We start from the raw sequence: 57,671 nt of genomic DNA, 5'->3' as shown, positions 1-57,671 counted from the left end.
ACGCCACCCGCGAGGAGATCGAGCAGACCGCGAAGGCCATCGGCGCCCATGACTTCATCACCGCCCTGCCGGACGGCTACGACACCGACGTCCGCAAGCGCGGCGGCCGCATCTCGGCCGGCCAGCGCCAGCTCGTCGGCTTCGCCCGCGCCCTGCTCGCCGACCCCGCCGTCCTGATCCTCGACGAGGCGACCAGTTCCCTGGACATCCCCGGCGAGCGAGCGATCCAGGCCGCCATGGACACCGTCCTGCGGGGCCGCACGGCCCTGGTCATCGCCCACCGCCTGTCGACGGTGGAGATAGCCGACCGGGTCCTGGTCATGTCCGACGGCGAGATCGTCGAGGACGGCCCGCCGGCCCGACTCATCGCCGACCGCGGCCGGTTCGCCGAACTGCATCGCACCTGGCGGGAGAGCGTGGGCTAGGGCCTGTCCGACCCCGACCCATCGGACAGGCCCTAGGACGGCCGGCTCCCGCCGCGGTTAGGGTCCGGGTGTCGGCGGACCGAACAGTGACGGACACGGGGGCGGGGATGGCGGACACCTCGGCGGAGCGGGGCGTGGGAGCGCACCGCCACCGCAGTGCCGGGCGGTATCTGTGGTGGCTGGTGACCAGTCAGCGGTGGCGGGTGGCGGCGGGCGCGTCGTACGGGAGCCTGTGGATGGTGGGGCTGATGCTGCCGCCGTATGTGCTGTCGCGGGCGATCGACGAGGGGTTGGCGCCGGGGCGGATGCCGGCGCTCGCCGGGTGGACGGCGGTGCTGCTGGGGGTCGGGGTGCTCAACGCCTGGCTGGGGATGCTGCGGCACCGCACGATGACCAGGATCCGGATGGACGCCACGTTCCGCACGGTGCGGGCCGTCGTGGCGCACACCCTGCGGCTGGGCGCGGCGCTGCCGCGGCGGGTGACGGCCGGTGAGGTCGTCACGATCGGGATCGGCGATGTCGCGGTGATCAGCCAGACCCTGACCATGACCGGGCCCGGCGTCGGCGCGGTGCTGGCGTACGGGGTCGTCGCCGTCCTGCTGCTGGGCGTCTCCCCGCTGCTCGCCGCGGTGGTGCTGCTGGGCGTCCCGCTGCTCGCCCTGCTGGTCGGCCCGCTGCTGGGCCGGCTGCAGGGGGCGGAGGCGCGCTACCGCGAGCGGCAGAGCGGGCTGGCGGCGCGGCTGACGGATCTGGTCGGCGGGCTGCGGGTACTGGGCGGTCTGGGCGGCAAGGAGGTGTTCGCCGACCGCTACCGCCGCGATTCGCGAGCGCTGCGGCGCGAGGGCTACCGGGTCGGTGCGGCCACCAGCTGGATCCAGGCGCTCGGGGTGGGCCTGCCGACGCTGTTCCTGGCCGCGGTGACCTGGCTCGCGGCACGGATGGCGGCCCAAGGGGACATCACCGTCGGCGAGTTGGTCGCGGTCTACGGGTACGCGGCGGCGCTGGTGGTGCCGGTGTCGTTCTTCATCGAGGGCGGTTACGACCTGACGCGGGGCCTGGTCGCCGCCCGGCGGGTCGTCCGCTTCCTGCGGTGGGAGCCGGACACCGCGGACGGGCCGGAGGCCGGGGACGAGGCGGCGCGGGCGCCCGAAGGGCCGGCCGTGCTGCGGGATCCGGAGTCCGGCGTGGAGGTGGTTCCCGGGCTGCTGACCGCGCTGGCCGCCGCCCGCCCGGCCGAGTCGGCGGCGGTCGTCGACCGGCTGGGCCGCTTCGCGGACTCGGCGGCGACCTGGGGCGCGGTGCGCCTGGACGAGATCCCGCTGCGGCAGGTCCGCGACCGCATCCTGGTCGCGGACAACGAGGCGGACCTCTTCGCCGGGACCCTGCGCGAGGTGATCGGCGGACGCCGGGATCCGGCCGACGCGGCGGTCGACCGGGCCGTCCATGCGGCGCTGGCCGAGGACATCGTCCGCGGTCTGCCGGACGGGCTCGGCTCGCCCGTCGAGGCGCAGGGCCGCAATCTCTCCGGCGGTCAGCGGCAGCGGCTGCGCCTGGTGCGGGCGCTGCTGGCCGACCCCGAGGTGCTGCTGGCCGTCGAGCCGACCTCGGCGGTCGACGCGCACACCGAGGCGGCCGTCGCGGGCCGGCTGCGCACCGCCCGCGCGGGCCGGACGACCGTCGTCACCAGCACCTCGCCGCTGCTGCTCGACCGGGCGGACACGGTGTGCTTCCTCGTCGGCGGCAAGGTCGCCGCGGTCGGCAGCCATCGCCGGCTGCTCGACGAACAGCCCGCCTACCGCCGCCTGGTGGCGCGTGGCGAGGACGCCGCGCACAGCGGCGAACCGGGCGGCACCCCGGCGCCCCGGCCCGCGTCCCCGGCAGAGGAGAACGCACGATGACCGCGACCCCCACCCGGCCCGCGCGAGAGAGCGACGCCCTGCCCGGCGGTGCGGCCCTGCCGGTCGCCGACCGCGCCACCACCCGGCGGGCCGCGCTCCGCCTGATCCGGCTGGACCGGCGGGCGTTCACGCTGATGCTCGTGCTGAACGCGCTGGCCGCCGGCGCCGGGCTGGCCGGCCCGTGGCTGCTGGGCCGGATCGTGGACGCGGTGCGCGACGGCGGCGGGGTGTCCGCGGTCGACCGGCTGGCGCTGGTCATCCTGGTGTGCGCGCTGGCGCAGCTGCTGCTGGCGCGCTACGCCCGGTACGTCGGGCACCGCTTCGGGGAGCGGACCGTGGCACGGGTGCGCGAGCAGTTCGTCGACCGGGCGCTGGCGCTGCCGGCCGCGACCGTGGAGCGGGCCGGCAGCGGCGATCTGACGGCCCGCGGCACGACGGACGTCACGTCGGTCGCACGGACGCTGCGGGACGCGGCACCGGAGGTGTTCATCGCGTCGGTGCAGTCGCTGTTCCTGCTCGGCGCGGTGGTGGTGCTCGATCCCCGGCTCGGGGCGTGCGGGCTGGGTCTGCTGAGCGGTCTGCTGGCGGTCCGGTGGTATCTGCGCCGGGCCCACCGCGCGTATCTGGCCGAGGGGGCGGCGACCTCGGCGCTGGCCGAGCTGCTGGCGGCCACCGCTGCGGGCGCCCGGACCGTCGAGGCGCTGGGGCTCCAGGAGCGCCGGCGGACGGCGGGCGAGCAGGCGATCGAGCGGTGCCGGCGGACGCGCGTGCGGACGCTGTTCCTGCGCAGTGTGCTGCTGCCCGCCGTGGAGGTCTCCTACGTCCTCCCGGTGGTCGGGGTGCTGCTGGTGGGCGGGGTGCTGCACGGGCGGGGCGGGATCAGCCTGGGGGTGGTCGTCGCCGCGGCGCTGTACCTGCGGCAGCTGGCCGAGCCGCTGGCGACGATCCTGCTGTGGGTGGAGCAACTCCAGAGCAGCGGCGCCGCCTTCGCCCGCGTCGAGGGGCTGGGCCGGGCTCCGCAGGCCCCGGAGCCCGGCTCCGCGGCCGCCGTGCTCCCCGCCGACGACCGCATCGACGTCACGGCCGTCCGCCACGCCTACGGCACCGGGCCCGGCGGCGACGGCGACGGCGTTTCCGCCTCCCCCGCCCGGGACGTCCTGCACGACGTCTCGCTGACCATCCGCCCCGGCGAGCGGATAGCCCTGGTCGGCCCCTCCGGAGCCGGCAAGTCCACCCTGGGGCGGCTGCTGGCCGGCATCGAGGCGCCGAGCGGCGGCTCGGTGACCGTCGGGCGGGTGCCGATCGCCGAGCTGGACCCCGAGGTGCTGCGCCGCCAGGTCGTCCTCGTCACGCAGGAGCACCATGTGTTCCTGGGCACCGTCCGCGACAACCTGCGGATCGCCGCGCCCGGCGCCGACGACGCCGCCCTGCGCGCCGCGCTGGCGGCCGTGGGGGCCGACTGGCTCACGGAGCTGCCGGCTGGCCTGGACACCGAGCTGGGCCCCGGCGGGCACCGCCCCGACGGCTCGCAGGCGCAGCAACTCGCCCTGGCCCGTGTGGTGCTGGCCGATCCGCACACCGTGATCCTGGACGAGGCGACCGCGCTGCTCGACCCGCGCACCGCCCGGCACGCCGAGCGGGCGCTGGCCGCAGTCCTGGAGGGCCGTACGGTCATCGCCATCGCCCACCGGCTGCACACCGCCCATGACGCGGACCGGGTGGCCGTGCTGGAGAGCGGCCGGCTGACGGAACTGGGCACCCACGACGACCTGGTGGCCGCCGACGGCGCCTATGCGGCCCTGTGGCACTCCTGGCACGGGCGGACCGCGGCCGGGTGAGGCCGTATGAGAACGGGCACCGATCGTCCGGAAAGCGAACGCCGATTCCGCGCAACGGACGTTTTCCGGCCAATTAGTTGATCGGAGCCTGACAACCGGCGGGCTGTGGTGGGACTCTTCCCCGCAACCGCCGCACGGCCCCCACGGCACCACGCCTCGCGACGGCCGGCTCCACCCCCCGTTCCACCAGTACGTGATGCACCTCTGCGTACGTCTCCCCCCACACGCTCCATGAGTTCTGCCTCGCTCTGCCCGGACGGCCGTTCGCCGCCCGGTCCCCCTCGGCCGCACCGTCACGTAGCGGCCACCGCAGAAGGAGTCAGTGTGAGACGCACCCCCCATAGACGCGCCGTCGCTACCGGCGCGCTGGTCGCCGTCACGGCGATGCTGGCCGTCGGTGTACAGGCCGGTACCGGCACGGCGGCCGCCCCGCGGCCGGGCACCGCGCACGCCGTACCCGACCCCGGCGCACTGCCGGTCAAGCTGTCCCCGTCCCAGCGTGCGGAGCTGATACGGGAAGCCGGCGCCACCACCGCGCAGACCGCGCGGCAGCTGAAGCTCGGCGCGAAGGAGCGCCTGGTCGTCAAGGACGTCTCGAAGGACGCCGACGGCACCGTGCACACCCGCTACGAGCGCACCTACGACAAGCTGCCGGTCCTCGGCGGCGACCTCGTGGTGCACACGAGCAAGGGCGGCGCGCTCCAGGGCGTCACCAAGGCCGTCGGCTCGCAGCTCAAGGTCGCGGGCACCACCGCGAAGATCGGGCCGGCCGCCGCCGAGGCGAAGGCCGTCTCCTCGGCGCGGGCCCTGGGCTCGAAGAAGACCGAGGCCGCCAAGGCACCGCGCAAGGTGATCTGGGTCGCCGACGGCAAGCCGGTCCTGGCCTACGAGACCGTGGTCGGCGGGCTGCAGGACGACGGCACGCCCAACGCGCTGCACGTCATCACGGACGCCACCACCGGCGCCAGGATCTTCCAGTACCAGGGGATCGAACAGGGCGTCGGCAACAGCGAGTACAGCGGCAAGGTCACCATCGGCACGTCCGGCTCGGCGCCGAACTTCTCGCTGACCGACCCCACCCGCGGCAACCACAAGACCTACAACCTCAACCACGGTTCGTCGGGGACCGGTTCGCTGTTCACCGACGCCGACGACACCTGGGGCGACGGCACCCCGCAGAACGCCCAGACGGCGGGTGTCGACGCGGCCTACGGCGCGCAGGTGACCTGGGACTACTACAAGAACGTGCACGGCCGCAGCGGCATCAAGGGCGACGGCGTGGGCGCGTACTCCCGCGTCCACTACGGCAACTCCTACGTCAACGCCTTCTGGGACGACGGCTGCTTCTGCATGACCTACGGCGACGGCAGCGGCAACAGCCACCCGCTGACCTCGATCGACGTGGCCGGCCACGAGATGTCGCACGGTGTCACCTCCGCCACCGCCAACCTCACCTACAGCGGTGAGTCCGGCGGCCTCAACGAGGCGACCTCCGACATCTTCGGCACCGCGGTGGAGTTCTACGCCAACAACCCGTCGGATCCCGGTGACTACCTCATCGGCGAGAAGATCGACATCAACGGCGACGGCTCTCCGCTGCGCTACATGGACAAGCCCAGCAAGGACGGCGGCTCGGCGGACTACTGGTCGAGCACCGTCGGCAACAAGGACGTGCACTACTCCTCCGGTGTCGCCAACCACTTCTTCTACCTGCTGTCCGAGGGCAGCGGCCCGAAGGACATCGGCGGCGTCCACTACGACAGCCCGACCTTCGACAACCTGCCGGTCCCGGGCATCGGCCGGGCCAACGCCGAGAAGGTGTGGTTCAAGGCGCTCAGCCAGTACATGAGCGCCAACACCAACTACGCGGGCGCCCGCACCGCCACCCTGAAGGCGGCGGCGGACCTCTTCGGCCAGGGCAGCGCGTCGTACAACACCGTGGCCAACACCTGGGCGGCGGTCAACGTCGGCGCCCGCGTCCCGGACGGCGGGGTGAGCGTCACCAACCCCGGCAACCAGACCAGCACCGTGGGCCAGGCGGCGAGCCTGCAGATCAAGGCCACCAGCGGGACCGCCGGCGCACTGTCGTACGCGGCGAGCGGGCTGCCCGCCGGACTGTCGATCGACGCCAACACCGGTCTGATCTCCGGTACGCCGACCACGGCCGGCACCGGCAGTGTGACGGTGACGGTCACCGACGCCGCGAAGAAGACCGGAACGGCGTCCTTCACCTGGACGGTCAACCCGGTCGGCGGCGGCAGCGTCTTCGAGAACGCCGACGACGTGCCGATCCCGGACGCGGGCGCGGCGGTCACCTCGCCGATCACCGTCAGCCGCAGCGGCAACGCGCCGAGCACGCTGAAGGTCGGCGTGGACATCGTCCACACCTACCGCGGTGACCTGGTCATCGACCTGATCGCCCCGGACGGCACGGCCTACCGGCTGAAGAACTCCAACGCGTCCGACTCCGCGGCCGACGTGAAGACGACGTACACCGTCAACGCCTCCTCGAAGGCCGCGAGCGGCACCTGGAAGCTGCGGGTCCAGGACGTCTACTCACAGGACACGGGTTACATCAACGGCTGGAAGCTGACGTTCTGACCTCGCCAGAGCACTCAGGCGTCATCTCGGTATGACATAGGCGGGCAGGCGTCTCGCGCCGTTCCACAACTCGCCTTCCACACAGGCAACTTGGGCGTCGTCCCCGGATCTCCGGGGGCGGCGCCCGACTCCGTTATGCGGACAGCGATCACCTCTCTACGAACGATTTTCGGCCAACCTATGAACAAACTCCTGACATGCACGCGTTCGAATGGCAGTCTTCCCGACGCATGTCACACCCGCATCGCTTTGCACCCCCACCACTTGGCAAAGTTGAAGGAGCACGCGTGACCCCCCACATATCCCGTAAGACCCGTGTGACCGGTGGCGCCCTCGCGGCGGCCGCCCTGCTGGCCGCGGGCATCACCGTCGGCACCGCCGGCGCCTCGCCGGCCCCGGCCGCCAAGAAGGACGCTTCTCCCCTCCAGCTCAGCGCCTCGCACCGCGCGGAACTGCTGCGCGACGCGAGCGCCACCAAGGCGCAGACCGCCAAGGCCCTGGGCCTGGGCTCGCAGGAGAAGCTGGTCGTCAAGGACGTCATCAAGGACGCCGACGGCACCACGCACACCCGCTACGACCGCACCTACGCCGGACTCCCGGTCCTGGGCGGCGACTTGGTCGTGCACACCGCCAAGGGCGGCGCGGTCAAGTCGACGACCAAGTCGACGGACAAGACCATCAAGGTCGCCTCCACCACGGCGAAGATCGCCCCGCAGGCCGCCGCGACGTCGGCGCAGGGCACCGCGGCCAAGTCGCTCGCCGCCAAGAAGGCCGACGCGCAGACCCCGAAGAAGGTCGTCTGGGCCGCCTCCGGCACCCCCGTCCTCGCCTACGACACCATCGTCAAGGGCGTCCAGAAGGACGGCACGCCCAGCCGGATGCACGTCATCACCGACGCCAACACCGGCAAGAAGCTGTTCCAGTACGACGAGATCCACACCGGCAAGGGTGAGAGCGAGTACAGCGGCAGCGTCGAGCTGGGCACCAAGAAGGACGGCGGCAAGTTCACGCTGACCGACGACGAGCGCGGTGGCCACAAGACCACCGACCTTGGGAACAGCGAGTCCGGCGAGGGCAAGGCCTTCACGGACGACGACGACGCCTGGGGCACCGGCAAGCCGGACGACCCGCAGACCGCGGCCGTCGACGCCCACTACGGTGCGGCCGAGACCTGGGACTACTACAAGACCGTGCACGGCCGCAGCGGCATCAAGGGCGACGGCAAGGGCGCGTCCTCCCGCGTGCACTACGGCAAGAGCTACGTCAACGCCTTCTGGGACGACAGCTGCTTCTGCATGACCTACGGCGACGGCGAGGGCGACAAGAAGCCGCTCACCGCCATCGACGTCGCGGCCCACGAGATGTCGCACGGTGTCACCTCCGCGACCGCCAACCTCACCTACAGCGGTGAGTCCGGCGGCCTCAACGAGGGCACCTCGGACATCTTCGGCACCTCGGTCGAGTTCTACGCCAAGAACGACAAGGACCCGGGCGACTACCTCATCGGCGAGAAGATCGACATCAACGGTGACGGCTCGCCGCTGCGCTACATGGACAAGCCCAGCAAGGACGGCCAGTCGCAGGACAACTGGGACTCCAACACCGGTGGTCTCGACCCGCACTACTCCTCGGGTGTCGCCAACCACTTCTTCTACCTGCTGTCCGAGGGCAGCGGCCCGAAGGAGATCGGTGGCGTCAAGTACGACAGCCCGACGGCGGACGGCAAGAAGGTCGAGGGCATCGGCCGGGACAAGGCCGAGAAGATCTGGTTCAAGGCCCTGACCGAGTACATGACCTCGAACACGGACTACAAGGCCGCCCGTGAGGCGACCGTGAAGGCCGCCACCGACCTGTACAAGGCCGGCAGCCCCGAGGTCAAGGGCGTCGAGGCCGCCTGGACCGGTGTCAACGTCAAGTGACGCGCTACGCCGACAGGCGCTGATCGTCCCGGGGTGAGGTGACCCCGGAAGAACAGGGCGGTGCCCGGAGTCTCTCCGGGCACCGCCTTCGCGTGTGGTCGGGCGTGAGCGTCAGCGCTCGCTATCGGGTGGCGCCCTCCGGCCAGAGCACCCGCACGGGGACACCGGTCCGCTCGGCATAGGCGACGACATCGGCCGTGCCGCCGTAACCGCGCGCCGGTTGCCCGTCCCAGACAGCCAACACTTCGTCGACCAGGCCGACGAGGACTTCGGATCCGGCCATGTGCGCCTCGGAGTCCGAGGAGGTCATGCCGGTGTGGTGGACATTGGTCGCACGGCGCAGCAGTTCGTCATAGGCCGCGTGGTGCCACGCGGGCAGCCCCTCGCGGTACTCGGCGGCCGGAACGACGATTTCAAGCCGCCCACCATGGGCCAGCACCGCCTCGGCGAACCAGGCATCCGGGCCGTCCGCGATGCACGAGACGCCCACCAGCTCCGCGGGGCCATAGCCACGTACGGCAGCATCCAGCAGAGCCCGTGTTTGCCGTTCCACCTCCGAGTTCAGTCCACGGTGGCCCGTAATCCCTACACGCATCGTTGTTCTCCTAGAGGTAGACGCCGGGCAATCGCTCATCGAAGTCGCGCACCACCTTCGGTGGCGTGGCAGTCGTGAGGGAACGGCGCACGGTACGCGCCCGCTCCACGATCCGGCCGGAACGGTATGTCAAGCCGGTCTCCAGCGCGCGGGTGGCGAGTGCGAAAGCGGCCTCGATCCGGCCACCGGCGAGGTGGCCGGCAGCGATGGCGTTCCCGGTGTGCGCCTCGAACTGGGCGAGGCTGCCGCCCTGGTAGGCGGTCAGCAGCGGGTTGCCGGCTGCCCGTGCGGCCTTGACCGACGAGCCGTACCAGGAGCGGGCCGACCCGTTGTCGCCCATGTCCCACGCCAGCCATCCGGCGAGGCTCGCGGCCTCGCTGCCGACGGCCGCGAGGCGGGCATGCCGGCCGTCAGTGGCCGAGGCGCGAGTGATGGACTGGATGAGCCGTACATGGGAGTGCACTGCACAGCCTCAGAGAGGTCACGCGAGGGAGTGGATCCGTCGAGCCTGCGGTATGCCGTGGTACTCAGCCGCAGGGCGGCGGCCTGCCCGGTGGCGTCCTCCACCGCATCAGGTAGGCCGGCCAGGACCGGTGCCGCCGCCGCGGCGACCGTCCCGCCGAGAAACGTCCGTCGGTCCACCTTGTCCGATCCGTTCACCTGCACCTGGGGGGCGATGGCGCAACGTGGAGAGGTGAGAGCGGTGATCATTCGATGGCCGTCCGCCATCAGCCCACACCACGAGCTGCGCTACGACGAGGTCCGCTGGTGCGAGGACCATGGCGCCGGCGTCCTCTTCTCCTGGGCGCCTTTGGCTGCGATGGCCGGGCGCGGCGCGACGCGCTGAGCGCCAGGGCGACCAGCCCGGTCCGACTTCCCATCGGTACGCCAACTACCCATGTTCTGCTCTGCCAGGAGTTCAAGACGCACCTCGCACCCCCGAGCCGCCGGCTACCGCCTCGTAGGTCGATATGGCCGATTCCACCCCCTCATGCGCTCTTGTACGTACTCCCTCCTAGGGGGAGGCTGGCGCGACACCGGACATCCGCACACCGCAACTCCGCTGTGATCACACCGAGTTGAGGAGGTGAGCGCCGACCGTGTCAGCGCCCCTGCGCAGTCGCCCGCAAGCGGGCGGGCGCGCGTCCGCCGGGCCACGGCAGCCCCGTGGTTACGAACCGGTAGTTCACATTCCATCGGCTTTCCGGTTCGCCGCCCGAGGGAAGGCTCACCGAGTGGACCCCGGCCGGCCGTGCCCTCCGCCAGCCGAGTGAAAGCGGGCTGGAGCGCACCTGCCCGCACCCGGTCCCCCCACCGTGGAACGGATACAAAGGACAAAATCCGGCAAAGCATGACAAACCCAGGTGAGCCCATGATCGGTCGCATCCCTGTTCTGGACATCCGCCCGCAGATCGATTGCGGCCGCCGCCCGGCGAAGGCCGTGGTGGGCGAGACCTTCGAGGTCTCGGCCACGGTCTTCCGAGAAGGCCATGACGCGGTCGCGGCCAATGTGGTGCTGCGCAACCCCGCAGGCCGCTGCGGCCCCTGGAACCCGATGCGGGAGCGGGCGCCCGGCACCGACCGGTGGAGCACCGAGGTCACCCCGGACATCGAGGGCCGCTGGACCTTCACCGTCGAGGCATGGTCCGACCCGTTGGCCACCTGGCGCAAGCACGCCTCGATCAAGATCCCGGCGGGCATCGACACCGAGCTGGTGCTCGCCGAGGGCGCCGCACTGCACGAACGGGCGGCCGTCGACGTCCCCAAGAGCGACGGCCGGGAGGCGGTGCTGGGCGCCGTGGACGCGCTGCGCAACCGGGACCTGCCCGCCGCCGGCCGCCTGGCCAGGGCGCTCGCCCCCGAGGTCGTCGGGGCGCTGGACCGCCATCCGCTGCGCGAACTGCTCACCGTCTCGCGCCCGATGCCGCTGGTCGTCGAGCGCCGGCGGGCCCTGTACGGCTCGTGGTACGAGCTCTTCCCGCGCTCCGAGGGCGCCGTCGTCACGCCGAGCGGCACGGCCGTCGGCGGCACCCTGCGCACCGCCGCCGAGCGGCTGCCGGCCGTCGCCGCGATGGGCTTCGACGTGGTCTACCTCCCGCCCGTCCACCCCATCGGCACCGCCTTCCGCAAGGGCCCCAACAACGCCCTGTCGGCCGGCCCGGACGACGTCGGCTCCCCCTGGGCCATCGGCTCGGCGGCCGGCGGCCACGACGCCCTCCACCCGGACCTGGGCACCTTCGACGACTTCGAGCACTTCGTGCGGACCGCCCGCGACCTGCGGATGGAGGTGGCCCTGGACTTCGCGCTGCAGTGCTCCCCCGACCATCCCTGGGTCACCCTGCACCCGCAGTGGTTCCACCACCGCGCGGACGGCTCGATCGCCTACGCCGAGAACCCGCCGAAGAAGTACCAGGACATCTACCCCGTCGCCTTCGACACCGACTTCCGCGGGATCGTCCGCGAGACCCAGCGGCTGCTGCGCTTCTGGATGGCCAAGGGCGTACGGATCTTCCGGGTGGACAACCCGCACACCAAGCCCGTGGCGTTCTGGGAGAAGGTGCTCGGCGAGATCAACCGCACCGACCCGGACGTGATCTTCCTCGCCGAGGCGTTCACCCGCCCGGCCATGCTGCACACCCTCGCCCAGGTCGGCTTCCAGCAGTCCTACACGTACTTCACCTGGCGCAACACCAAGCAGGAGCTGACCGACTACCTCACCGAGCTGTCCGGCGAGTCCGCCGCCTATCTGCGGCCCAACTTCTTCGTGAACACCCCGGACATCCTCAACGCCTACCTCCAGGAAGGCGGTCGCCCCGCCTTCGAGATCCGTGCCGTGCTGGCCGCCACCCTGTCCCCCACCTGGGGCGTCTACGCCGGATACGAGCTCTGCGAGTCGACGCCGGTACGCCCCGGCAGCGAGGAGTACCTAGACTCGGAGAAGTACCAACTCAGGCCGCGCGACTGGGATGCGGCGGCGAAGCAGGGGCGTACCATCGCCCCGCTGATCACCGCGCTCAACCGCATCCGCCACCGGCACCCCGCCCTGCAGCAACTGCGCAATCTGCGCTTCCACCAGGTGGACAACGAGGCCGTGCTGGCGTTCTCCAAGCGCGCCGGGCACGGCGAGGGGTCCGACACGGTGCTCACGGTGGTCAACCTCGACCCGCACCACACCCACGAGGCGACGGTGTCGTTGGACATGCCGGAACTCGGCCTCGGCCGGCACGAGTCCTTCCCGGTGCGCGACGAGCTCACCGGCGATACCTACCACTGGGGCAGGGACAACTATGTGCGCCTGGAGCCGGGCCGCTCACTGGCGCCCGCCCATGTGCTGTCGCTGCGACCGTCCTCACCGATCGGAGGGTCACCCAATTGATCGTCAATGAGCCAGTCCCCGACACGTTCGAGGACACCCCGGCGAAGGACCGCGATCCCGACTGGTTCAAACGGGCCGTCTTCTACGAGGTCCTGGTGCGCTCGTTCCAGGACAGCAACGGCGACGGCATCGGCGACCTCAAGGGCCTCACCGCCAAGCTCGACTATCTGCAGTGGCTGGGGGTGGACTGCCTCTGGCTCCCGCCGTTCTTCAAATCCCCGCTGCGGGACGGGGGTTACGACGTCGCCGACTACACCGCGGTGCTCCCCGAGTTCGGCGATCTGGCGGACTTCGTGGAGTTCGTGGACGCCGCGCACCACCGCGGAATGCGGGTCATCATCGACATGGTGATGAACCACACCAGCGATCAGCACCCGTGGTTCCAGGAGTCGCGCACCGACCCGGAAGGCCCGTACGGCGACTACTACGTCTGGGCGGACGACGACAAGCAGTACGCCGACGCGCGGATCATCTTCGTCGACACCGAGGCATCCAACTGGACCTTCGACCCGGTCCGCAAGCAGTACTACTGGCACCGCTTCTTCTCCCACCAGCCGGACCTCAACTACGAGAACCCGGCGGTCCAGGAGGAGATGATCTCCGCCCTGCGGTTCTGGCTGGACCTGGGCATCGACGGCTTCCGGCTGGACGCGGTGCCGTACCTCTACGCGGAGGAGGGCACCAACTGCGAGAACCTGCCCGCCTCGCACGCCTTCCTCAAGCGGGTCCGGGCCGAGATCGACGCGCACTACCCCGACACCGTGCTGCTGGCCGAGGCCAACCAGTGGCCGGAGGACGTCGTCGACTACTTCGGCGACTACGCGGTCGGCGGCGACGAGTGCCATATGGCCTTCCACTTCCCGGTCATGCCGCGCATCTTCATGGCGGTGCGCCGCGAATCGCGCTACCCGGTGTCGGAGATCCTCGCCAAGACCCCGGCGATCCCGTCCGGCTGCCAGTGGGGCGTCTTCCTGCGCAACCACGACGAGCTGACCCTCGAAATGGTCACGGACGAAGAGCGCGACTACATGTACGCGGAGTACGCCAAGGACCCGCGGATGCGCGCCAACATCGGCATCCGCCGGCGGCTGGCCCCGCTGCTGGACAACGACCGCAACCAGATCGAGCTCTTCACCGCCCTGCTGCTGTCGCTGCCCGGCTCGCCGATCCTCTACTACGGCGACGAGATCGGCATGGGCGACAACATCTGGCTCGGCGACCGCGACGCGGTGCGCACCCCGATGCAGTGGACGCCCGACCGCAACGCCGGATTCTCCTCCTGCGACCCGGGCCGGCTCTTCCTGCCGACCATCATGGATCCGGTCTACGGCTACCAGGTCACCAATGTCGAGGCGGCGATGAGTTCCCCCTCCTCGCTGCTGCACTGGACCCGCCGGATGATCGAGATCCGCAAGCAGAACCCGGCGTTCGGGCTCGGCAGCTACACCGAGCTGTCCTCCACCAATCCGGCGGTGCTGGCCTTCCTGCGGGAGTCGCCGGGCACCGACGGCGCGGACGACGACCTGGTGCTGTGCGTGCACAACTTCTCGCGGTTCGCCCAGCCCACGGAGCTGGACCTGCGCTCGTTCAACGGCCGGCACCCGGTGGAGCTCATCGGCGGCGTCCGCTTCCCGGCCATCGGGGAACTGCCGTACCTGCTGACGCTGGCGGGCCACGGCTTCTACTGGTTCCGGCTGCGCAAGAACTCGGTCTAGTGCCCGGGCCCTGACCGGGCACGGGCGCCGAGCATCCCGCCCGTACGCGGCCGCATGGCGCGTACGGGCGTTTTTCGACCTTTCGCTCGGGCAGTCTCCCTACTACCGCACGGCCGGGCGAACCATCGCCGGTCCCCCCGGCTCGGGAGGGTGACCGCCGCACGGCGGAAGCGCGCACGCCGAAGACACTCCCGAAGCCGCTCCCTTCGGGGGGACCCGCACCGCCTCCGTACGGGGGTACCGCCACCGCGCCACCGCATAGTGAAGGCCGCATTCCGGGACACTTTGCCCTACCTGTCGTGTGCCCGGGGAAAGGACGCGACGCCATGTCGGACACCGCCCCGACCCGTGCCACCCGTAACACCCCTGACCGCCGCCCGCTCGTGACCGCCCCCGACCTGCTGTCCTCGCTGGTCCCGCTGCTCGCCGAGTGGGTGCCGCGCCAGCGCTGGTTCGCCGGCAAGGGGCGGCCGCTGACCGGCTTCACGCTGCTCTCGGCCACCGAGCTGCTGCCGTGCACCGGCGCGGGCACCGCTCCGGGGCTGCTGCAGCTGCTGGTGCGCGCCCAGCAGAGCGCCCCGCCGAGCCGCACACCGGCCGGCGGCGACTGCTACCAGCTGCTGCTGGGGGTGCATCCGGCGCCGGCGCCGCAGCTGGCACCGGTGGTGATCGGCCGGCCGGCGGGCGGCCCGCTGCGCGGCCGTACGGTCTACGACGCGCTGCTGGACAACCGGCTGTGCGGGCTGCTGCTGGAGCGGCTGCGGGTACCGGGGCGGCTCGGCGGGCTGCGGTTCTGCCGCGAGCCGCGGGTGGACATCCCCTCCGGGCTGCCGGCCCGGCCGATCGCCGTCGAGCAGTCCAACTCCTCGATCGTCTTTGGCGATTCGTTCATCCTGAAGGTCTTCCGGCGCGTCGAGCCGGGCGTCAACCCGGATCTGGAGCTGCCGCGGGCGCTGGCCGACGCCAAGTGCGCACGGGTGCCGGCGCCCGCCGCGTGGTTCGAGTCGGCGGCCGCCGACGAGAGCGGCGAGGCGACGACGCTGGGCGTGCTCCAGCCGTTCCTGCCGGGGTCGGCGGACGGCTGGCAGCTGGCGCGGGGCGCGCTGGCCGTACGCGCCGACTTCACCGGCTCGGCGCGGGCGCTCGGGCACGCCACCGCGGAGGTGCACACCGCGCTCGCCCAGACGCTGCCGACCACCGAGCTGCACCGCCCGCAGCTGGCGGCGATCGCCACCCAGATGATCGAGCGGCTGGAGGCCACCGCCCGCGCCGTGCCGGTGCTCCAGCCCTACCGCGCCCGGCTGCGCACCGCCTTCGACGCGCTGGCGGCGCTGGGCCGGGACGGCCGCGGCTGGGCCGCCCAGCGCATCCACGGCGATCTGCACCTGGGGCAGACCCTGCGCTCCGCCGACGAGGGCCGCTGGTCGCTGATCGACTTCGAGGGCGAACCGGCCCGCCCGCTGGCCGAGCGGCGGCAGCCGCAGCCGGCGGTGCGCGATGTCGCGGCGATGCTGCGCTCCTTCGACTACGCGGCGCGCGGCGGGCCGGCCGGCGGGGACCCCTGGGCGTTGGAGTGGGCGCGGCGCACCCGAGCCGCCTTCTGCCGGGGCTACGCCGAGGCCGGCGGGCTCGACCCGCGCTCCGCGCCCGAACTGATGCGCGCCTACGAGACCGACAAGGCCGTCTACGAGGTGCTCTACGAGGCCCGCCACCGGCCCGACTGGCTGGCCGTCCCGATGGCCGCCGTCCGGCGGCTGGCGGCGGGCGGGGAGCCGGCCGTGGGGGCCCACCCGTACGACTCACCGTGAACCGCCCACCCGGCCGGAACGGCTCCGCCCCGCCCCCCGAACCGCCGACTTCCCGCCCCCGAGGAGGCCCACTCGTGACCGCCCGTCCCTCTCCCGCCACCGGACCGCCGCCGTCCGGCCGTACCCCCTCCGCCCCCGCACGCACGAAGCAGACGGCGGCGACCGCGCCGGCCGCCGGGTCCTCGGCCCGCTCCCGCGCCGGTGCGAAGCCGCCGGCCGGCACCCACGGGGTGCGGCCCGCCGCCCCGCTGCCCGAGGAGGACCGCGCCCGGCTGCTGGGCGGCGCGCACCACGACCCGCACGCGCTGCTCGGGGCGCACCCCGTACGCGGCGGGCTGCTCATCCGCGCCCTGCGGCCGCACGCCCGGCGCGTCACCGTCGTGGCGAAGGGGCTGCGCGCCGAGCTGCCCCCCGAGGGCGACGGGCTGTTCGCCGGAGTGCTGCCGCTGCGCACCGCCCCGGAGTACGAGCTGCTGGTCGACTACGGCGAGCACACCCTGACCGTCCGCGACCCCTACCGCTTTCTGCCCGCGCTCGGCGAGCTGGACCTGCACCTGTTCGGCGAGGGCCGGCATGAGCAGCTGTGGCAGGCGCTCGGCGCGCGGACCATGGACCACCAGGGCGCGACCGGCACCCGCTTCACCGTCTGGGCGCCCAACGCCCAAGGCGTCCGGGTCGTCGGCGACTTCAACTACTGGGACGGCACCGCCAGCCCGATGCGGTCGCTGGGCTCGTCCGGTATCTGGGAGCTCTTCCTGCCCGGCATCGGCGCGGGCGAGCTGTACAAGTTCGAGATCACCCGGCCGGACGGCTCGCGGACCGTGCGCGCCGACCCGATGGCCCGGCGGACCGAGTGCCCGCCCGCCACTGCCTCGGTGGTGGACGAGTCGCACTTCCGCTGGCAGGACGCCGAGTGGATGGCCCGGCGCGGCAGGCGGCCGGTGCACCAGGCGCCGTTCTCCGTCTACGAGGTCCATCTGCCCTCCTGGCGCCCCGGCCTCACCTACCGCCAGCTCGCCGCCCAACTCCCGGTGTACGTCAAGGACCTGGGCTTCACCCACGTCGAGTTCATGCCGGTGGCCGAGCACCCCTTCGGCGGCTCCTGGGGCTATCAGGTGACCGGGTTCTACGCGCCGACCGCCCGGATGGGCACCCCCGACGACTTCCGGTTCCTGATCGACGCGCTGCACCGGGCCGGGATCGGCGTCCTGATGGACTGGGTGCCGGCGCACTTCCCGCGCGACGACTGGGCGCTGGCGGAGTTCGACGGCCGCCCGCTCTACGAGCACCAGGACCCGGCCCGCGCCGCGCACCCGGACTGGGGCACCCTGGAGTTCGACTACGGCCGCACCGAGGTCCGCAACTTCCTGGTCGCCAACGCCGTGTACTGGTGCGAGGAGTTCCATATCGACGGTCTGCGGGTGGACGCCGTGGCCTCGATGCTCTACCTCGACTACTCGCGCGAGGACGGCGGCTGGACGCCCAACGTCCACGGCGGCCGCGAGGACCTCGACGCGGTGGCCTTCCTCCAGGAGATGAACGCGACGGTCTACCGCCGCTGCCCCGGCGTCGTCACCATCGCCGAGGAGTCCACGGCCTGGGACGGCGTCACCCGCGCCACGCACCACGTCGGGCCCGGCGGCTTCGGCGGTCTGGGCTTCGGCCTGAAGTGGAACATGGGCTGGATGCACGACTCGCTCGGCTATGTCTCCAAGGAGCCGGTGCACCGCAAGTACCACCACGGCGAGATGACCTTCTCCATGATCTACGCCTACTCCGAGAACTATGTGCTGCCGATCTCCCATGACGAGGTCGTGCACGGCAAGCGGGCGCTGGTGTCGAAGATGCCCGGCGACTGGTGGCAGCAGCGCGCCGACCACCGGGCCTACCTCGGCTTCATGTGGGCCCACCCGGGCAAGCAACTCCTCTTCATGGGGCAGGAGTTCGCACAGGGCGCGGAGTGGTCGGAGAGCCACGGCCCGGACTGGTGGCTGCTCGACCCGTCCTACGAGGCGGAGCCGGACCACCGGGGCGTCCGCGATCTCGTCCGCGACCTCAACAGCCGGTACGCGGCCGCCCCCGCCCTGTGGGAACGCGACACCGATCCGGCCGGCTTCCGCTGGATCGACGGCGACGCGAGCGAGGACAACGTCTTCTCCTTCCTGCGCTTCGCCGCCGACGGCTCCCCCCTGATCTCGGTCAGCAACTTCTCCCCCGTCGTGCGCCACGCCTACCGGCTCGGGGTCCCCGACGACGTCCCCGCCTGGCGCGAGATCCTCAACACCGACGACCGGCGCTACGGCGGCAGCGGCGTCACCAACCCCGACCTCCTCAAGACCGACCCCACCCCCTGGAACGGCTTCGACTCCTCCCTCACCACCGTCCTCCCCCCACTGGCGACGGTCTGGTTCACCCCGGCCTGAGCGCCGCACCACGGACCGCGAGGGGGCGGGCGCCGCTGCGGCGCCCGCCCCCTCTCCCCTCCTGCGTGGTGTGGCTTCAGACCTTGGCGGGCTCCTTCGTGCCGCCGTCGCGCGGTTCGGCGATCTGCGGGCCGAGCGGCTCGGCGTGGGCGTCGTCGACCAGCGTCTTCTCGTCGAACGGGATCCGGCCGGCCAGCACCTCGGCCGCCCTGGCCTTGTCGATCTCCTTGGTCCAGGTGCCGACCAGGACGGTGGCCACCGCGTTGCCCGCGAAGTTGGTCAGGGCGCGCGCCTCGCTCATGAAGCGGTCGATGCCGACGATCAGGCCGACGCCGTCGACCAGTTCGGGGCGGTGCGACTGCAGGCCGCCGGCGAGCGTGGCCAGGCCCGCGCCGGTGACCCCGGCCGCGCCCTTCGACGCGATGATCATGAAGACCAGCAGCGAGATCTGCTGGCCGAGCGAGAGCGGCTTGCCCATCGCCTCGGCCACGAACAGCGAGGACATCGTCAGGTAGATGGCGGTGCCGTCGAGGTTGAAGCTGTAGCCGGTCGGGACGGTGATGCCGACCACCGGCTTGCTGACGCCCAGGTGCTCCATCTTGGCGATGAGGCGGGGCAGCGCGGACTCCGAGGAGGAGGTGGACAGGATCAGCAGGAACTCACGGGCGAGGTACTTCAGCAGGATGAAGATGTTGATCCCGGCGACCAGCCGGAGCAGCGCGCCGAGCACCACGAGGACGAAGAGCAGACAGGTGACGTAGAAGCCGACCATGATGATGGCCAGCGACTTCAGCGCGTCCAGGCCGGTCTCGCCGACCACCGCCGCGATGGCGCCGAAGGCACCCACCGGCGCCACCCACATGATCATGGCCAGTACCCGGAAGACCAGCTTCTGGATGTGCCCGATGCCGCGCAGCACCGGCTCGCCCGCCGAACCCAGTGCCTGGAGGGCGAAGCCGACCAGCAGTGCCACGAGCAGCGTCTGGAGCACCTCGCCCTGGGTGAAGGCGGAGACCAGCGTCTTGGGGATCATGCCGAGCAGGAAATCGGGGAGCGACTCGCCGCCGCCCTCGGTCTGGGCCTGGCCCGCGTGCCGCACGGTCTCGGTCAGATGCAGCCCGGAACCGGGCTGCAGGATGTTGCCGACGACCAGGCCGATGGCGAGCGCCACGGTGGACATCACCATGAAGTAGCCGAGGGCCAGTCCGCCCACCGCGCCGACCTTGGCGGCCTTACGGACCGAGCCGACGCCCAGCACGATGGTGCAGAAGATGACGGGCGAGATCATCATCTTGATCAGGTTCACGAAGCCGGTGCCGAGCGGCTTGAGCTGGACGGCCACACCGGGCGCGGCGAAGCCCACGATGATGCCGAGCAGCACCGCCCCGATGACGGCGATGTAGAGGAAATGGGTCCGGTCCCGCTTGGCCGGCGCTCTGTCCTCGGTGGTGCCCCCGGACGGCGGGGTCTTTGCAGCCACGGCTGCCTCCTCGGGTCTACGGCTCTGCGCCTGATCTGGGGGCACCACCCAGGCCGTTCAGGCACTGGGGGCGGCTCCGGCGCCACGACAATTCCCGGCGACTATGCACTCCCGTGTGGCGCCCGTCACCCTTACGTGCATTTCGTTCACGCGAAAGTGACCCGGCAGACTGTTCCGTATGCGACTCCCCCGACCCCGGCCGCCCCGTCGGCTGCGCGGCCCCCGCAGCCTCGCCGGGCAGCTCTTCGCGATGCAGGTCGTGCTGGTGGCGGCCGTCGTCGTGGGCTGCGCCGTCTTCGCGTACGTCAGCGCCGGGCGGCAGGCGGAGGAGACCGCGCAGCGGCAGGCGACCGCGGCGGCCACCGCCGTCGCCGACTCCCCGGCCGTCGTCGCGGCGGCCCGCGCCAAGGACCCCACCGCGGCGCTCCAGCCGTACGCCGAGCGGCTGCGACGCGACGCGGGCGTCGACTTCGTAGTGGTGATGGCGCCGGACGGCACCCGCTGGACGCACCCGGAGCCGTCCGCGATCGGCGGGAAGTACCTGGGGCACATCGGCCCGGCGCTGCGCGGCGAGATCTTCCCCGAGACGCATATGGGCGTGCTCGGGCCGTCCGTCCGGGTCGTCGCGCCGGTGCACGACCCGCGGCGCGGTGGCCGGATCACCGCGCTGGTCAGCTCGGGGATCACCATCAAGACGATCAGCGAGCAGCTGCGCGACCAGGTGCTGGCGCTGGTCGGGGTGGCGGCCGCGGCGCTGGCGCTCGGCGGTGCCGGCACGTATGTGATCAACGCCCGGCTGCGCCGGCACACGCACGGGATGAACGCCCGGGAGCTGAGCCGGATGCACGACTACCACCAGGCCGCGCTGCACGCCGTGCGCGAGGGGCTGCTGATGCTCGACGGGCAGCGCAGGGTCGCCCTGATCAACGACGGCGGACGGGAGCTGCTCGGGCTGCCGGGCGACGCGGTGGGCCGGCCGGTCACCGAGCTGGGGCTGCCGCGGCCGCTGACCGAGGCGCTGCACTCGCCCGGCCCGCGGGTCGACGAGCTGCATCTGACCGGCGAGCGGGTGCTGGTGGTCAACTCCTCCCCGGTCTCCGGCGGGGAGCAGCGCGGCAGCGTGGTGACCCTGCGCGATCACACCGAACTCCAGGCGCTGTCGGGCGAGTTGGACTCGGTACGCGGCTTCGCCGAGGCGCTGCGCTCCCAGGCGCACGAGGCCGCCAACCGGCTGCACGCGGTGGTCTCGCTGATCGAGCTGGGGCGGGCCGAGGAGGCCGTGGAGTTCGCCACCGCGGAACTTCAGCTGGCGCAGGCGCTGACCGACCAGGTCGTCGGCGCGGTCGCCGAGCCGGTGCTCGCCGCGCTGCTGCTCGGCAAGGCGGCGCAGGCCAACGAGCGGGGCGTCGAGCTGGCGCTGACGCCCGACAGCCGGATCGACGACGGGCTGCTGCCGCCCGGCCTGCCGGCCCGCGACCTGGTGACGGTGCTGGGCAATCTCCTCGACAACGCCATCGACGCCGCCGCCCCGACGCGGGGGCCCGGCGCCGCCGTGCCGCCGCGGGTGCGGGTCACCGCGCGGGCGGCCGGCGGCGAGCTGCTGCTGACGGTGGCCGACAACGGCCCGGGGGTGGCCGAGGACGACACCGAGGAGATCTTCCGGCGCGGCTGGACCACCAAGCAGCCGGCCCCCGCGCCCGACCGGGGCCCCGGGCACGGCCACGGCCTGGGCCTGGCCCTGGTCCGGCAGGCGGTACGGCGCAACGGCGGCAGCATCGCGCTGGACCGCGCACCGGAGGGCGGCGCGCGGTTCACCGTACGGCTGCCGCTGCGGACGGAGGCGACGGCATGAGCGAGCCGACGGGATCAGGCCGCCCGGCCGCGAGAGGAGGTGCCCGGTGAGCCCCTCCGACATCCGGGTCCTGGTCGTCGAGGACGATCCGGTGGCCGCCGCCGCGCACGCCCTGTACGTGGGGCGGGTGCCCGGCTTCACCGTCTCGGGCACCGTGCACTCCATGGGCGACGCCCGCCGCCACCTCGACCAGCACCCCGTCGATCTGCTGCTGCTCGACCTGTACCTGCCCGACGGCCACGGTCTGCAGCTGGTGCGCACGCTGCGGGCGGCCGGGCACGTGGCCGACATCATCGCCGTCACCTCGGCCCGCGATCTGACCATGGTGCGCGAGGGCGTCTCGCTGGGCGTGGTGCAGTACGTGCTCAAGCCGTTCACCTTCGCCACGCTGCGCGACCGGCTCACCCGCTACGCCGAGTTCCGCGCCACCACCGGCGAGGCCAGCGGCCAGGACGAGGTGGACCGGGCGATCGCCGCGCTGCGCGCACCGCGCCCGGCCGCGCTGCCCAAGGGCCTGACCGCGGCCACCCTGCGGGCGGTCACCGATGTGCTGCGGGCCTCCGGCAGCGGACTGACGGCGACCGAGGCGGCCGCCGACGTGGGCATCTCCCGGATCACCGCGCGCCGCTACCTCGAACACCTCGTGGAGAGCGGCCGGGCCGCCCGCGCCCCGCAGTACGGCCAGGTCGGCCGCCCCGAATTGCGCTATCGCTGGTCGGGGCATTGACCGGTTGTGAGCGGTGACTTACTTTCAGCTGGCAGTACGCCGTGGCCAGTTGCCCGTCGCCGTTGACCCTGGTTCGCCGCTGGAGGTCGTGCCGTGCGCCCCACCGCCCCGCTGATCCTGCTCGCCGCCGCCGTCGTGGCCTCCGGTACGCTCACCGCCTGCGGCGGCGGGTCCGGGAGCGACGGCAACACCGTCAAGGTCGCCTTCATCAAGGACACCAACGCCAAGGTCACCGTCCGGGACGACTACATCCGCCTGGTGGCCCGGCAGTTCGAGAAGGCCAACCCCGGCAGGAAGGTCCGGCTCATCCCGATCCAGGCGTCGGAGAACGACTACTACGCCAAGATCCAGCAGATGATGCGCTCCCCGAGGACCGCGCCGGACCTGGTCTACGAGGACACCTTCCTGGTCAACTCCGACATCAAGGCGGGGCTGTTGCGGCCGCTGGACGGCCACCTCGACGACTGGGCCGACTGGCGGCAGTTCCAGCCGGCCGCGAAGGCCGCGGCCAGGGGCCAGGACGGCAGGACCTACGGCGTCCCGGACGGTACGGACACCCGCGGGCTGTGGTTCAACAAGAAGATCTTCAAGAAGGCCGGGCTGCCCGCCGACTGGCGGCCGAGGAACTGGGCCGAGGTGCTGGAGGCCGCCCGGACCGTCAAGCGCAAGGTCCCCGGCGTCATCCCGCTGAACGTCTTCACCGGCAAGGGCGCGGGCGAGGCCGCCGTGATGCAGGGCTTCGAGATGCTGCTGTACGGCACCGGCGAGCACCAGCTCTACGACCCGGCGAGCAAGAAGTGGGTCACCGGCACCAAGGGCTTCAAGGACAGCCTGGCCTTCATCGACACGGTCTACAAGGAGGGGCTCGGGCCCGAGGTCTCCGACGCCCTCAGCCCCAACATCCAGACGAACGTGGCCGCCGAGCTGCTGCCCGAGGAGAAGCTCGCGATCGACCTCGACGGCTCCTGGCTCGGCCAGCAGTGGCAGAAGACGGGCGGCGGCAACCCCTGGCCCGAGTGGTCGACGACGCTCGGCCAGGCACCGTTCCCCACCCAGCACGGCGCCCCGCCCGGCAAGGTCAGCCTGGCCGGCGGCTGGACCTGGTCGGTGCCGCGGAATTCCCAGCAGCCCGAGCTGGCCTGGAAGTTGATCGAAACCTTCCAGTCGAAGGCCAACGCGCTGGAGTGGTGCGTGCGGGGCGCGCAGATCGCGGTCCGCAAGGACGTCGCGGCCGATCCGCGGTATCTGAGGTCCGTCCCCGGCATCGGCTTCTTCACCGGCCTGGTCGAGATCAGCCGCTACCGGCCGGCGCTGCCCGCCTACCCGAAGGTCGCCGCGGCGATCGGCGAGGCGATGGAGGCGGTCACCGCCGACGACTCCTCGCCCGAGAAGGCCGCCGAGGACTACGACCGGGCGCTGAGGTCCATCGTGGACGGCCGGACGGTCGCCAAGCCATGACGGCCGGCGCCGCCGCGCGGACCACGGCCGCCGCCCGTACGCCTCGTACCACGCCGGTGCGCGGCCGGCTGCTGCGCTGGTCCCCGCTCGTCCCCGCGACCGTCCTGCTGCTGCTCTTCCTCGCCGGCCCGATCGGCTACTGCGTCTGGATCGCCTTCACCGACACCCAGCTGACCGGCCAGGAGTCGGCGTCCTTCGTCGGGCTGGCCAACTTCGGCCGCGCCCTGGGCGATCCGGCGTTCCGCAACGCGGTGGTGCTCACCCTGGTCTTCACCGTGCTCTCCTCGATCCTGGGGCAGAACACCCTGGGGCTGGCGCTGGCCGGTCTGCTGCGGCGCGCCTCGCGGCCCGTACGGTCGCTGACCGGTGCGATGGTGATCACCGCCTGGGTGCTGCCGGAGATCGTCGCGGGCTTCCTGCTCTACACCTTCTTCGAGCGGCGCGGCACCCTCAACGCCCTGCTGGAGTGGCTCCATCTGCCCACCCAGAACTGGCTGTTCACGCTGCCCATCCTCGCCGTGTCGTTCGCCAACGTCTGGCGCGGTACGGCGTTCTCGATGCTGATCTACTCCGCGGCGCTCTCCGGGATCCCGCGGGAGGTCACCGAGTCCGCCGAGGTCGACGGCGCGGGCGGGCTGCGGCGGCTGTGGCACATCACGCTGCCGATGATCCGCCGCTCCATCGGCACCAATCTGATGCTCAACACCCTGCAGACGCTCTCCGTCTTCGGCCTCATCTGGGCGATGACGCGGGGCGGTCCGGGAGGCCGCAGCCAGACGCTGCCGGTATTCATGTACGACCAGGCGTTCATGAAGTCGCTGATCGGCTACGGCACCGCGGTGGCACTGCTGTTGCTGCTGGTGGGCGCGTTGTTCTCGGTGGTCTATCTGCGCCTGCTGCGCGAGGAGGTCTGAGCCGTGCCGCTGCCCCGCCGGGTCCGCCACCGGATCGCCGCCGACGCCGGGGCGCTGTGCGCGGCGGCGGCGTTCGCCCTACCGCTGGTCTGGCTGGTGCTGTCGTCGCTGGACGCGGAGGCGACGCTGCGGGTGCGGCTTCCCAGGCCCCCGACGACGGCGAACTTCTCGGCGGTGCTGACCGACGAGATCACCTTCACTCCGATGCTCAACAGCCTGCTGATCTGCGGCGGCGCCACGCTGCTCACGGTGGTCTGCGCGGCGCTGGCGGCCTATCCGCTCTCCCGCTACCGCTCGCGCCTCGCCCGCCCGTACCTGCTGACGATCCTGTTCGCGACGTGTCTGCCGATCACCGCGGTGATGGTCCCGGTCTACGGGCTGTTCGTGCAGGTCGACCTGATCGACACCCGCTACGGCACCGCGCTGTTCCTGGCCGCCGCCCAACTCCCGTTCGCCATCTGGCTGATGAAGAACTTCATGGACGGGGTACCGAAGGTCCTGGAGGAGGCGGCGTGGACGGACGGCGCGTCCTGGCGGCAGACGCTGCTGCGGGTGATCCTGCCGCTCATGGGGCCCGGTCTCGGCGTCGTCGCGATCTACACCTTCATCATGATGTGGGGAAATTTCTTCGTACCGTTCATGCTGCTGCTCTCCCCGGAGCAACTGCCCGCCTCGGTGAGCATCTTCAATTTCTTCGGTAATTACGGTGCCATTGCCTTCGGTGAACTCGCGGCGTTTTCGATCCTTTACTCGACACCGGTCGTCCTGCTGTACATCCTTATTTCACGGCGATTGGGCGGCGGTTTCGCGCTCGGCGGGGCGGTGAAGGGCTAGTGAAGGCCGGTGAAGCCACTGTGGTCGCGTCGGCGCTGGCGAGCGGCCCGCTGGCGGAAATGCGCTTCCTACCGGCCGGTAAAATTCGCCCACTTAGTAGCTTCCTACGACATTCAACCTTGGCCATCCGCACCATGGTGCGCGGCCCCGCCTTCACTTACCGTGTGCCGGTGAACACGCACGCCGCAGAGCCGCGCCGACCTCCCTTCAATGCCGAGGCCGCCCGCCGTTTCCGCGAGAACCTCGGTATGACCCCGTCCCATGTGGCCTACGGAATTTGGGCCGCGTTCGGAATACAGATCTCCCCGGCGACGGTGGCGTCCTGGGAATTGGGCGAGGCCGCCCCCACCGAGTTCGAGCTGACCGCGCTGGCCGGCGCCCTGTGGTGCGCGCCCGGCGATCTGCTCGGCGCGCCGGGCACCCTGCGCGAGTACCGCCTCGCGCACGGCCTGTCCCCGGACGGCCTGGCGCTGGCCATCGGCATGGACCAGAGCGCGTACGAGCGGCTGGAGGCCGGCGGGACCTGGCGCGGCAACGACCGGCAGGCCGCGGCGCTCGCCCGGACGCTCCAGCTGCCGCTGCCCGCGCTGCTCCGCTTCACCGGCCGCGCCGAGAAGCTGACCGAGCTGCTGACCAGCGCCGTCACCACCCGCTGGCAGGCATACGTCCGGCCGATCGGCAAGCTCACCACCCTGGCCAAAGAGGACGTCCAGGAGGTCCTGCAGGAGCTGCACGCCGACTATCAGGCGGCGATGACGGCTACGCTCAACTGGGGCGGCGGGGACGGCACCGAGGAGTCCGGGCGGACGGGGCGCGCCTTTGTGGACGGCATCCTGGGCGAGTTCTGGAAGCGGGTCGGCCAGTAGCGGCCCCAAAGATCCGGGGCATCCCCGAGGGATCCCGTCGGCCCCAGGGCGGAGAGGCGTCCTCCCAGAGAACTACGCCGGGGGCGGTGATGGCACTTCCGGCCGGTGCGGCTTTCGGTCCTCGCGGCTGAGGTAGGCGCTGACCTGCGCAGAAAGAATGGGACGGTCGAATCTTCCGTCCCCTTCCCAGGAGTACCCGTGTCCCACGCGGCAGCCGTTCCCGGCTTCCCCACGTCCACCCGCGGCACCGCCGGCGTCGCCGCCCGCGCGACGGATCTGAGCAAGGTCTACGGCCAGGGGGAGACCCGTGTCGTGGCGCTGGACTCCGTCTCGGTCGAGTTCGGCAAGGCCCGGTTCACCGCGATCATGGGCCCGTCCGGCTCCGGCAAGTCGACGCTGATGCACTGCATGGCGGGCCTGGACACGATCTCCGCCGGCTCGGCCCGGATCGGCGACGTGGAGCTGGCCTCCCTCAACGACAAGCAGCTGACGCGGCTGCGCCGGGACAAGATCGGCTTCATATTCCAGGCGTTCAACCTGCTGCCGACGCTCTCCGCGCTGGAGAACATCACGCTGCCGATGGACATCGCGGGCCGCAGGCCCGACCGGGAGTGGCTCAGCGCCGTCATCGAGACCGTCGGCCTGTCCGGGCGCCTGGCGCACCGGCCGGCGCAGCTCTCCGGCGGCCAGCAGCAGCGGGTCGCGGTCGCCCGGGCGCTGGCCGCCCAGCCGGAGATCATCTTCGCGGACGAGCCGACCGGCAACCTCGACTCCCGCTCCGGCGCGGAGGTGCTGGGCTTCCTGCGGGAGTCGGTGCGGGCGATGGACCAGACGGTGGTGATGGTCACCCACGACCCGGTCGCGGCCGGCTACGCGGACCGGGTGGTCTTCCTCGCGGACGGCCGGATCGTCGAGGAGCTCCACGAGCCGACCGCGGACGCCGTCCTCGACCGGATGCGGCTGTTCGACGCCAAGGGCCGGACGAGCTAGCCGAGGGCCGAACGAGCCGACACGGGCGCCGCGCGCCCCCCGCCGTGCCCCGGGCGCGGCCCATCATCCCGAGAACCGGACCAGGACTGACACCACCACCATGCTCCGTACTGCCCTGCGCAACGTCCTTGCGCACAAAGCCCGATTGATGATGACCGCGCTGGCGGTGCTGCTGGGCGTCGCCTTCGTCGCCGGCACCCTCATCTTCAGCGACAGCGTCGCCGAGGCCGTCAAGAACGCCTCCGCCAAGAACCTCAAGGACGTGGCCGTCTCCGTCCAGGCCACCGACAGCGACGCCGAGGCGCCCGCCGCCGTCGACCCGGCCAAGGACGGCAAGCGGGCCACCGCCCTCGACGACAAAGTCGCGGACCGCATCCGGGCGCTGCCGGGCGTCGCCTCCGTCCGCGCGAACGTCACCGGCCAGGCGACCCTCGCCGGCCCCGACGACCAGCCCGTCGGCAACGGCTGGCAGAACCGCGCCGCCAACTACCAGCCGGGCGAGGACGGCAAGGACAGCCGCTATCCGCTCCTCCAGGGCCGCGGCCCGGCAAAGGGGAGCGAGATCGCGCTGGCCGAGAGCACCGCGCAGGCGGCCGGCGTCAAGCTCGGCGACACCGTGCGGTTCGCCACCGACGGCCCGCTGCTGAAGAAGAAGCTGGTCGGCATCGTGGCCAGCGACGATCCTCAGGTGACCGCGGGCGGCAGCCTGGCGCTGTTCGACACCGCCACCGCGCAGCGGCTGTATCTGCACCCCGGCCAGTTCGACGAGCTGATCGTGGCCGCCAAGCCCGGCACCGACGAGCGGGCGCTGACCGCGAAGGTCCGCGAGGTGCTGCCCAAGGGCCGCGCCGAGGCGACCAGCGGCGCCGCCCTGGCCGCCGAGCAGTCCCAGATGATCGCCCAGCAGAACAGCGCGCTGAGCAAGACGCTGCTGACCTTCGCCGGTATCGCCCTGTTCGTCGGGGTGTTCATCATCGCCAACACCTTCACCATGCTGATCTCCCAGCGCAGCCGCGAGATCGCGCTGCTGCGCGCGGTCGGCGCCTCGCGCCGGCAGGTGGTGCGCTCGGTGCTCGCCGAGGCGGCGCTGCTCGGCCTGATCTCCTCGGTCGTCGGCTTCGGGCTCGGCCTCGGGATCGCGGAGGGGCTGCGCGCGGTGCTGGACGCCAACGGCGCGGGCTTCCCGGACGGGCCGGCCGTCATCAGCCCGTCCACGGTGGGCGCCGCGCTGGCGGTGGGCGTCGTGGTGACCGTACTGGCCGCCTGGCTGCCGTCCCGCAAGGCGGCGAAGATCGCGCCGGTGGAGGCGCTGAGCAGCGTCGAGGCGGCGCCCGCGATGCGCAGCCTGGTCCTGCGCAACAGCATCGGCGCGGTGATCACCGGGCTGGGCGTCGCGGTGATGCTCTATGTCTCCACCCTGAAGTCCGGTGACGATCTGCCGATCGCCATGCTGGGCTCGACGCTGACGCTGGTCGGCATGATCGTCCTGGCGCCGCTGCTGTCCCGTCCGCTGGTCTCGCTGGCCGGCCTGGTCACCATCCGGCTGTTCGGGATCGGCGGCAAGCTGGCCAAGGAGAACGCGCTGCGCAATCCGCGCCGTACGGCGGCGACCGGCTCCGCGCTGATGATCGGGCTCACCCTGATCACCGGGATGACGGTCGTGGGGCACTCCGCCCAGCTGGGCATGGACAAGATGGCCGCCAACGGGGTGAGCGCCGACTACCAGGTCACCACCTCGACCTATGTCGGCATGGACCCCGCGCTGTCGAAGAAGGTGGCGCACGTCCCGGGCGTCACGGCGATGGCTCCGCTGCGCGGCGCGGGCTTCAGCACCGGCGACTCCCCCGGCGACGGCGGCTTCGGCTACCTTCGCGGCACCGACCTCGCCCAGATCGACAAGGTCACCCGGCTGACCTTCACCCAGGGCTCGCTGGACGCCGTCCGGGCCGGCGGGATCGCCGTCTCCGACAAGGGCCTCAAGGAGCACGGCTGGCACGTCGGCGACACGGTCACCGTCAGCTTCGACGAGAAGAAGAAGACGAAGCTGAAGGTCGCCGCCGCCTACAAGGAGAACGAGGCGCTGGGCGATGCCTTCGCCGACGTCTCGCTGGTCGACCCGCATACGCCCCGGGCCACGAACGAGCGGCTGCTGGTGAAGGCGGCCGACGGCGGCTCCCCCGCGCTGGTCAAGGACATCCGCCACGCGCTCGGCGACAGCCCGCTGCTGAAGGTCCAGAGCCGCGACGACCTGCGCAAGGAGAACGCCGGCCAGATCGACACCGTCGTGAACATGGTCTACGGGCTGCTGGGCATGGCCGTCATCATCGCGGTGGTCGGTGTCGTCAACACCCTGGCGATGTCGGTGTTCGAGCGGACCCGGGAGATCGGGATGCTGCGGGCGATCGGCCTGGCGCGCAGCGGCATCAAGCAGATGGTGCGGCTGGAGTCGGTGGTCATCTCGCTGTTCGGCGCGGTGCTCGGCATGGGCGTGGGGATCTTCCTGGCCTGGGCCGGCGGCAGCCTGGTCGGCTCGTCCTTCCCGACGTACGAGATGGTGCTCCCCTGGGGCCGGCTCGGCCTCTTCCTGCTGATCGCACTGGTCGTGGGCGTGCTGGCCGCGGTGTGGCCGGCCCGCCGGGCGGCCCGGCTGAACATGCTGGAGGCGATCGGGGCGCAGTAGGGCCCCACGCGGAACGGCGGCGCGCCTTCCCTCGGCCGAGGGGAGGCGCGCCGCCGTTCCGTGCGTCTGAGATACGGGGCCGGGGCGCGGCCCGGGTCCGGCCCGATCCGGTGGACCGAAGAGCCCGACCGGTGGACCGAAGCGGCCCCTAGAAGACCGACTCGGCCTCGTCCATCCGCCACCCGGGCACGGTCTTGAGCTCGGTGACCGCCTCGGCCAGCGGCACCATCGTGATGTCGGTGCCGCGCAGCGCGGTCATCTTGCCGTAGTCGCCGCGGTGCGCGGCCTCGACGGCGTGCCAGCCGAAGCGGGTGGCCAGCACCCGGTCGTAGGCGGTGGGGGTGCCGCCGCGCTGGACGTGGCCGAGGATGACCGGGCGGGCCTCCTTGCCGAGGCGCTTCTCCAGTTCGTGGGCGAGCGCGGTGCCGATGCCGGAGAACCGCTCGTGGCCGTACTGGTCGATGGCGCCCTTCTTGTAGTCCATCGTGCCGGGGGCCGGGTGCGCGCCCTCGGCGACGCAGATCACGGCGAACTTCTTGCCCCGCGCGAACCGCTCCTCGACCATCGTGACCAGGTCGTTGACGTCGAACCCGCGCTCGGGCAGGCAGATGCCGTGGGCGCCGCCGGCCATACCGGACTCCAGCGCGATCCAGCCCGCGTGCCGGCCCATCACCTCGACGACCATCACGCGCTGATGCGACTCGGCGGTGGTCTTGAGGCGGTCGATCGCCTCGGTGGCGACGCCGACGGCGGTGTCGAAGCCGAAGGTGCGGTCAGTGGAGGAGATGTCGTTGTCGATGGTCTTGGGCACCCCGACGACCGGCAGTCCGGCGTCCGACAGCATCCGGGCGGCGGTGAGGGTGCCCTCGCCGCCGATCGGGATCAGCACGTCGATGCCGTAGTCCTTGGAGTGGTCCTTGGCGTCCTCGCAAGCCTCGCGCAGCCGGGCCCGCTCCAGCCGGGAGGAGCCGAGGATGGTGCCGCCGCGGGCGAGGATGCCGCTGACCGCTTCGAGGTCGAGCTTGCGGAAGCGGCCGTCGAGCAGCCCCTTGAAGCCGTCTTCAAAACCGATGACCTCGTCGCCGTGGCCGGTGAGGGCGCGGTGGACGACAGACCGGATCACAGCGTTCAGGCCGGGACAGTCGCCGCCTGCGGTGAGGACTCCGATACGCATCGTGCTGTGTCTCCTGTGCTCGCTCGTCGGTATCCCTGACCCGGTCCGATTGTTTCATGGTCCGACGGCCCCGGGCCGCACCCGCGCACCTGCCCCCTACTGTCCCCGCACGGGCTCCACAGGGGAAACTGGGAGAGCGGCTTAGCCAGCCTCGCAGGTATTGTCAAGAGGGGCAGGCCCACAATAACGGCTGATTTTGACCTTTCGACCAACGGAATGGATCGGAGAGCACGCGTGACGCGCAGCGTGTACGTGACCGGTATCGACCGCGGCGACGGCCGCCAGGTCATCGAGCTGGGGGTCATGGAGCTGCTGACCCGCCACGTGGACCGGGTGGGGGTCTTCCGCCCGCTGATGCACGACGACGGACCCGACCGGCTCTTCGACCTGCTGCGGGCCCGCTACCGGCTCACCCAGTCGCCCGAGAGCGTCTACGGCCTCAGCTACGACGAGGCCGCCACGCTCCAGGCCGAGCGCGGCACCGACGAGCTGGTCTCCCGGCTCGTCGACCGCTTTCACGCCGTGGCCAGGGACTACGAGTACGTCCTGGTGCTCGGCTCGGACTACGCGGGCACCAGCCTGCCGGCCGAGCTGAACCTCAACGCCCGCCTCGCCAACGAGTTCGGCGCCTCGGTGCTGGCCGTCGTCGGCGGCCAGGGCCAGGAGGCCGAGTCGGTGCGCGCCGAGGCCCGCAACGCCTACCGCGCCTACCACTCGCTGGGCTGCGACGTGGTGGCCATGATCGTCAACCGGGTGGCCCCCGAACTGCGCCAGGCGGTCGTCGAGCGGCTCTCCGCCCGCCTCCCCGTGCCCTGCTACGCACTGCCCGAGGACGGCTCGCTCTCCGCGCCGACCGTCGGCCAGATCGTGCACGCCCTCGGCGCCGAGGTGCTGCTGGGCGACGACTCCGGGCTCGCCAGGGACGCGCGCGACTTCGTCTTCGGCGGCGCCATGCTGCCGACCTTCCTCAAGGCGCTCACCCCCGGCTGCCTCGTGGTGACCCCCGGGGACCGGGCCGACCTGGTCATCGGCTCGCTGGCCGCGCACAGCGCCGGTGCGCCGCCGATAGCCGGGGTGCTGCTCACCCTCGACGAGCGGCCCGGACCGGACATCATGGCGCTGGCGAACCGGCTCGCCCCCGGGACCCCGGTCGTCTCCGTGCCCGGCGGCTCCTTCCCGACCGCCGCCGAGCTGTTCGCGATCGAGGGCAAGCTCAACGCCGCCTCGCCGCGCAAGGCGGAGACCGCGCTCGGGCTGTTCGAGCGGCATGTGGACACCGCGGAGCTGACGAACCGGATCTCCGTCGCCCGCTCCGGCCGGGTCACGCCGATGATGTTCGAGCACGAGCTGATCGAGCGCTCCCGCTCCGGCCGCCGCCGCGTCGTCCTGCCGGAGGGCTCCGAGGAGCGGGTGCTGCGCGCCGCCGACGTCCTGCTGCGCCGCGACGTCTGCGATCTGACGCTGCTGGGCGAGGAGGAGGCGATCCGCAAGCGCGCCGCCGACCTGGCCATCGACCTGGCGGACGCGCAGATCATCGACCCGCAGACCTCCGAGCTGCGCGAGCGGTTCGCCGAGCTGTACGCCAAGCTGCGCGCCCACAAGGGCGTCTCCTACGAGCTGGCCTACGACGTGGTCGCCGATGTCTCCTACTTCGGCACCCTGATGGTGCAGGAGGGCCTCGCCGACGGCATGGTCTCGGGTGCGGTGCACTCCACCGCGGCCACCATCCGGCCCGCCTTCGAGATCATCAAGACGAAGCCGAACGCCCAGATCGTCTCCTCGGTGTTCTTCATGTGCCTGGCCGACCGCGTGCTGGTCTACGGCGACTGCGCGGTCAACCCGGACCCGAACGCCGAGCAGCTGGCGGACATCGCCATCCAGTCGGCCACCACCGCCGCCCAGTTCGGTGTCGAGCCCCGGATCGCGATGCTGTCGTACTCCACCGGCACCTCCGGCTCCGGCGCGGACGTCGACAAGGTCCGCAAGGCCACCGAGATCGTCCGCGAGCTCCGCCCCGACCTGCTGGTCGAGGGCCCGATCCAGTACGACGCGGCGGTGGACGCCTCGGTCGCCGAGACCAAGCTCCCCGGCTCCGACGTGGCCGGCAGGGCCACCGTGCTGATCTTCCCGGACCTCAACACCGGCAACAACACCTACAAGGCCGTGCAGCGCTCGGCCGGTGCGGTCGCCGTCGGCCCGGTCCTGCAGGGGCTGCGCAAGCCGGTCAACGACCTCTCCCGCGGCGCCCTGGTCCAGGACATCGTCAACACCGTGGCCATCACCGCCATCCAGGCGCAGGGCGCCCAGCCCGGCGCCGGCCACACCGCCTGAATCCCCCAGTCCTCCCCCCACCCCACCGGAAAGCGCTACATGACTGCCAACGCCACCCGCGTCCTCGTCCTCAACTCCGGCTCCTCGTCGCTGAAGTACCAGCTGCTCGACATGCAGGCCGGCACCCGGCTGGCCGTCGGCCTGGTCGAGCGGATCGGTGAGGAGTCCTCGCGCCTGGCCCACACCCCGCTGGCCACCGGCGGCGAGCGGCGCGAGACCGAGGGCGCGATAGCCGACCACACGGCCGCGCTGAAGGCCGTCTCCGCGGAGCTGGCCGCCGACGGACTGGGGCTCGACTCCCCGGAGCTGGCCGCGATCGGGCACCGGGTGGTGCACGGCGGGCTGAAGTTCACCGCGCCGACCGTGATCGACGGCGCGGTGCTGGCGGAGATCGAGCGGCTGGTGCCGGTCGCGCCGCTGCACAACCCGGCGAACATCACCGGCATCAGGACGGCCCAGGCGCTGCGCCCCGACCTGCCGCAGGTGGCGGTCTTCGACACCGCCTTCCACACCACGATGCCGGAGTACGCGGCCCGCTACGCCATCGACGTGGAGACCGCCGACGCGCACCGCATCCGCCGCTACGGCTTCCACGGCACCTCGCACGCGTACGTCTCCCGCAAGACCGCCGAGCTGCTGGGCAAGGACCCCGCCGAGGTCAACGTCATCGTGCTGCACCTGGGCAACGGCGCGTCCGCCTCGGCGGTCGCCGGCGGCCGCTGCGTGGACACCTCGATGGGGCTGACCCCGCTGGAGGGCCTGGTCATGGGCACCCGCTCCGGTGACATCGACCCGGCGGTGACCTTCCACCTCAAGCGGGTGGCGGGGATGTCGGAGGACGACGTCGACGTACTGCTCAACAAGAAGAGCGGGCTGATCGGGCTGTGCGGCGACAACGACATGCGCGAGATCCGGCGCCGGATCGACGAGGGCGACGAGCGGGCCCGGCTCGCCTTCGACATCTACATCCACCGGCTGAAGAAGTACATCGGCGCCTACAGCGCGGTGCTCGGCCGGGTCGACGCGGTGGCCTTCACCGCCGGTGTCGGGGAGAACGCCGCCCCGGTGCGGGAGGCCGCCATCGCCGGACTGGAGGAAATGGGCATGGCCGTGGACGCCTCGCTGAACGCCGTACGGTCCGGCGAGCCGCGGCTGATCTCGCCGGAGTACGCCCGGGTCGCGGTCGCCGTCGTGCCCACCGATGAGGAACTGGAGATCGCCCAGCAGACATACGCCCTGGTCAACGCCTAGACATTGGTGTTTCCACCTACCGGAATATTCCGCTCTGAAACAAACCGATAGGATTCCGCCATGCGCCGTTCCAAAATCGTCTGCACCCTGGGCCCCGCCGTCGACTCCTACGACCAGCTGAAGACGCTGATCGAGGCCGGCATGAACGTGGCCCGATTCAACATGAGCCACGGGACCCAGCCGGAGCACGAGGAGCGGTACCACCGCCTCCGCAAGGCATCCGAGGAGACCGGTCGCGCCGTCGGCGTCCTGGCCGACCTGCAGGGACCCAAGATCCGCCTGGAGACCTTCGCCGACGGCCCCGTGGAGCTGGTGCGCGGCGACGAGTTCGTCATCACCACCGAGGACGTGCCCGGCGACAAGACCATCTGCGGTACGACGTACAAGGGCCTGCCCGGCGACGTCTCCAAGGGCGACCCGGTCCTGATCAACGACGGCAACGTCGCGCTCCAGGTCGTCGAGGTCGACGGCCCGCGGGTGCGCACCATCGTCTTCGAGGGCGGGGTCATCTCCGACCACAAGGGCATCAACCTGCCCGGCGCCGCGGTGAACGTCCCCGCGCTGTCCGAGAAGGACATCGAGGACCTGAAGTTCGCCCTGAAGATGGGCTGCGACATGGTCGCGCTGTCCTTCGTCCGCGACGCCAAGGACGTCCAGGACGTGCACCGCGTCATGGACGAGGTGGGCCGGCGGGTCCCGGTCATCGCCAAGGTGGAGAAGCCGCAGGCGGTGGCCAACATGCAGGAGGTCGTGATGGCCTTCGACGCGGTCATGGTCGCCCGCGGCGACCTGGCGGTGGAGTACCCGCTGGAGAAGGTCCCGATGGTGCAGAAGCGCCTGGTGGAGATGTGCCGCCGGAACGCCAAGCCGGTGATCGTCGCGACCCAGATGATGGAGTCGATGATCACCAACTCCCGGCCGACCCGCGCCGAGGCATCCGACGTCGCCAACGCCATCCTCGACGGCGCCGACGCGGTGATGCTCTCCGCGGAGTCGTCGGTCGGCCAGTACCCGATCGAGACCGTCAAGACGATGTCGAAGATCGTCGAGGCGGCCGAGCAGGAGCTGCTCTCCAAGGGCCTGCAGCCGCTGGTGCCCGGCAAGAAGCCGCGTACGCAGGGCGGCGCGGTGGCCCGCGCGGCCTGCGAGATGGCCGACTTCCTGGACGGCAAGGCGCTGGTGGCCTTCACCAAGTCCGGTGACACCGCCCGCCGGCTCTCCCGCTACCGCGCGGCCCAGCCGATCCTGGCCTTCACCACCGACGTCACCACCCGCAACCAGCTCACGCTGAGCTGGGGCGTGGACGCCTTCCTCGTCCCGCACGTCGACAACACCGACGCGATGGTCGACCTGGTGGACGCCGAGCTGCTCAAGCTCAAGCGCTACAGCGAGGGCGACACCATGCTGATCACCGCCGGCTCGCCCCCCGGCGTGCCCGGCACCACCAACATGGTCCGGGTGCACCACCTGGGCGGCCGGCGCGCCTGACGCGCCCGGCAGCGAAAGCGGCGGTGGGCCGCCCCCTTGAGGGGGCGCCCCACCGCCGTTTTCCGCGGCTCCCGGAAGGCTTTCGGCCGGGTCAGTCCTCGATGGTCACATGCATACCGGGGACATGGAGATTGCCGCCGAACTGGCCCGCCTGGTCCAGCTTCACCTTGGAGAAATAGGCGAACGGGACATTGAGCGGCGGCGGGTGCTCGGGGTCGAACACGATCGGGATCAGACCGAAGAGATTGCCCTGGAGCCGCTCGGTGTAGAGCGTCACCTTGCCGCCGCGGATGGTCGACGTGGACCCCGGCGTCGACCGGACGTGGTACTTCTTCCCGGACGACGGGTCGTCGACGATCTGGTGGAGATCGCCGATGTCGATGCTGTCGGCGGTGAACTTCAGGGCCTGCTTGGTACGGCCGCCCTGCGTCGTGACGTTGACGACGCCCACGTAGTCCAGACCGCGCAGGGTCAGGCCGCTGGACTCCAGGTGCCAGGGGTTGTCGGGCAGGGTGGCGGGCGTCTGCTCGTCCTTGCCCTTCTGCTTGTTCTCGACGACGCAGGGGAACGCCTTCTTGCCGTCGGCGTCCTTGCCGTCCACACCGCCGCCGGGCAGGGCGTTGTCCGCCGCGCCCACCGCGCCGTGGACGGTGTCGTTGACCGTCTTCGATCCGCCCTCGACGGGCTCGGTGACCTTGTCGGCACCGTCCTTGACCCCGTCGAGGGTCTTGGTGACCGGCTCGGTGACCTTGTCGGCCACGGAGTCCTTGGCCGCGGTGTCCGCCGGCTCCGGAGTCTTGGACTCCGATGCGGACGCGGACGGCGAGGGGGTCGACGAAGCGCTGGAGTCCTCGGACTTGTCGCCGCCCAGGAGACCGCCGAGCGCATCGCCGATGCCGCCCAGCAGGCCCCCGTCGTCCTTCTTGTCCTCGGAGGCCGAGGACGAGGGCGACGGCGTCGCGGAACTCGACGGCTCGTCGGTCCTGGCGGAGGAGGACGGCGCGGGCTCGGGGGCCTGGTCCGTTTCCTTGTCCGCGGAGGGCGAGGGCGAGGGCTTGGCCGAGGGCGTGGCGGACGGCTGGGCGGTGGCCTTGTCGTCCTTCGCCGCGTCCTTGGACTTGGCGTCCTGGCCCTCCACCTTGTCCGGGGCGGTGACGCAGGGGCCGTCCTTGAACGGGCTCTGGGGCGGCGTCGGCTTGGCGATCGCCATCTGGGGCGTCAGCCCCATCCCCATGAGCACGGCGGACGGCATGGCGGCGATGGCTATCGCCTTGCCCGCGGGCACGTGCAGCCGGGTCAGCAGCGGCCTCTTGGGCGCCGCGTGCCTCGGCCCGTTCCCCGCGCCTGAACGGCGCGGGATCTTCGTCGCCCCGGCGGCTGCGCTCTCCTCATGCAGCTCGTCACCCGGCACGGTGCCTCCCGTCGTTGGTCGGGCTCGTTCCTGACAGGTCGTCCAGTCCGTTGCCCAACCCGGGTCCGGCCGGCGCGGGGTTGGTGGCGACCACCGGTCCGGCGACGGTGCGGGCCGGCTCCTCGCCGGCGTCGTCGCCGCTCCGTTCGGCCTGGCCCGGCGCCCAGGCGACACCCAGCGCACCACCGATCAGCCCCAGCAGGAAGCCGACCAAAAAGGCGCCGAAGTTCGAGACGACCAGGGAGACCAGGGAGAGCAGGATCCCCGCCACACCCGCGAAGACCCGCGAGGCCGGCTGGAACCACATGGTCAGACCGAGCACGACCAGCAGCACGCCGATGATCAGCGAGCCGGCACCGGCGGTGGTCGCCATGCGGACGGTCAGGGAACCGATCGTGAGGTTCGCGTAAGGGATGTACATGATCGGGATACCGGCCAGCAGTGTCAGCAATCCGCCCCAGAACGGGCGTTGTCCGCGCCACTCCCGGAACGAAGTCCGCTTCCGGCCGATGCCCTCGATCAGCCGTGGTCGCGTTTCGGCGCTCATGTCGTACAGCTCCTCGGGACTGGCAAATCGGTGGTTCTGAGCTGGAGTTTCGTGCTTGGCGCTACCCGGCGTACGGGTGCGGGGAACGGCTGGTGGCACCGCGGGCAAAGCCCCCACACCCGTACACTCAGTGCGTCAGAAGCACTCGCTCTTGCCCTTGGCGACGCTCATCTTCAGGCCGCTGAGCTTGAACGTGCCGGCCGTCGTGGCCCACGCCGTCTGCTTGACGTGGGTCAGCGTGGCCGAGTCGGCCTGCTGGGCGAACGAGCCCGGGTCGGCCTTGTCGCCCTTGTGCATGCCCGGACCCTTGGTCGTCGAGCCCGCAGCAACACCGATGTCGATGTTGTTGAAGGTCGCGTCCGCGTCCAGCTGGTCGAGGTCGATGTAGAGGTTCTTCGCCTCGACGGGCGTGCCGTCGCCACCGGCCGACAGCTTCATCGACACATCGCCGAAGACCGGGACCGGCACCACTACCGACTGGCACAGGTTCCTGATCTTGGCGTTGGAGAATCCCGAAACCGCCACCGGGATCTGCTTACCGCCCTTTTGGGCGTCGATCGCTCCGTACTGAACGAAGCCGGTGCCGTCCAGCCGGTCGGTAGCGACCTTGAACTGCTGGCCGGACACGCTGAACGACGCCGCGAGCGCACCCTGCGAGAGGGCGACGCCGATCGCGGCGGTCGCCGCCACGCTCGGCACCATGACAACGGCGAACCGCTTCCATCTGGTCCCGCCACGAGCCAGGGACTCCATGACTTTCCTCCTTCTCGGACGTACATCTCCGGTACCGGCCGTCGTAGGACGGACGGCGGTACCTGGGATGGGAGAAGTGCTACGTCCTCGGGAAGGAGAGCGCCCGTTCTCGGAGGCACATCGTGTTCCGAATACCGGCGATCACCCCCGAGCGACAACCACTGGCCACGCTCTCGCGCAACCTCTCTGGACAGGCCCTGCCGAATGGGGCAGAGACCCCCCTGTCCAAGGCCGGCGCCACTTGCCGCCGGCCACTCGGTGGGGACCCAAGTGCCCCGCTGCGCCGACCGGATGCCGGGCTGCGGGAATGGACCGAGCGTCGCCGATCGTGGTCCATTCACGCTCTCGACACAAGAGGCTCGTTACTTGCGGGTAACGGCCTGATAACCAACGTTCGACGGACCGGGATCGGCCAGGTACGCAGGGTCGTCGCTCATCGCGCACAGACACGCGGCAATTGCAGACAAATTGCCGCAAGGGGGTGGGTGAGTCTTACTCCAAGTAACAGCGGCCACGTTTACCAAGTTTTGGCAAAACGTGGCCGCTGCTTCGTTTGTTTGGTCAACTCGTGGCGCCCGTACTGGTCAGAAGCGGACGCCCGGTACAACAGCGGGTCAGAACAGCACCCGGGCAAGCGCCGTACGCGCCGCCGTCACCCGCGGATCCTCGGCCCCGATCACCTCGAACAGCTCCAGAAGCCGCACGCGGGCGGCGTCCCGGTCGTCGCCGGCCGTCCGCTTCACCGCGTCGATCAGCCGCCCGAAGGCGTCCTCGACATGGCCGCCGACCAGGTCCAGATCCGCGGCCCGGATCTGCGCCGGAACGTCGGCCGGGTGCTCCGCGGCCTCCTTGCGCACCGCCTGCGGATCGAGATCCTGCACCCGGCGCAGGAGTTCGGCCTGCGCGAGGCCGAGCTTGGCCTCCGGGTTGGCCGGGTCGTCGGCGAGGACGTTCTTGTACGCCTGGATGGCACCGCCCAGATCGCCGCCGTCCAGCGCCTGGCTCGCGGCCTCCAGCAGCGCGTCGTACGGACCGGCCGGCACCGGCGCCTCGGCCGCCGCCGGCTCGTCCGCGCCCTCCGCGGAGACCGGCGCCCCGACGATGCCGAACTGCTGCTCGGCGGCCTGCACCAACTGGTCGAGGACCTGCCGGATCTGCGCCTCCGGGGCCGCGCCCTGGAACAGCGGGATCGGCTGACCGGCGACCACCGCGAAGACCGCCGGGATGCCCTGCACCCCGAACTGCTGGAACAGCATCTGATTGCTGTCGACGTCGATCTTGGCCAGCACGAACCTGCCGGCGTACTCCCCCGCGAGACGCTCCAGCAGCGGACCCAGCTGCTTGCACGGCTCGCACCACTCGGCCCAGAAATCGATGACGACCGGGACCTCGGTGGAGCGCTGCAGGACGTCCTGCTGGAACCCTGCCTCGTCGACGTCGAACACCAGGCGGGCACCGCTCGCCGGCGCCTGACCCGTGCGGGCGGCCTCGGCGCGGGCCTGCTCCGCCTTCTGCTTCGCTTCGCCCGCCGCCTTCACCGCTGCGAGGTCGACGACTCCACTCATGGACATATTGCGTGGCTGCATGGGTCCATCCTCCCCCCTGGGCGGTCCGTTCCGAAAAGCGATCCGGAAAAGCGATGCGGCCGGTGACGCGGTATGTGTGGTGTTCGGTACTGCGATCGGCCTGAGCGGGGCCGGGGTGTGCGGCCATGGGTCCCCACCCACGGCCAGTGTGGTCATCACTCTTACGCTACGGGTCGTAGCGTAACTCGCCGCCGCCCCCGCGCGACACCGGGCCCCGCGCCGCGCGGGGTGATCTCCCTCACGGCCGCCGGCTCGACTACCGGCCGGTATGGTCGCCCGCATGCACGACTCCGCCAGCCCCCGGAAGGGCCGCACGGGCCGCCCGCGCAGCGCCGAGACCGATCACGCGATCCTCCGCGCCACCCGCGCCGCGCTCGTCGACCTGGGCTGGGGGCGGCTGACCATGAGCGATGTGGCGGCCCGCGCCGGCGTCGCCAAGACCACCCTCTACCGGCGCTGGGCCAACAAGAACGAGCTGGTCGTGGACGCGGTGGCGGTCCTCTTCGACGAACTCGAACTCCCCGACCGGGGCTCCCTGCGGGCCGACATCGAGGGTGTGGTGCTCCAGTTCGGCGCGCTGCTCGCGCGGCCCGAGACCAAGACGGCGCTGATGGCCGTGGTCGCCGAGTCCACCACCGACGAGGCGCTGCGCGAACGGATCCGCTCGGCGATCGTCGACCGCCAGAAGCGGCTGGTGCTGCTGGGGAGGGCACGGGCGCAGGACCGCGGCGAGCTGCCGCCGGACACCCCCGGCGAGGACGGTGCCCGGGCGGCCGCCCGCAACATGGACCTGATCTTCGATGTGATCGCCGGCGCCGTCGTGCACCGCACCCTGGTCAGCGGCGAACCCGTGGACGCGGAGTGGGGGCGCGACTTCACCGCGCTCTTCCTCGGCGGTCTGGCGGGGCTGGGGGACCCCGGTGGGGGCCCGGACACCGCGGTACCCGGGCCCGGGGGTCACACCTGATAGCGGTCCGCGGCGAACAGGTGCAGATGCTCCGCGACCCACTCCGAGGTCCGCTTCAGGCCGTCCGCCAGGGAGACCTCCGGCTGCCACGAAGCCCACTGCCGCGCCCGGGAATTGTCCGAAAGCAACCGCTCGACCTCACTGCCCGAGGGCCGCAGCCGGGCCGGATCGACGACGACCTCCGCCTCCCGGCCCGAGGCCGCGATCAGCGCCTCGGCGAGCGCCCCGATCGATATCTCCCGCCCGCTACCGAGGTTGACGACCTGTCCCAGCGCCCGGTCGCAGTCCGCCATCGCCAGGAACCCGGCCGCGGTGTCGGTGACGTAGGTGAAGTCCCGGGTCGGGGTCAGCGACCCCAGCTTGATCTGCCGGGCACCGGCGTGGAGTTGGGCCAGGATGGTGGGGATCACCGCACGGGCGGACTGCCGGGGCCCGTAGGTGTTGAAGGGCCGCACCACCGTCACCGGCAGCTCGAAGGCGTGCCAGTGCGACAGCGCCATCATGTCCGCGCCGATCTTCGAGGCGGAGTACGGCGACTGCGGCTGCAGCGGGTGGTCCTCGCCGATCGGCGCGGTCAGCGCGGTGCCGTAGACCTCGCTGGTGGAGGTGTGCACCAGCCGCCGCACGGCGTGCCGCCGGCAGGACTCCGCGACGTTCTCGGTACCCACCACGTTCGTCTGCACATAGGCGCCCGGTGAGTCGTAGCTGTACGGGATGCCGATCAGCGCGGCCAGATGGAAGACGGTGTCGCAGCCCGCGACCGCGTCCATGACCCGGCCCGCGTCCCGGACGTCCCCCGCGATCATCTCGACCGGGCTGCCCGGCGTCAGATAGCGCGCCAGACTGCCCTTCTCCGCGTACGGCTTGTAGTGCACCAGGGCGCGTACGTCGGCGCCCGCCTCGACGAGCAGGTCGACCAGGGTCGACCCGATGAACCCCTCGGCCCCGGTGACCAGGACCGTGCGGCCCGCCCACTGCTGTGTACGGCTGCTGCTCATGCTGACTCCTTCAGGTTGGGCTTCAGTTGGGGTGTGTGGGGGTGCCCGGCCAGGGCCAGCGCCTTGGCGGCGAGCAGATCGGCGGCCCGGGCATGGGTGCCGGGGTCGGCGGCCGCGCCCATCGCGGCGAGCCGGCCGGGGTCGTCGAGGAGCGGGGTGACCAGCGCGTCCAGCCGCTCGGCCGAGGTCTGCGGGTCGGGCAGCAGCAGCGCCGCCCCGGCGTCGGAGAGCACCCGCGCGTTATGGGTCTGGTGGTCGCCCGGTGCGTGCGGATAGGGCACGAGGACGGCCGGCATCCCGATCGTGGCCAGCTCGGCGACGGTCGCCGAACCGGCCCGGCAGACCACGAGGTCGGCGGCCGCGTACGCCAGGTCCATCCGGTCCAGGTACGGCACGGCCTCGGCGACCGCATCGCCTCCGTTGGCCGCCAGCAGGGCCCTGGTCTCCTCCAGGGCCGCCGGCCCGGTCTTGATCAGCAGCCGCAGGTCGGTGCGCGACCGGTAGCGGGCGGCCAGCCCCACCGCCGCCTCGGTCAGCCGGGCCGCGCCCAGGCTCCCGCCGTTGACCAGCAGCAGCCGCGCCGCGCCCGGGACGCCCAGGGCCCGCCGGGCGGCCGGCCGCAGCGCCGTGCGGTCCAGCGTGGCCAGCGGTCCGACCAGCGGCATCCCCACCGTCTCGGCTCCCTCGCCGCCGGCCAGATGGGGGCGGCTGCGGTCGAAGGCGAGGGCGAGGTGCGGGGTGAGCCGGGCGGCGAACTTGTTGGCCCGGCCGGGCACCGCGTTGGACTCGTGGATCAGGCTCGGCAGCCCCGCCAGCCGCGCCCCGACGATCACCGGGGCGCTCGGATAGCCGCCCATACCGACCGCGACCTGGGCTTTCTGCTCCTTGAGGATCGCCCGGCACTGGGCGCCCGACTTAAGGAGCGCGGCCGGCAGCAGATAGCGTCGGGCACCGAGCGAGGGGTCGAAGGGAATCATGTCGACGGTGTGCAGCCGGTACCCGGCCTGCGGGATCAGCCGCGTCTCCAGCCCGCGTTCGGTGCCGACGAAGGAGATCACCGCATCGGGGACAGCCCGGCGGAGTGCGTCGGCGAGGGCGAGGCCGGGATAGATATGGCCGCCGGTGCCGCCCGCACCGATCACGACCGAGAGTGGTGTGCGCATGGCCGCCACGCTCGCGACGCGCCCTAAGAACGTTCTAAGAGAGGTGTTTGGCAGCCTATGTCCATGCCTTTGCCCCCGCCCCCGCCGCCCGCGAACGCCCCGGCCGCCAAGATCCTGGTCGTCGACGACGAACCGGAGGTGCGCGCCGCCGTGACGGACGGCCTCGCCGTGGAGGGCTATGCGGTACGCGGCGCCGCCGACGGCCTGGCCGCCCTCTCCGAGGTCGCGGCCTGGCAGCCGGACGCCCTCGTGCTGGACGTGATGATGCCGGTCCTGGACGGCCTGGCCGTCTGCCGCCGGCTGCGCGCGCTCGACGACCGAACGCCCATCCTCGTCCTGACCGCCCTGGACTCGGTCAGCGACCGGGTCGACGGGCTCGACGCGGGCGCCGACGACTACCTCGTCAAACCGTTCGCACTGGACGAGTTGGTGGCCCGGGTCCGGGCGCTGCTGCGCCGCGCCTCGCTCAGCGCGGTCGAGGACACCCGGCTCGCCTTCGACGACCTGGTCGTCGACCCGGTGACCCGCAGCGGCCACCGGGCGGGCCGCCCCCTGGAGTTCAGCCGCACCGAATGGGCGCTGCTGGAACTGCTGCTGCTGCACCCGGGCCAGGTGCTGCCGCGCGAGACGATCCTGGAGCGGGTCTGGGGCCGCGACTTCGGGCCGGACTCCAACTCCCTGGCCGTGTACATCGGTTATCTGCGCCGCAAGCTGGAGGCGGCCGGCGAGCCGCGGCTGGTCCACACCGTGCACGGCATCGGCTACCGCCTGGGCCACGCGGAGGACCGGTGACCGGCACCCGCGGCCTGGGCGCCAGATGGCAACGACGGCGCCCGCTGCGCACCCGCCTCGCGCTGGCCGCCACCGCCGCGGTCGCGCTGGTGGCCGTCGGCGTCTGCGCCGCCGCGTTCGCCATCATCCACTACCAGATGACCCGCCAGCTCGAACTCAACCTCGCCCAGACGGCCACCGACCGCATCCAGCAGACCCGCGGCTGGGGCCCGACCGTCAGCGACGCGTCATGCCGGTACCAGGCCGTCCCCTGCGTCCAGATCGTCCCCGCCGACCCCGCCCGGGACCCGCGCGCGCCGTACCGCTACCTCCCGGTCGACGACGCCACCCGCGAGGTCGCGGCCGGCCGGCGCACCGCGTACTACAAGGAGCTGACGGTCCAGGGACAGCCGGTCCGGATGTACACCACCAAGCGCCCGGGACGGCCGGAGGCCCTCCAGGTGGCCCTGCGCTCCGACACCGTCGAGCGCGGCGTACGGCACGCCGCCTGGGCGCTGTTCGCGGTCGGCGGCGCCGGCGTGCTGCTGGCCGCCGCGCTGGGCTACTGGGTCTCCCGTACGGGGCTGGCCCCGGTCGCCCGCCTCACCGCCACCGCGGAGCGCATCGCCAGCACCCGCGACGCCCGCCACCGCATCGACATCCCGGCCGGCCCGCCCGACCGCGGGGACGAGATCACCCGCCTCGCGGCGAGCTTCAACACCATGCTCGGCGAGCTGGAGCAGTCCGTCGCCGCCCAGCGCCGGCTGGTCGCCGACGCCTCCCACGAGCTGCGCACACCGCTGACCGCGCTGCGCACCAACGCCGAACTCCTCGCCCGCGCCGACCGTTTGACCGACGCCCAGCGCGACCGCGCCTCGTCCGCCCTGGGCCGTCAGCTGCGCGAGGTCACCACCCTCGTCAACGACCTGATCGAGCTGGCCCGTGACGAGGAGCCGCAGCCCCTGGTCGAGCAGGTGCGCCCGGCCGCCCTTCTGGAGCACGCGGTGGCCGCCGCCCGCGAGCACTGGCCGGAGATCGCCTTCACCGCCGGCATCGAACCGGCCGCCTCCGAAGTGGCCGTCCCGGGCGTGCCCGCCCGCCTGACCCGGCTGCTGTCCAACCTCCTCGACAACGCCGCCAAGTTCTCCCCGCCCGGCGGCCCGGTGGACACCGCGCTCACCGCCGTACCGGGTGCGCTGGAGCTGACCGTCAGGGACCACGGACCCGGCATCGCCGCCGAGGACCTCCCCCATGTCTTCGACCGCTTCTACCGCGCCGAGTCGGCCCGCGCCCTGCCCGGCTCGGGCCTGGGGCTGGCCATGGCCCGCCAGATCGCCCGCGCCCACAACGCCGAGCTCACCGCGGCGCAGGCGCCGGGGGGCGGGGCGCTGTTCCGGCTGCGGGTACCGGCCGGTGCCACCTGACGGCGACGGTGCAGCGCCGTTACGCCTCGCGGGGCCGGTACGTGGCACCGACACCCTCGGCCTCCGCCTGCTCGGCCTTCTCCTCGATGTCCGCCCGCACCGCCTGCCGGTCCTGCGGCGACATCGACCGCCAGCTCTCCCGCATCCCGGAGATGCCGTCGCTGAGAACCCGGAACCCTGACGGGTCGTCGAGAACGTCCTTGAGTTCCAGGCGACCGCCGAGCATCTTGCGGGCGAGGTCCTGGAGGGCGGGCGGCGCGGACGGGTTGTTCCGGACGGCCCGCAGGGACTTGGTGAGGTGCTCGTTCTGCTCCTCCGCGAGGTCCCGCTCCTCAACGGGGTAGTCCCGCTCGCCGGGAGCGGTGAAGTCGTTCTTGCTGTTCATGGGTTGGGGTTCCTCTCAGCCTGTACCGGTCGACGTCAGCCAAAAGCGTTGCGGACGCGGTCGGCCTCGTCCTGGCCGTCTTCGGTGTCGTGGACACCTTCGGCGAGGCGGGGCCGCGTACCGCTTGCCGAGGAGGCCGATGAAGAGCCATCGGAGCCGCCACCGGAGGAAGAAGCGGAGCCGCTGGAACCCTCTCCGGACGCGGTACTGGAGCCGCCTTCGGACGAGGAGGAGGACGAGGAACTCGTACCGCCTTCGGACGAGGAGGTGGACGAGGAGTCGGAACCGCCTTCGGAGGAGCCGCCGTCGCCGCCCTCGGACGAGGAGTTGTCACCCTCGGCGGGGGCCGTCTTGTCCTTGTGCGTGATGTCGTAGGCAGCCCTGGCCCCCTTGGCTACCTGCTTCTCGCCTTCCCAGATCTGCTTGCCGCCCTCGGCGAAGTCGCCTTCGGCGACACTTTTGACGCCCTTGGCCGCTTCGTACGCGCCGGTGCCGATCCCGGCGAGATCTTTGCCCTTGTCGACGACGGGTTTGGCGACGGCCTCAAGGGCGTCCCCGGCTTTGAATCCGTCCTGTGCCCCGAAGTGGTTCTTGATCCCCTGCGTGGCCAGGTTCCCCGCGAGCTTTTTGCCTGCGTCCTTCGCGAGGTCCAGCGCCAGGTCCTTGGCCATCTCGCCCCACCCCCGCATGACCTTCTTCTCAAGGGCCGTCTTGACGGCCTGCAAGATCTGCGTTTTCGCCTCGCTGATGATCCGGCGGACGATGACCCTGGTGGTTGCCGTGGCCGCGGCGGCCCCGGCCTCGGAGGCGCCGAGCGTGACGGGTGCGGCGGCCTGGGCTGCGGCGAACTCGATGGCCAGGGCGATGAGCTGGGCGATCACCGCGAGCTTCATCACCATGATGATCGTGGCCACCACCTGGAGCACGAAGGAGAGCGCCTCGGCGGCGTCGGCGGCGTCATCGAGGTAGCCGTCGCCCGAGAACTTCCGCCACTTGTCGTTGAATGCTTCGATCGCCTCACCGGAGTTGGCGCCGTGCACCGCCTGAGCAGCGCTCTCACCCTGCTGCTGGGACTGACGGCAGGAGGCGGCGAATTTACTCCAGGCTTCGGCCGCCTCGCGCATCTTGTCCTCGTCGATGTTGGGCCATTGGAAGCCCAGCAGATCGAGCACCCAGTCGACCGAGCCGGGAAGCATGATGGTGGCCACGGTGAGTCACTCCCCCAGGAAGCGCATATTCGTTCGTGTGTGCGGCGTAGATAGAGTGGCGTTGACGAGTCGACTTGACGTCAGTCAGTTCGCGAATTTTGGACGGCTCGCCGCGTACTTGGCGAGATGATCGTGCTGATCCTGTTCGGTGGTGTCGTAATGCGCACCCATCGCCTCAAGGTTGCCCCCGATCTCGGAGAGCCCTTTACCGAGGCTGGGCATCGACCCGGCAATACCGTCACTCACCGGCGTGTAGATGTCCATGAAAATCTTGAGGAGATCATCGTCGCCCCATTCTTGGGCTTCTTTAAGAGTGTCCGCCAACTGCTTGGCGGCGGCACTGAAATCGGCACCAATGTCCTTGAAGACACCGCCCTGCGTCTTGAGGACGGCCGGATCGACGTCGTACCCGGAGCCTGACACGGGTCCCCCTTGCTCTCCGCTGCCAATAATCCATCAAAGCGTATGCCGTACGGTAGCCGACGTCCGCGACGGCCGGGGTCCCGGCCCGTAAGCAGGAAAGGGAATAACCGTCATGCCCAGCTCCTCCCGAACATCCGGCAGGCCATCGTTTGGGACTCTATGTGCCTACTTTGCGGGATTGCTTGTAGCCTTGGTGGCCTTCGGCGTTTTGACGATGAAAGGGCTGACCGCAGCCGGTCTCACCGGCACGCATGGAACGTTCACAGTCAAGGAATGCCGCCACGAAAGCACGAGTCACCGCTCCACGGCCCAGCACGATTACACGTGCGACGGGATCTTCCGCTCCGACGACGGGAAGGTCGTGGACAACCAGGCGTCCTTGGGCAGCCTCGACACCGAGTACGACCCGGGCGTCAAGCTCGCGACTCAGGGGCACAACGGCAGCATCGTGCTCAGCATCCTGTCCGCCGGGACCTACACCCTCGCCAACCGCGGGGAGGTCACAGAGGACTTCTTCATCGCTTTCTTCGCAATTTTCCTCATCATCCCGTATCTGCTCTTCTCCTGGCTCACCAAGTTCGGTGAAACCGGCGGAACGCACAGCAAGTTGCGAGAGACATGGCGTGCAACCGCCGGCACCCGAACCCGCAAGATCGTGATCGGCACCGCCGCGGCGGCCCTCTTCGGCATGATCGTCGTCGCCCCGGCCCTCGGCTTCGCCCTCACCACCGGCAGCTGAGACACGGAAAGGGCGGGGCCGTCAGCGCGACGGCCCCGCCCCCATGAGAAGTTGAGCGGCGTCAGAACCCGGCCGGCTCCGTATAGATCCCCCACTCGTCCCGCAGGACCCCGCAGATCTCGCCCAGCGTCGCCTCGGCCCGTACGGCCTCCAGCATCGGCTCGATCATGTTGCCGCCGTCCCGCGCCGCGGTGAGCATCGTCTTCAGCGCGGTCTCGACCCGGGCGTCGTCACGGGCCGCCTTGCGCTCGGCGAGCACCCGCACCTGCTCGCGTTCGACCTCGTGGCTGACCCGGAGGATCTCCAGATCGCCGGTGACCGAACCGTGGTGGCAGTTGACGCCGACGACCCGCTTGTCGCCCTTCTCCAGCGCCTGCTGGTAGCGGAAGGCCGACTCGGCGATCTCGCCGGTGAACCAGCCGTCCTCGATCCCCCGCAGAATGCCGGAGGTCATCGGCCCGATCGGGTGCTGCCCGTCCGGCACCGTCCGCGCGCCGCGTTCCCTTATCTGCTCGAAGATCTTCTCCGCGTCCGCCTCGATGCGGTCCGTCAGCTGCTCGACGAACCACGAACCGCCCAGCGGGTCGGCGACGTTGGCGACGCCGGTCTCCTCCATCAGGACCTGCTGGGTGCGCAGCGCGATCTCCGCGGCCTGCTCGCTGGGCAGGGCGAGGGTTTCGTCCAGGGCGTTGGTGTGCAGCGAGTTGGTGCCGCCCAGCACCGCCGCCAGCGCCTCGACCGCGGTCCGCACCACGTTGTTGTACGGCTGCTGAGCGGTCAGCGAGACACCGGCCGTCTGCGTGTGGAACCGCAGCCACTGCGCCTTCTCGCTGGTCGCGCCGTAGACGTCGCGCATCCAGCGGGCCCAGATCCTGCGGGCCGCCCGGAACTTGGCGATCTCCTCGAAGAAGTCGACATGCGCGTCGAAGAAGAAGGACAGGCCGGGGGCGAAGGTGTTGACGTCCAGGCCGCGGCTGAGCCCCAGCTCCACATAGCCGAAGCCGTCCGCCAGGGTGTAGGCCAGCTCCTGCGCGGCCGTGGCTCCGGCCTCGCGGATGTGGTACCCGGACACCGACAGCGGCTTGTACGCGGGAATGCCGCGCGCGCAGTGCTCCATCAGATCGCCGATCAGCCGCAGATGCGGCTCCGGCTGGAACAGCCACTCCTTCTGCGCGATGTACTCCTTGAAGATGTCCGTCTGCAGCGTGCCGTTGAGGACGGCCGGGTCGACGCCCTGCCGCTCGGCGGCCACGAGGTACATGCAGAAGACGGGCACGGCCGGCCCGGAGATCGTCATGGAGGTCGTGACATCGCCCAGCGGGATGTCCTTGAAGAGCACCTCCATGTCGGCCGCCGAGTCGATGGCGACGCCGCAGTGCCCGACCTCGCCCAGCGAACGCGGGTCGTCGGAGTCGCGGCCCATCAGGGTCGGCATGTCGAAGGCGACGGAGAGGCCGCCCCCGCCCGCCTTGAGGATCATCTTGTAGCGCTCGTTGGTCTGCTCGGCGTTGCCGAAGCCGGCGAACTGGCGGATCGTCCAGGTCCGCCCCCGGTAGCCGGTCGGGTACAGCCCCCGTGTGAAGGGGTACTCGCCCGGCCAGCCGATCCGCTCGAACCCCTCGACCGTGTCGCCGGGCCGGGGCCCGTACGCCGGCTCGACGGGGTCGCCCGAGAGCGTGGTGAAGTCCGCGTCCCGCTTCCGGGCAGCGTCGTACCGAGCCTGCCAGCGACGGCGGCCTTCATCGATCGCGTCAGCGTCCATACCCTCGAATTTACTAGGACGTCCTAGTACTTGTCGACGGCAGGACGGTGACAAGTCGGGGTGGATCACGGTGCGTAACCGACCTGGGTCGCCCGTGAAACGCGAACGCGCCCGTCCGGGCAAGGGGACGGGCGCGTGAAGAGCGGCGGCTGCGGACCGCCGTCAGACCTTGACCGGCTCCGGAGCGTCACCGGCGAGCAGCGGCTCGACCTCGGCCACGACCTTGCGCTCGACGAAGAACGCGGCGGTGGGGATCGTGCCCGAGATCAGCACCCACAGCAGCTTGCCGAACGGCCACTTGGCCTTGGAGCCCAGGTCGAAGGCGAAGATCAGGTAGATGATGTAGAGCACGCCGTGGACCTGCGAGACGACGAGGGTGAGGTCCTTGCCCATCCCGAAGCCGTACTTGAAGATCATGCACGTGCAGAGCACCAGCAGCATCACGGCGGTGATGTAGGCCATCGCCCGGTAACGGGTCAGGACGCTTCGCTTCATGCCCCCGAGCGTAACCACCCGTTCCGGGGCGATCTTCACCGCCCCCTGGGTGACCGGGCGCCGCTCACTCGTCCGTGAAATCCTCCGCCGCGACCCGCAGCGGCCGCAGCATCGCGAAGATCTCCGCGCACTCCTCGGCGTCGTACGCGCCCAGCCCGAAATCCATCGCCATCAGGTCCCGGGTCGCCGCGTCGCACACCTCGCGCCCCTTGTCCGTGATCGAGGCGAGTGTGCCGCGACCGTCGTTCGGATTGGGCCGCTTGGCGACCAGACCGGACTTCACCAGGCGGTCGACGGTGTTGGTCACCGAGGTCGGATGCACCATCAGCCGCTCGCCGATCTTCGACATCGGCAGCTCACCGGCCTTGGAGAAGGTCAGCAGCACCAGCGCCTCATAGCGCGCGAAGGTCAGCCCGTAGGGCTTGACCACCGCGTCCACCTCGGACAGCAGGATCTGATGGGCGCGCATGATCGAGGTGATCGCGGCCATCGACGGCACGGCACCCCATCGCTGCTGCCACAGTTCGTCGGCGCGCGCGATGGGATCGAAAGCAAGGCTGAGCGGCTTCGGCACGCTTCCGACCCTACCCGGCGGTCATATTGTGGTCAGCCTTGTCTCAGTTTTCGGTCTCCCGAAGACCACCGGGCTCCCGGGGACCGGGCCGCGTACGGCGGACCCCGGCGATCACGGCGAGTACGCACACCAGGCCGACCACCCCCGCCGCCGGCATCACCACCCGCAGCGGGGCGTACTCCGCTGCGAGGCCGGCCGCGCCCATCGCCAGGCCCATGACCGTCATCCGCCCCGCCTGCGTCAGCGTCATCGCCTGCCCCAGCAGCTTCTCGGGGACCGCGGCGACGAACCAGCGGTCGACGCCGAAGTTGTACGAGATGCCGGTACCGGTCAGCACCAGCAGCAGCACCGCCCAGCCCAGCGAGGGCTGCGCCGCGAACCCGAGCGAGGGCACTACGGCGAAGGCCCCCATGGGGAAGGTGAGCCGGCTGCGCGCCCGGGGGCCGAGGAGCGAGCCCGCCAGGCTCTCGGCGAGCACCGCGCCGACGGGCATGCTGCACATCAGCAGGCCCGCGGCGGCCGGGCCGGCGCCGAGCAGGTCGGCGTAGGGGATCAGCAGCGCCTCCGGAACGACCACGAACGCCGGCGGAAGCCACGTCAGCAGCAGCAGCGCCCGGATCCGGCGGTCGGCCAGCAGCCGGCGCAGACCGCCCAGCGAGGCCCCCAGCAGCGTCCCGCGACCGGCGCCCCGGTCCCGGTCGCGCGGCGGGCGGGCGCGGGTCCCCAGCCTCAGCAGCAGCGCCGAGCCGGCGAAGGCCGCGGCGGTGAACGCCAGCACCGCCCCGGGGGACGCCACCGCCAGCAGCAGGCCCCCGGCCCCGAACCCGGCGAGCTGCGCGCTCTGGTTGACGATGCGGATCACCGACCGCCCCAGGACGAACAGTTCGCCCTCGCCGAGGATCTCCCCCAGGGTCGCGGCGCGGGTACCGGCGAAGACCGGTGCGATGGCGGCGATCACGCAGCGCAGCGCGAGCAGCACCCCGACCGGCGTGCCCGACCGCACCATGCCCGCCGCGGCCAGTGCGCACAGCACATCGCAGCCCACCAGCACCCGGCGGGCCGGGTACCGGTCGGCGACCGCCGACAGCAGCGTGCCGCCGACGACGTACGGCAGCAGGCCCAGCGCGAAGGTCAGGGCGCTCAGCAGCGGCGAGCCGGTGAGCCGGAAGACCAGCACCGACAGCGCGATCTCGCAGACGACGACGCCGAGGGAGGACAGCAGATGCGCGGCGAAGACCCGGCGGAACTCGGGGACGGCGAAGACGGCGCGGTAGCCGGGCGAGCGGTCCGGCCCGGCGCCGGCGGCCCGACCGTCTACGGGGCAGGGGGGAGTGCGGCCCGGCGGTACGGGCCCCGTGGTCGCGGACATGACGGCAGCCTGCCGAGGGCGGGCCGGGCCCCCTAGTCTTTCGGCTACAGCCGAATCCTGGGGAGGGGGTCGGCGGCCATGCCGCTGCATCTGCATTTCGGCGCCGACGACCTGCTCCGTATCCGCTTCGCCGTCTCGCCGCTGTGCGAGACGCACGAGGCCGTACGGACCCTGCGGCGCGCCGACCGGCACGGCTACCACACGCCGTGGCTGCGCCGGATGCGCCGGGCGCTGGCGGGGCTGGACCTGACGCCGCTGTGGCTGTTCATGCCGTCGCCGCCGCCCGGCTACACACCGGACTTCCTGGGCCGACCGCCGGAGACCCCGATGGCCTCCTTCGACGAGGAGCTGGCGCGGCTGCGGGGCACCGATCCGGCGCTCGCCCGCGCCGAGATGGCCAAGTCGCTGGCCAGTACGCCCGGTGCCCTGGAGTCGGCGCGGGGCCGGGCCGCGCTGGCGGATCCGGCGGCGGCGATCCAGGAACTGGCCGAGGTCACCGAGCGGGCCTGGCACACCCTGCTCGCCCCGGACTGGCCACGGCTGCGGGCGCTGCTGGAGGCCGAGATCGCCTACCGGTCGCACCAGTTGGCCGCCGGCGGCCTGCAGCGGCTGTTCGCCGATCTGCACCCGCTGGTGACCTGGTCGGGCGACACCCTCACCGTCCGCACCCGGATCGACTTCGTCCAGATGCAGGACCTCCAGGGCCGCGGCGTACTGCTGCTGCCGAGCGTCTTCGTCTGGCCGGACGTGGTCAGCGGCTTCGACCCGCCATGGCAGCCGACCGTCATCTATCCGGCGCGCGGCGTCGGCGGCCTGTGGAGCGAACCGGAGACGGGGCCGGCGCTGGCCCGCCTGCTGGGCGCGAACCGCGCCGCGGTCCTGGCCGCGCTCGACGTCCCGTCGACGACGACCGCCCTCGCCCACCGCCTCGGCCTGGCACCCTCGTCGGTCTCGGCCCAGCTGTCCGTCCTACGCGACGCGGGCCTTCTGACCTCGCGCCGCCACGGCCATCAGGTGCTGTACGAGCGCACGCCGCTGGGGATCGCGCTTGTGCTGGGCTGATGCCCGTCCGCTGCGCTTTGCCCGCCTCCCACGTTTTCGGCTGTCCCGCCGTAGGGGTTTCTCGCCGTTGCTCCCCCACTGCCTAAAGGGCGTGGGAGGTACCCCCAGCGGCGGGCGTTTGTGTGTCGGGTGCGGTGACAGCCCTACGGACTTCGTCCTACGGTCTGTCCCCTCCCGTGGGTGGGGGGAGGGGACGGTCCGGTGGGGGTGGGCCCAATCCGCCCACTACCTGCGCATACGGGATGACGTCCACCCCCACGGTTTTTCCCACCCATCCACGGGAGGGGGCGGGCCGGAGGGGCTGGGTGTCCGGACGTAAAGCGCAGCAGTCCGGACACCCAGCCCCGCAGGCCCGTCACCGGCACCCGAAAGCCCCGCGCAGCGGCCCCAGCCCGCCGCAGGCGAACCCACCGAAACCCACACGGCGGGACAGCCGAAAACGTGGGAGGCGGGCAAAGCGCAGCGAACGGGCGTCGGGGACTACCCCGGCCTACCCCTCGGAGAGATACCGCTCCACCGTCTCCACCTTCGACGTCAGTCCATCCGTCACCCCGGGACGGATGTCCGCCTTGAGGACCAGGGAGACCCGGCCGCAGCGCGCCTCGACGGCCGCGACGGCTCGTTTGACGACGTCCATGACCTCGTCCCACTCGCCCTCGACGGAGGTGAACATCGCGTCCGTACGGTTGGGCAGACCCGACTCGCGGACGACCCGGACCGCGTCGGCGACGTACTCGCCGACGTCCTCGCCGACGCCCAGCGGGCTCACCGAGAAGGCGACGATCATGCGTTGACGACGCCTTCCTTGCGGGCGCGGGCGGCGATCACGCCGGCCTCCTCCTCGCGCCGGAGGACCCGGTCGCCGTAGAGGCCGCCGAACGGCACGATCGCCAGCAGGAAGAAGAAGGCGACCCGCTTGAAGGGCCACTTCGTGCGGTTCCACACGTCCAGCAGCAGCACCACGTACGTGAGGAAGAGCAGGCCGTGGATCAGGCCGAGCGGCATCACCAGGGCGTCGTAGTCGAAGGCCAGACGGAAGCCGGTGCCGAAGATCAGCAGCGCCGGGAAGGAGATCGCCTCCGGGATGGAGGCCAGGCGCAGGCGGTGCAGGGCGGCGGCGGTCTTGATGTCCACAACAACCTCGTTCGGGTGGCAGATGGGCGGTCGGCGCGCAGTGCCGCCTTCTGGGCGTGGAGGTCGGGCGACGGGCGGGCGCATGCTTGTGCAAGGGTTCACAAGCGCGTCCCATTGTTACAGCCGCCGCGGTGATCACCGCGCGCGGGGCCGTCGGAGCGCCCCGGTCGGGGTGTCCGGGAGATCTCAGGGCGGTGTCAGGGGCATGGGACCTGCCCTGCGCGGCCCGGGCCGACTACCGTCTGACGCGTGGCTCAGTTTCGGCTCCAGGGGAGCAAGGTGCTCGCCGTCGATATGACGGGCGACGCCGTCAAGGCGAAAAACGGTGCGATGGTCGCGTACGACGGCCAGATGTCGTTCAAGAAGATGACCGGGGGCGGCGAGGGCCTGCGCGGCATGGTCACCCGGCGGCTGACGGGTGAGCAGATGGCCGTGATGGAGGTGAAGGGCCACGGCACGTGCTACTTCGCCGATCGCGCGAGCGAGATCAGCCTGGTGCAGCTGCGGGGCGAGAAGCTGTACGTGGAGGCCAGCAATCTGCTGTGCACGGAGGGCTCGCTGCATACGGGCACGACGTTCACGGGCCTGCGCGGCGCCTCGCAGGGCCACGGCCTGTTCACCACGACGGTCGAGGGCAGCGGCCAGGCGGCGCTGATGTCCCACGGCCCGGCGGTGGTGCTGCGGGTCACCAAGCAGTACCCGCTCCAGGTCGACCCGGGCGCGTATGTCGCGCACACCGGCGAGCTCAAGCAGCACTTCCAGTCCGGGGTGAATTTCCGCAGCTTCATAGGGGAGGGCTCCGGCGAGGCCTTCCAGATCCGCTTCGAGGGTGAGGGCCTGGTGTACGTGCAGCCCAGCGAGCGCAACACCGTGGGCGGTGAGGTCTGATGCCGTTCACGGCGCTCAACTCCCGCATGGTGGAGGCCAGGATCGGTCCGGGCCAGCGGATGTTCAGCCAGCGCGGGGCGATGCTCGCCTACCGCGGCGAGGTCAGCTTCACCCCGAACATCCAGGGCGGCCAGGGCGGCGTCGGCTCGATGATCGGCCGCCGGATCGCCGGTGAGGCCACGCCCCTGATGACGGTGGAAGGCAGCGGCACGGTCATGTTCGGGCACGGCGGCCACCACGTCCAGGTCGTCGACCTGACCGGCGAGACGCTGTACGTCGAGGCCGACCGGCTGCTGGCCTTCGACGGCTCGCTCCAGCAGGGCACGATGTTCATGGGCTCGCAGGGCGGGGTGATGGGCATGGTGCGCGGCCAGGTCACCGGCCAGGGCCTGTTCACCACGACCCTCAAGGGCGTCGGCTCGGCCGCGGTGATGGCGCACGGCGGTGTCATCGAGCTGCCGATCACGCCCCAGCACCCGGTCCATGTCGACCCGCAGGCCTATGTCGCCCACCGAGGCGACGTCCGCAACAAGCTGTCCACGGCGCTCGGCTGGCGCGACATGGTCGGCCGCGGCTCGGGCGAGGCATTCCAGCTGGAGCTGTCGGGCCAGGGCACCGTCTATGTACAGGCGTCGGAGGAGAAGCTGTGACCGGTCCCGTCGTCCACGACGTCTACTCGCTCCCCACCGACGACAACGTCAATCCGTACGCCTTCAGCGTCGATCTGAACGGCCAGTGGTTCCTGCAGAAGGGGAAGATGATCGCCTACTACGGGCAGATCGACTTCCATGGCATCGGGCACGGCCGGCTGGACCGGCTGATCGCCGGAAGTTTTCATTCGCCACTGCACGCCGCGGACTGGGTCGTCGCCGAGGGGCAGGGAAAGATGCTGCTCGCGGACCGTTCGTTCGACGTGAATTCCTTCGATCTGGATGAGGGCAACCTCACTATTCGCTCGGGCAACTTGCTCGCGTTTCAGCCATCTCTGTCGCTGAAGCAGTCGATCATCCCGGGCTTCCTCACCCTCATCGGTACGGGCAAGTTCGTGGCCGCCTCCAACGGCCCGGTGGTGTTCATGGAGCCGCCGCTGCGGGTGGACCCGCAGGCGCTCGTCGGCTGGGCGGACTGCCCCTCCCCCTGCCACCACTACGACCACCAGTACCTGCGGGGATTCCTGGGCGGACTGCGGGCGCACACCGGCATCGGCGGGGCCTCGGGCGAGGAGCACCAGTTCGAGTTCGTCGGCGCCGGCACGGTCCTGCTGCAGTCGACGGAGCAGCTGATGCCGGAGCTGGCGACCGGCGCGGTCCCCGCGGAGGCGGGCGTACCGGGCGGCGGCGGGCATGGCCCGCACGGCGGCGGACACCCC

48 protein-coding genes (2 of these 48 cut by a window edge) are annotated in these 57,671 nt (G+C 71.3%); 29 read left to right on the top strand and 19 right to left on the bottom strand.

Annotated elements, in window-relative coordinates; all coding sequences use genetic code 11:
* The 5 genes from ACZ4NB_RS18720 to ACZ4NB_RS18700 form a co-directional block, all read left to right on the top strand.
* Positions 1–425 carry the 3' portion of an ABC transporter ATP-binding protein gene (locus tag ACZ4NB_RS18720; protein WP_467662796.1) on the top strand. It extends 1,486 nt beyond the left edge of the window, so the window shows 425 of its 1,911 coding nt (coding positions 1,487–1,911); the start codon falls outside the window, past its left edge; it ends in the stop codon at positions 423–425.
* Positions 426–532: 107 nt separating this feature from the next.
* Complete coding sequence (locus tag ACZ4NB_RS18715) at positions 533–2,323, top strand: ABC transporter transmembrane domain-containing protein (protein ID WP_467662794.1); 1,791 nt, start codon at positions 533–535, stop codon at positions 2,321–2,323.
* Positions 2,320–4,161, top strand: a complete 1,842-nt coding sequence (locus ACZ4NB_RS18710; protein ID WP_467662792.1) for an ABC transporter ATP-binding protein — start codon at positions 2,320–2,322, stop codon at positions 4,159–4,161. Before ACZ4NB_RS18715 ends, ACZ4NB_RS18710 begins: the two co-directional genes overlap by 4 nt.
* Positions 4,162–4,485: 324 nt before the next feature.
* Positions 4,486–6,762, top strand: a complete 2,277-nt coding sequence (locus ACZ4NB_RS18705; RefSeq protein WP_467662790.1) for a M4 family metallopeptidase — start codon at positions 4,486–4,488, stop codon at positions 6,760–6,762.
* A gap of 287 nt (positions 6,763–7,049) precedes the next feature.
* Positions 7,050–8,681, top strand: a complete 1,632-nt coding sequence (locus tag ACZ4NB_RS18700) for a M4 family metallopeptidase (RefSeq protein WP_467662788.1) — start codon at positions 7,050–7,052, stop codon at positions 8,679–8,681.
* 121 nt (positions 8,682–8,802) lie between these two features.
* On the opposite strand, the gene ACZ4NB_RS18695 is transcribed toward ACZ4NB_RS18700, so the two are convergent.
* Both ACZ4NB_RS18695 and ACZ4NB_RS18690 read right to left on the bottom strand, forming a co-directional pair.
* Entirely contained in the window at positions 8,803–9,276 is a 474-nt protein-coding gene (locus ACZ4NB_RS18695; RefSeq protein ID WP_467662786.1) for a hypothetical protein, read from the bottom strand.
* A 10-nt stretch (positions 9,277–9,286) separates the two neighbouring features.
* Positions 9,287–9,739: a hypothetical protein gene (locus ACZ4NB_RS18690; RefSeq protein ID WP_467662784.1), complete on the bottom strand. Its 453-nt coding sequence runs from the start codon at positions 9,737–9,739 to the stop codon at positions 9,287–9,289.
* Positions 9,740–9,979: 240 nt separating this feature from the next.
* Between ACZ4NB_RS18690 and ACZ4NB_RS18685 the strand changes: the two genes are divergently transcribed.
* The 5 genes from ACZ4NB_RS18685 to glgB all read left to right on the top strand — a co-directional run bounded on the left by ACZ4NB_RS18685 (position 9,980) and on the right by glgB (position 18,598).
* Positions 9,980–10,123 (top strand): hypothetical protein, encoded by a 144-nt coding sequence (locus ACZ4NB_RS18685; RefSeq protein ID WP_467662782.1) that lies wholly within the window; start codon positions 9,980–9,982, stop codon positions 10,121–10,123.
* A gap of 525 nt (positions 10,124–10,648) precedes the next feature.
* Positions 10,649–12,652 (top strand): alpha-1,4-glucan--maltose-1-phosphate maltosyltransferase, encoded by a 2,004-nt coding sequence (locus tag ACZ4NB_RS18680; protein WP_467662780.1) that lies wholly within the window; start codon positions 10,649–10,651, stop codon positions 12,650–12,652.
* Complete coding sequence (gene treS, locus ACZ4NB_RS18675) at positions 12,649–14,367, top strand: maltose alpha-D-glucosyltransferase (RefSeq protein ID WP_467662778.1); 1,719 nt, start codon at positions 12,649–12,651, stop codon at positions 14,365–14,367. The genes ACZ4NB_RS18680 and treS overlap by 4 nt, the downstream gene beginning before the upstream one ends.
* Positions 14,368–14,693: 326 nt before the next feature.
* Entirely contained in the window at positions 14,694–16,175 is a 1,482-nt protein-coding gene (locus tag ACZ4NB_RS18670) for a maltokinase N-terminal cap-like domain-containing protein (protein WP_467662776.1), read from the top strand.
* A gap of 230 nt (positions 16,176–16,405) precedes the next feature.
* On the top strand, positions 16,406–18,598 hold the full coding sequence (gene glgB / locus ACZ4NB_RS18665) for a 1,4-alpha-glucan branching enzyme (protein WP_467662983.1): 2,193 nt from the start codon (positions 16,406–16,408) through the stop codon (positions 18,596–18,598).
* A 76-nt stretch (positions 18,599–18,674) separates the two neighbouring features.
* Here glgB and ACZ4NB_RS18660 read toward each other — a convergent pair whose 3' ends face one another.
* A complete protein-coding gene (locus ACZ4NB_RS18660) occupies positions 18,675–20,078 on the bottom strand; it encodes a cation:dicarboxylate symporter family transporter (RefSeq protein WP_467662774.1) in 1,404 nt (467 codons plus the stop codon).
* A gap of 178 nt (positions 20,079–20,256) precedes the next feature.
* Here ACZ4NB_RS18660 and ACZ4NB_RS18655 point away from each other — a divergent pair, with 178 nt between their 5' ends.
* From ACZ4NB_RS18655 to ACZ4NB_RS18620, 8 genes are all read left to right on the top strand, one after another.
* Positions 20,257–21,930 carry a sensor histidine kinase gene (locus ACZ4NB_RS18655; protein WP_467662772.1) on the top strand — a complete coding sequence of 558 codons (1,674 nt, stop codon included), beginning with the start codon at positions 20,257–20,259 and terminating at the stop codon, positions 21,928–21,930.
* Between the two features lie 46 nt (positions 21,931–21,976).
* A complete protein-coding gene (locus tag ACZ4NB_RS18650) occupies positions 21,977–22,657 on the top strand; it encodes a response regulator (RefSeq protein ID WP_467662770.1) in 681 nt (226 codons plus the stop codon).
* A 93-nt stretch (positions 22,658–22,750) separates the two neighbouring features.
* The gene (locus tag ACZ4NB_RS18645) at positions 22,751–24,115 is read left to right on the top strand and encodes an extracellular solute-binding protein (protein WP_467662768.1); all 1,365 of its coding nucleotides are present in this window, start codon (positions 22,751–22,753) and stop codon (positions 24,113–24,115) included.
* A complete protein-coding gene (locus ACZ4NB_RS18640; RefSeq protein ID WP_467662766.1) occupies positions 24,112–25,029 on the top strand; it encodes a carbohydrate ABC transporter permease in 918 nt (305 codons plus the stop codon). The genes ACZ4NB_RS18645 and ACZ4NB_RS18640 overlap by 4 nt, the downstream gene beginning before the upstream one ends.
* Before the next feature lie 3 nt (positions 25,030–25,032).
* Positions 25,033–25,863 (top strand): carbohydrate ABC transporter permease, encoded by an 831-nt coding sequence (locus tag ACZ4NB_RS18635; RefSeq protein WP_467662764.1) that lies wholly within the window; start codon positions 25,033–25,035, stop codon positions 25,861–25,863.
* A 164-nt stretch (positions 25,864–26,027) separates the two neighbouring features.
* Positions 26,028–26,729, top strand: a complete 702-nt coding sequence (locus ACZ4NB_RS18630) for a helix-turn-helix domain-containing protein (protein WP_467662762.1) — start codon at positions 26,028–26,030, stop codon at positions 26,727–26,729.
* Between the two features lie 198 nt (positions 26,730–26,927).
* Positions 26,928–27,719, top strand: a complete 792-nt coding sequence (locus tag ACZ4NB_RS18625; RefSeq protein ID WP_467662760.1) for an ABC transporter ATP-binding protein — start codon at positions 26,928–26,930, stop codon at positions 27,717–27,719.
* A gap of 100 nt (positions 27,720–27,819) precedes the next feature.
* Complete coding sequence (locus ACZ4NB_RS18620) at positions 27,820–30,399, top strand: ABC transporter permease (protein ID WP_467662758.1); 2,580 nt, start codon at positions 27,820–27,822, stop codon at positions 30,397–30,399.
* A gap of 148 nt (positions 30,400–30,547) precedes the next feature.
* Here the strand turns inward: ACZ4NB_RS18620 and ACZ4NB_RS18615 are convergent, their stop codons facing one another.
* Positions 30,548–31,573, bottom strand: a complete 1,026-nt coding sequence (locus tag ACZ4NB_RS18615; protein WP_384432020.1) for an ATP-dependent 6-phosphofructokinase — start codon at positions 31,571–31,573, stop codon at positions 30,548–30,550.
* Between the two features lie 234 nt (positions 31,574–31,807).
* Here ACZ4NB_RS18615 and pta point away from each other — a divergent pair, with 234 nt between their 5' ends.
* The 3 genes from pta to pyk are packed head-to-tail and all read left to right on the top strand — an operon-like array spanning position 31,808 to position 36,643.
* Positions 31,808–33,904 carry a phosphate acetyltransferase gene (pta, locus tag ACZ4NB_RS18610; protein WP_467662756.1) on the top strand — a complete coding sequence of 699 codons (2,097 nt, stop codon included), beginning with the start codon at positions 31,808–31,810 and terminating at the stop codon, positions 33,902–33,904.
* A gap of 39 nt (positions 33,905–33,943) precedes the next feature.
* On the top strand, positions 33,944–35,155 hold the full coding sequence (locus tag ACZ4NB_RS18605) for an acetate kinase (RefSeq protein ID WP_467662754.1): 1,212 nt from the start codon (positions 33,944–33,946) through the stop codon (positions 35,153–35,155).
* Positions 35,156–35,215: 60 nt separating this feature from the next.
* Positions 35,216–36,643, top strand: coding sequence for a pyruvate kinase (gene pyk / locus ACZ4NB_RS18600; RefSeq protein WP_467662752.1), 1,428 nt, complete (start codon positions 35,216–35,218; stop codon positions 36,641–36,643).
* Positions 36,644–36,734: 91 nt separating this feature from the next.
* Here pyk and ACZ4NB_RS18595 read toward each other — a convergent pair whose 3' ends face one another.
* From ACZ4NB_RS18595 to ACZ4NB_RS18580, 4 genes are all read right to left on the bottom strand, one after another.
* Positions 36,735–38,054, bottom strand: a complete 1,320-nt coding sequence (locus ACZ4NB_RS18595; protein WP_467662750.1) for a hypothetical protein — start codon at positions 38,052–38,054, stop codon at positions 36,735–36,737.
* A complete protein-coding gene (locus ACZ4NB_RS18590) occupies positions 38,044–38,601 on the bottom strand; it encodes a DUF6114 domain-containing protein (protein WP_467662748.1) in 558 nt (185 codons plus the stop codon). Before ACZ4NB_RS18590 ends, ACZ4NB_RS18595 begins: the two co-directional genes overlap by 11 nt.
* Positions 38,602–38,736: 135 nt before the next feature.
* Positions 38,737–39,354 (bottom strand): DUF6230 family protein, encoded by a 618-nt coding sequence (locus tag ACZ4NB_RS18585; protein WP_393493186.1) that lies wholly within the window; start codon positions 39,352–39,354, stop codon positions 38,737–38,739.
* Positions 39,355–39,968: 614 nt separating this feature from the next.
* A complete protein-coding gene (locus ACZ4NB_RS18580; RefSeq protein ID WP_467662746.1) occupies positions 39,969–40,940 on the bottom strand; it encodes a tetratricopeptide repeat protein in 972 nt (323 codons plus the stop codon).
* A 268-nt stretch (positions 40,941–41,208) separates the two neighbouring features.
* On the opposite strand from ACZ4NB_RS18580, the gene ACZ4NB_RS18575 reads away from it, so the two are divergent.
* Positions 41,209–41,907: a TetR/AcrR family transcriptional regulator gene (locus ACZ4NB_RS18575; RefSeq protein ID WP_467662744.1), complete on the top strand. Its 699-nt coding sequence runs from the start codon at positions 41,209–41,211 to the stop codon at positions 41,905–41,907.
* Here ACZ4NB_RS18575 and ACZ4NB_RS18570 read toward each other — a convergent pair.
* Positions 41,898–42,905, bottom strand: coding sequence for a GDP-mannose 4,6-dehydratase (locus ACZ4NB_RS18570; RefSeq protein ID WP_467662742.1), 1,008 nt, complete (start codon positions 42,903–42,905; stop codon positions 41,898–41,900). The two genes, ACZ4NB_RS18575 and ACZ4NB_RS18570, sit on opposite strands and share 10 nt — an antisense overlap.
* On the bottom strand, positions 42,902–44,068 hold the full coding sequence (locus ACZ4NB_RS18565; protein WP_467662740.1) for a UDP-N-acetylglucosamine--N-acetylmuramyl-(pentapeptide) pyrophosphoryl-undecaprenol N-acetylglucosamine transferase: 1,167 nt from the start codon (positions 44,066–44,068) through the stop codon (positions 42,902–42,904). Before ACZ4NB_RS18565 ends, ACZ4NB_RS18570 begins: the two co-directional genes overlap by 4 nt.
* A gap of 63 nt (positions 44,069–44,131) precedes the next feature.
* Here ACZ4NB_RS18565 and ACZ4NB_RS18560 point away from each other — a divergent pair, with 63 nt between their 5' ends.
* A complete protein-coding gene (locus ACZ4NB_RS18560; RefSeq protein WP_467662739.1) occupies positions 44,132–44,860 on the top strand; it encodes a response regulator transcription factor in 729 nt (242 codons plus the stop codon).
* Entirely contained in the window at positions 44,857–46,263 is a 1,407-nt protein-coding gene (locus tag ACZ4NB_RS18555; protein ID WP_467662737.1) for a sensor histidine kinase, read from the top strand. The genes ACZ4NB_RS18560 and ACZ4NB_RS18555 overlap by 4 nt, the downstream gene beginning before the upstream one ends.
* 19 nt (positions 46,264–46,282) lie before the next feature.
* On the opposite strand, the gene ACZ4NB_RS18550 is transcribed toward ACZ4NB_RS18555, so the two are convergent.
* The 3 genes from ACZ4NB_RS18550 to ACZ4NB_RS18540 form a co-directional block, all read right to left on the bottom strand.
* Positions 46,283–46,648 (bottom strand): hypothetical protein, encoded by a 366-nt coding sequence (locus ACZ4NB_RS18550; RefSeq protein ID WP_467662735.1) that lies wholly within the window; start codon positions 46,646–46,648, stop codon positions 46,283–46,285.
* A gap of 35 nt (positions 46,649–46,683) precedes the next feature.
* Positions 46,684–47,856, bottom strand: coding sequence for a WXG100-like domain-containing protein (locus tag ACZ4NB_RS18545; protein WP_467662734.1), 1,173 nt, complete (start codon positions 47,854–47,856; stop codon positions 46,684–46,686).
* An 84-nt stretch (positions 47,857–47,940) separates the two neighbouring features.
* Positions 47,941–48,279 (bottom strand): hypothetical protein, encoded by a 339-nt coding sequence (locus ACZ4NB_RS18540; RefSeq protein ID WP_467662732.1) that lies wholly within the window; start codon positions 48,277–48,279, stop codon positions 47,941–47,943.
* Between the two features lie 190 nt (positions 48,280–48,469).
* On the opposite strand from ACZ4NB_RS18540, the gene ACZ4NB_RS18535 reads away from it, so the two are divergent.
* Positions 48,470–49,018 (top strand): hypothetical protein, encoded by a 549-nt coding sequence (locus tag ACZ4NB_RS18535; protein ID WP_467662730.1) that lies wholly within the window; start codon positions 48,470–48,472, stop codon positions 49,016–49,018.
* A 61-nt stretch (positions 49,019–49,079) separates the two neighbouring features.
* Here ACZ4NB_RS18535 and ACZ4NB_RS18530 read toward each other — a convergent pair whose 3' ends face one another.
* The 4 genes from ACZ4NB_RS18530 to ACZ4NB_RS18515 form a co-directional block, all read right to left on the bottom strand.
* A complete protein-coding gene (locus ACZ4NB_RS18530) occupies positions 49,080–50,780 on the bottom strand; it encodes an acyl-CoA mutase large subunit family protein (RefSeq protein ID WP_467662727.1) in 1,701 nt (566 codons plus the stop codon).
* 162 nt (positions 50,781–50,942) lie between these two features.
* Positions 50,943–51,275 carry a DUF3817 domain-containing protein gene (locus ACZ4NB_RS18525; protein ID WP_393493220.1) on the bottom strand — a complete coding sequence of 111 codons (333 nt, stop codon included), beginning with the start codon at positions 51,273–51,275 and terminating at the stop codon, positions 50,943–50,945.
* A 64-nt stretch (positions 51,276–51,339) separates the two neighbouring features.
* Positions 51,340–51,849, bottom strand: coding sequence for a MarR family winged helix-turn-helix transcriptional regulator (locus ACZ4NB_RS18520; protein WP_467662725.1), 510 nt, complete (start codon positions 51,847–51,849; stop codon positions 51,340–51,342).
* 43 nt (positions 51,850–51,892) lie between these two features.
* Positions 51,893–53,218, bottom strand: coding sequence for an MFS transporter (locus tag ACZ4NB_RS18515; RefSeq protein ID WP_467662723.1), 1,326 nt, complete (start codon positions 53,216–53,218; stop codon positions 51,893–51,895).
* A gap of 78 nt (positions 53,219–53,296) precedes the next feature.
* Between ACZ4NB_RS18515 and ACZ4NB_RS18510 the strand changes: the two genes are divergently transcribed.
* On the top strand, positions 53,297–54,280 hold the full coding sequence (locus ACZ4NB_RS18510) for an ArsR/SmtB family transcription factor (protein ID WP_467662721.1): 984 nt from the start codon (positions 53,297–53,299) through the stop codon (positions 54,278–54,280).
* 490 nt (positions 54,281–54,770) lie between these two features.
* Here the strand turns inward: ACZ4NB_RS18510 and ACZ4NB_RS18505 are convergent, their stop codons facing one another.
* Together ACZ4NB_RS18505 and ACZ4NB_RS18500 are read right to left on the bottom strand one after the other, a co-directional pair.
* Positions 54,771–55,067: an MTH1187 family thiamine-binding protein gene (locus ACZ4NB_RS18505; protein WP_189451380.1), complete on the bottom strand. Its 297-nt coding sequence runs from the start codon at positions 55,065–55,067 to the stop codon at positions 54,771–54,773.
* The gene (locus ACZ4NB_RS18500) at positions 55,064–55,414 is read right to left on the bottom strand and encodes a DUF3817 domain-containing protein (protein ID WP_467662719.1); all 351 of its coding nucleotides are present in this window, start codon (positions 55,412–55,414) and stop codon (positions 55,064–55,066) included. The genes ACZ4NB_RS18505 and ACZ4NB_RS18500 overlap by 4 nt, the downstream gene beginning before the upstream one ends.
* Positions 55,415–55,663: 249 nt before the next feature.
* Here ACZ4NB_RS18500 and ACZ4NB_RS18495 point away from each other — a divergent pair, with 249 nt between their 5' ends.
* The 3 genes in view from ACZ4NB_RS18495 to ACZ4NB_RS18485 are tightly spaced (each overlapping or abutting the next) and all read left to right on the top strand, a layout consistent with a single transcriptional unit that may run on beyond the window.
* Positions 55,664–56,302, top strand: a complete 639-nt coding sequence (locus ACZ4NB_RS18495) for an AIM24 family protein (RefSeq protein WP_467662717.1) — start codon at positions 55,664–55,666, stop codon at positions 56,300–56,302.
* Positions 56,302–56,952: an AIM24 family protein gene (locus tag ACZ4NB_RS18490; RefSeq protein ID WP_393493238.1), complete on the top strand. Its 651-nt coding sequence runs from the start codon at positions 56,302–56,304 to the stop codon at positions 56,950–56,952. Before ACZ4NB_RS18495 ends, ACZ4NB_RS18490 begins: the two co-directional genes overlap by 1 nt.
* Positions 56,949–57,671, top strand: the 5' portion of a protein-coding gene (locus ACZ4NB_RS18485; RefSeq protein ID WP_467662715.1) for an AIM24 family protein. The gene runs 72 nt beyond the window's last position; the window shows 723 of its 795 coding nt (coding positions 1–723); the start codon lies at positions 56,949–56,951; its stop codon lies beyond the right edge, outside the window. The genes ACZ4NB_RS18490 and ACZ4NB_RS18485 overlap by 4 nt, the downstream gene beginning before the upstream one ends.

The organism is Streptomyces sp. NPDC026575, from assembly GCF_055567415.1.
Note: the sequence above shows the minus strand (reverse complement) of the source record. Positions and strands in the feature narration are given on the sequence as shown.

Coding starts and splice junctions, on each gene's coding strand:
- ACZ4NB_RS18615 (WP_384432020.1), bottom strand. CDS start 31,573: ATGCGTATCGGAGTCCTCACCGCAGGCGGCGACTGTCCCGGCCTGAAC.
- ACZ4NB_RS18585 (WP_393493186.1), bottom strand. CDS start 39,354: ATGGAGTCCCTGGCTCGTGGCGGGACCAGATGGAAGCGGTTCGCCGTT.
- ACZ4NB_RS18515 (WP_467662723.1), bottom strand. CDS start 53,218: ATGTCCGCGACCACGGGGCCCGTACCGCCGGGCCGCACTCCCCCCTGC.
- ACZ4NB_RS18560 (WP_467662739.1), top strand. CDS start 44,132: ATGCCTTTGCCCCCGCCCCCGCCGCCCGCGAACGCCCCGGCCGCCAAG.
- ACZ4NB_RS18715 (WP_467662794.1), top strand. CDS start 533: ATGGCGGACACCTCGGCGGAGCGGGGCGTGGGAGCGCACCGCCACCGC.
- ACZ4NB_RS18550 (WP_467662735.1), bottom strand. CDS start 46,648: ATGAACAGCAAGAACGACTTCACCGCTCCCGGCGAGCGGGACTACCCC.
- ACZ4NB_RS18605 (WP_467662754.1), top strand. CDS start 33,944: ATGACTGCCAACGCCACCCGCGTCCTCGTCCTCAACTCCGGCTCCTCG.
- ACZ4NB_RS18530 (WP_467662727.1), bottom strand. CDS start 50,780: ATGGACGCTGACGCGATCGATGAAGGCCGCCGTCGCTGGCAGGCTCGG.
- ACZ4NB_RS18490 (WP_393493238.1), top strand. CDS start 56,302: ATGCCGTTCACGGCGCTCAACTCCCGCATGGTGGAGGCCAGGATCGGT.
- ACZ4NB_RS18620 (WP_467662758.1), top strand. CDS start 27,820: ATGCTCCGTACTGCCCTGCGCAACGTCCTTGCGCACAAAGCCCGATTG.
- ACZ4NB_RS18570 (WP_467662742.1), bottom strand. CDS start 42,905: ATGAGCAGCAGCCGTACACAGCAGTGGGCGGGCCGCACGGTCCTGGTC.
- ACZ4NB_RS18640 (WP_467662766.1), top strand. CDS start 24,112: ATGACGGCCGGCGCCGCCGCGCGGACCACGGCCGCCGCCCGTACGCCT.
- ACZ4NB_RS18710 (WP_467662792.1), top strand. CDS start 2,320: ATGACCGCGACCCCCACCCGGCCCGCGCGAGAGAGCGACGCCCTGCCC.
- ACZ4NB_RS18525 (WP_393493220.1), bottom strand. CDS start 51,275: ATGAAGCGAAGCGTCCTGACCCGTTACCGGGCGATGGCCTACATCACC.
- ACZ4NB_RS18575 (WP_467662744.1), top strand. CDS start 41,209: ATGGTCGCCCGCATGCACGACTCCGCCAGCCCCCGGAAGGGCCGCACG.
- ACZ4NB_RS18670 (WP_467662776.1), top strand. CDS start 14,694: ATGTCGGACACCGCCCCGACCCGTGCCACCCGTAACACCCCTGACCGC.
- ACZ4NB_RS18695 (WP_467662786.1), bottom strand. CDS start 9,276: ATGCGTGTAGGGATTACGGGCCACCGTGGACTGAACTCGGAGGTGGAA.
- ACZ4NB_RS18680 (WP_467662780.1), top strand. CDS start 10,649: ATGATCGGTCGCATCCCTGTTCTGGACATCCGCCCGCAGATCGATTGC.
- ACZ4NB_RS18580 (WP_467662746.1), bottom strand. CDS start 40,940: ATGCAGCCACGCAATATGTCCATGAGTGGAGTCGTCGACCTCGCAGCG.
- ACZ4NB_RS18505 (WP_189451380.1), bottom strand. CDS start 55,067: ATGATCGTCGCCTTCTCGGTGAGCCCGCTGGGCGTCGGCGAGGACGTC.
- ACZ4NB_RS18655 (WP_467662772.1), top strand. CDS start 20,257: ATGCGACTCCCCCGACCCCGGCCGCCCCGTCGGCTGCGCGGCCCCCGC.
- ACZ4NB_RS18510 (WP_467662721.1), top strand. CDS start 53,297: ATGCCGCTGCATCTGCATTTCGGCGCCGACGACCTGCTCCGTATCCGC.
- ACZ4NB_RS18565 (WP_467662740.1), bottom strand. CDS start 44,068: ATGCGCACACCACTCTCGGTCGTGATCGGTGCGGGCGGCACCGGCGGC.
- pyk (WP_467662752.1), top strand. CDS start 35,216: ATGCGCCGTTCCAAAATCGTCTGCACCCTGGGCCCCGCCGTCGACTCC.
- ACZ4NB_RS18590 (WP_467662748.1), bottom strand. CDS start 38,601: ATGAGCGCCGAAACGCGACCACGGCTGATCGAGGGCATCGGCCGGAAG.